General features: G+C 61.3%; 55 protein-coding genes, 3 tRNA genes and 1 pseudogene (1 of these 59 only partly in view). 37 read left to right on the top strand and 22 right to left on the bottom strand.

Annotated elements, in window-relative coordinates:
- Nucleotides 1-628, top strand: the 3' portion of a protein-coding gene (locus tag EGJ09_RS23955) for a peptidoglycan DD-metalloendopeptidase family protein (protein ID WP_046788323.1). The gene continues 230 nt to the left of window position 1, outside the view; the window shows 628 of its 858 coding nt (coding positions 231-858); its start codon lies beyond the left edge, outside the window; its stop codon occupies nt 626-628.
- Between the two features lie 108 nt (nt 629-736).
- A complete protein-coding gene (gene rpoS, locus EGJ09_RS23950; protein ID WP_012315872.1) occupies nt 737-1,744 on the top strand; it encodes an RNA polymerase sigma factor RpoS in 1,008 nt (335 codons plus the stop codon).
- 499 nt (nt 1,745-2,243) lie between these two features.
- Here the strand turns inward: rpoS and fdxA are convergent, their stop codons facing one another.
- Together fdxA and mutS are read right to left on the bottom strand one after the other, a co-directional pair.
- Nucleotides 2,244-2,567 (bottom strand): ferredoxin FdxA, encoded by a 324-nt coding sequence (fdxA, locus tag EGJ09_RS23945; RefSeq protein ID WP_012315871.1) that lies wholly within the window; start codon nt 2,565-2,567, stop codon nt 2,244-2,246.
- A gap of 140 nt (nt 2,568-2,707) precedes the next feature.
- Nucleotides 2,708-5,281 carry a DNA mismatch repair protein MutS gene (gene mutS, locus EGJ09_RS23940; RefSeq protein WP_046788324.1) on the bottom strand — a complete coding sequence of 858 codons (2,574 nt, stop codon included), beginning with the start codon at nt 5,279-5,281 and terminating at the stop codon, nt 2,708-2,710.
- Between the two features lie 139 nt (nt 5,282-5,420).
- Here mutS and EGJ09_RS23935 point away from each other — a divergent pair, with 139 nt between their 5' ends.
- The 5 genes from EGJ09_RS23935 (at nt 5,421) to recX (ending at nt 8,953) form a co-directional block, all read left to right on the top strand.
- Nucleotides 5,421-6,167, top strand: a complete 747-nt coding sequence (locus EGJ09_RS23935; RefSeq protein ID WP_046788325.1) for a S24 family peptidase — start codon at nt 5,421-5,423, stop codon at nt 6,165-6,167.
- Between the two features lie 202 nt (nt 6,168-6,369).
- Nucleotides 6,370-6,705: a phage holin family protein gene (locus EGJ09_RS23930; protein ID WP_115274050.1), complete on the top strand. Its 336-nt coding sequence runs from the start codon at nt 6,370-6,372 to the stop codon at nt 6,703-6,705.
- A gap of 106 nt (nt 6,706-6,811) precedes the next feature.
- Entirely contained in the window at nt 6,812-7,294 is a 483-nt protein-coding gene (locus EGJ09_RS23925) for a CinA family protein (RefSeq protein ID WP_012315851.1), read from the top strand.
- A gap of 103 nt (nt 7,295-7,397) precedes the next feature.
- Complete coding sequence (gene recA / locus EGJ09_RS23920; protein ID WP_046788327.1) at nt 7,398-8,465, top strand: recombinase RecA; 1,068 nt, start codon at nt 7,398-7,400, stop codon at nt 8,463-8,465.
- Nucleotides 8,466-8,482: 17 nt separating this feature from the next.
- On the top strand, nt 8,483-8,953 hold the full coding sequence (recX, locus tag EGJ09_RS23915; protein WP_046788328.1) for a recombination regulator RecX: 471 nt from the start codon (nt 8,483-8,485) through the stop codon (nt 8,951-8,953).
- Nucleotides 8,954-8,978: 25 nt separating this feature from the next.
- On the opposite strand, the gene EGJ09_RS23910 is transcribed toward recX, so the two are convergent.
- Nucleotides 8,979-10,097, bottom strand: a complete 1,119-nt coding sequence (locus EGJ09_RS23910; RefSeq protein ID WP_115274051.1) for an LOG family protein — start codon at nt 10,095-10,097, stop codon at nt 8,979-8,981.
- Between the two features lie 302 nt (nt 10,098-10,399).
- On the opposite strand from EGJ09_RS23910, the gene EGJ09_RS23905 reads away from it, so the two are divergent.
- Nucleotides 10,400-10,603, top strand: coding sequence for a hypothetical protein (locus EGJ09_RS23905; RefSeq protein WP_046787958.1), 204 nt, complete (start codon nt 10,400-10,402; stop codon nt 10,601-10,603).
- Here the strand turns inward: EGJ09_RS23905 and EGJ09_RS23900 are convergent, their stop codons facing one another.
- Entirely contained in the window at nt 10,604-11,023 is a 420-nt protein-coding gene (locus EGJ09_RS23900; protein ID WP_012315846.1) for a quorum-sensing-regulated virulence factor family protein, read from the bottom strand. It abuts the gene before it with no gap.
- On the opposite strand from EGJ09_RS23900, the gene EGJ09_RS26470 reads away from it, so the two are divergent.
- The 4 genes from EGJ09_RS26470 (at nt 11,022) to EGJ09_RS23885 (ending at nt 13,222) form a co-directional block, all read left to right on the top strand.
- A complete protein-coding gene (locus EGJ09_RS26470; RefSeq protein WP_158621143.1) occupies nt 11,022-11,165 on the top strand; it encodes a hypothetical protein in 144 nt (47 codons plus the stop codon). The two genes, EGJ09_RS23900 and EGJ09_RS26470, sit on opposite strands and share 2 nt — an antisense overlap.
- A gap of 81 nt (nt 11,166-11,246) precedes the next feature.
- Nucleotides 11,247-11,957: a tRNA-uridine aminocarboxypropyltransferase gene (locus tag EGJ09_RS23895; RefSeq protein WP_115274052.1), complete on the top strand. Its 711-nt coding sequence runs from the start codon at nt 11,247-11,249 to the stop codon at nt 11,955-11,957.
- A 178-nt stretch (nt 11,958-12,135) separates the two neighbouring features.
- Nucleotides 12,136-12,786, top strand: a complete 651-nt coding sequence (gene erdR / locus EGJ09_RS23890; protein WP_012315844.1) for a response regulator transcription factor ErdR — start codon at nt 12,136-12,138, stop codon at nt 12,784-12,786.
- 73 nt (nt 12,787-12,859) lie between these two features.
- The gene (locus EGJ09_RS23885) at nt 12,860-13,222 is read left to right on the top strand and encodes a diacylglycerol kinase (protein WP_046787960.1); all 363 of its coding nucleotides are present in this window, start codon (nt 12,860-12,862) and stop codon (nt 13,220-13,222) included.
- On the opposite strand, the gene finR is transcribed toward EGJ09_RS23885, so the two are convergent.
- Entirely contained in the window at nt 13,219-14,145 is a 927-nt protein-coding gene (gene finR / locus EGJ09_RS23880) for a LysR family transcriptional regulator FinR (protein ID WP_046787961.1), read from the bottom strand. The genes EGJ09_RS23885 and finR overlap by 4 nt on opposite strands.
- Before the next feature lie 117 nt (nt 14,146-14,262).
- Between finR and fpr the strand changes: the two genes are divergently transcribed.
- Nucleotides 14,263-15,042: a ferredoxin-NADP reductase gene (fpr, locus tag EGJ09_RS23875; protein ID WP_012315841.1), complete on the top strand. Its 780-nt coding sequence runs from the start codon at nt 14,263-14,265 to the stop codon at nt 15,040-15,042.
- 247 nt (nt 15,043-15,289) lie between these two features.
- On the opposite strand, the gene tsaA is transcribed toward fpr, so the two are convergent.
- The 5 genes from tsaA to rimO all read right to left on the bottom strand — a co-directional run bounded on the left by tsaA (nt 15,290) and on the right by rimO (nt 19,204).
- Nucleotides 15,290-15,985 (bottom strand): tRNA (N6-threonylcarbamoyladenosine(37)-N6)-methyltransferase TrmO, encoded by a 696-nt coding sequence (gene tsaA, locus EGJ09_RS23870; RefSeq protein ID WP_046787962.1) that lies wholly within the window; start codon nt 15,983-15,985, stop codon nt 15,290-15,292.
- Between the two features lie 6 nt (nt 15,986-15,991).
- Nucleotides 15,992-16,453, bottom strand: a complete 462-nt coding sequence (locus EGJ09_RS23865; RefSeq protein ID WP_115274053.1) for a DUF1456 family protein — start codon at nt 16,451-16,453, stop codon at nt 15,992-15,994.
- A 47-nt stretch (nt 16,454-16,500) separates the two neighbouring features.
- The gene (locus EGJ09_RS23860; RefSeq protein WP_046787964.1) at nt 16,501-17,211 is read right to left on the bottom strand and encodes an rRNA pseudouridine synthase; all 711 of its coding nucleotides are present in this window, start codon (nt 17,209-17,211) and stop codon (nt 16,501-16,503) included.
- Between the two features lie 121 nt (nt 17,212-17,332).
- A complete protein-coding gene (locus EGJ09_RS23855; protein WP_046787965.1) occupies nt 17,333-17,788 on the bottom strand; it encodes a GNAT family N-acetyltransferase in 456 nt (151 codons plus the stop codon).
- Nucleotides 17,789-17,872: 84 nt separating this feature from the next.
- Nucleotides 17,873-19,204 carry a 30S ribosomal protein S12 methylthiotransferase RimO gene (gene rimO / locus EGJ09_RS23850; protein ID WP_046787966.1) on the bottom strand — a complete coding sequence of 444 codons (1,332 nt, stop codon included), beginning with the start codon at nt 19,202-19,204 and terminating at the stop codon, nt 17,873-17,875.
- 236 nt (nt 19,205-19,440) lie between these two features.
- Between rimO and EGJ09_RS23845 the strand changes: the two genes are divergently transcribed.
- On the top strand, nt 19,441-21,339 hold the full coding sequence (locus tag EGJ09_RS23845) for a potassium transporter Kup (protein WP_115274055.1): 1,899 nt from the start codon (nt 19,441-19,443) through the stop codon (nt 21,337-21,339).
- Between the two features lie 38 nt (nt 21,340-21,377).
- Here the strand turns inward: EGJ09_RS23845 and EGJ09_RS23840 are convergent, their stop codons facing one another.
- From EGJ09_RS23840 to EGJ09_RS23825, 4 genes are all read right to left on the bottom strand, one after another.
- Entirely contained in the window at nt 21,378-22,670 is a 1,293-nt protein-coding gene (locus EGJ09_RS23840) for a virulence factor family protein (protein ID WP_125924939.1), read from the bottom strand.
- Complete coding sequence (gene mprF, locus EGJ09_RS23835) at nt 22,670-25,312, bottom strand: bifunctional lysylphosphatidylglycerol flippase/synthetase MprF (RefSeq protein WP_125924938.1); 2,643 nt, start codon at nt 25,310-25,312, stop codon at nt 22,670-22,672. Before mprF ends, EGJ09_RS23840 begins: the two co-directional genes overlap by 1 nt.
- A 246-nt stretch (nt 25,313-25,558) precedes the next feature.
- A tRNA-Met gene (locus EGJ09_RS23830) sits at nt 25,559-25,635 on the bottom strand.
- Between the two features lie 136 nt (nt 25,636-25,771).
- Nucleotides 25,772-25,848 (bottom strand) — tRNA-Met (locus EGJ09_RS23825).
- Nucleotides 25,849-26,067: 219 nt separating this feature from the next.
- Between EGJ09_RS23825 and dinB the strand changes: the two genes are divergently transcribed.
- The gene (gene dinB / locus EGJ09_RS23820) at nt 26,068-27,126 is read left to right on the top strand and encodes a DNA polymerase IV (protein ID WP_174142345.1); all 1,059 of its coding nucleotides are present in this window, start codon (nt 26,068-26,070) and stop codon (nt 27,124-27,126) included.
- 28 nt (nt 27,127-27,154) lie between these two features.
- On the opposite strand, the gene EGJ09_RS23815 is transcribed toward dinB, so the two are convergent.
- The 3 genes from EGJ09_RS23815 to EGJ09_RS23805 form a co-directional block, all read right to left on the bottom strand.
- Nucleotides 27,155-28,108, bottom strand: coding sequence for a hypothetical protein (locus tag EGJ09_RS23815; protein WP_125924936.1), 954 nt, complete (start codon nt 28,106-28,108; stop codon nt 27,155-27,157).
- Nucleotides 28,109-28,128: 20 nt separating this feature from the next.
- The gene (locus EGJ09_RS23810) at nt 28,129-29,844 is read right to left on the bottom strand and encodes a proline--tRNA ligase (RefSeq protein WP_125924935.1); all 1,716 of its coding nucleotides are present in this window, start codon (nt 29,842-29,844) and stop codon (nt 28,129-28,131) included.
- Nucleotides 29,845-30,004: 160 nt separating this feature from the next.
- Nucleotides 30,005-31,288: an OprD family porin gene (locus EGJ09_RS23805; RefSeq protein WP_125924934.1), complete on the bottom strand. Its 1,284-nt coding sequence runs from the start codon at nt 31,286-31,288 to the stop codon at nt 30,005-30,007.
- A 759-nt stretch (nt 31,289-32,047) separates the two neighbouring features.
- Here EGJ09_RS23805 and EGJ09_RS23800 point away from each other — a divergent pair.
- Complete coding sequence (locus tag EGJ09_RS23800; protein ID WP_046787973.1) at nt 32,048-32,467, top strand: HIT domain-containing protein; 420 nt, start codon at nt 32,048-32,050, stop codon at nt 32,465-32,467.
- 1 nt (nt 32,468) lies between these two features.
- Nucleotides 32,469-32,675, top strand: a complete 207-nt coding sequence (locus tag EGJ09_RS23795) for a SlyX family protein (protein ID WP_039602955.1) — start codon at nt 32,469-32,471, stop codon at nt 32,673-32,675.
- Between the two features lie 39 nt (nt 32,676-32,714).
- On the opposite strand, the gene EGJ09_RS26955 is transcribed toward EGJ09_RS23795, so the two are convergent.
- On the bottom strand, nt 32,715-33,308 hold the full coding sequence (locus EGJ09_RS26955) for a cold-shock protein (RefSeq protein ID WP_012315826.1): 594 nt from the start codon (nt 33,306-33,308) through the stop codon (nt 32,715-32,717).
- A gap of 282 nt (nt 33,309-33,590) precedes the next feature.
- On the opposite strand from EGJ09_RS26955, the gene EGJ09_RS23785 reads away from it, so the two are divergent.
- From EGJ09_RS23785 to EGJ09_RS23700, 18 genes are all read left to right on the top strand, one after another.
- A complete protein-coding gene (locus tag EGJ09_RS23785; protein WP_012315825.1) occupies nt 33,591-34,064 on the top strand; it encodes a Dps family protein in 474 nt (157 codons plus the stop codon).
- Nucleotides 34,065-34,251: 187 nt separating this feature from the next.
- Nucleotides 34,252-34,581 (top strand): ribbon-helix-helix domain-containing protein, encoded by a 330-nt coding sequence (locus EGJ09_RS23780; RefSeq protein ID WP_046787974.1) that lies wholly within the window; start codon nt 34,252-34,254, stop codon nt 34,579-34,581.
- A gap of 93 nt (nt 34,582-34,674) precedes the next feature.
- Complete coding sequence (locus EGJ09_RS23775) at nt 34,675-34,896, top strand: FmdB family zinc ribbon protein (protein ID WP_046787975.1); 222 nt, start codon at nt 34,675-34,677, stop codon at nt 34,894-34,896.
- Between the two features lie 95 nt (nt 34,897-34,991).
- Entirely contained in the window at nt 34,992-36,767 is a 1,776-nt protein-coding gene (gene aspS, locus EGJ09_RS23770) for an aspartate--tRNA ligase (protein WP_012315822.1), read from the top strand.
- Nucleotides 36,768-36,878: 111 nt separating this feature from the next.
- Nucleotides 36,879-37,625 carry a YebC/PmpR family DNA-binding transcriptional regulator gene (locus tag EGJ09_RS23765; RefSeq protein ID WP_012315821.1) on the top strand — a complete coding sequence of 249 codons (747 nt, stop codon included), beginning with the start codon at nt 36,879-36,881 and terminating at the stop codon, nt 37,623-37,625.
- Between the two features lie 196 nt (nt 37,626-37,821).
- A complete protein-coding gene (gene ruvC, locus EGJ09_RS23760) occupies nt 37,822-38,346 on the top strand; it encodes a crossover junction endodeoxyribonuclease RuvC (RefSeq protein WP_012315820.1) in 525 nt (174 codons plus the stop codon).
- 109 nt (nt 38,347-38,455) lie between these two features.
- Nucleotides 38,456-39,073: a Holliday junction branch migration protein RuvA gene (gene ruvA, locus EGJ09_RS23755; RefSeq protein WP_125924933.1), complete on the top strand. Its 618-nt coding sequence runs from the start codon at nt 38,456-38,458 to the stop codon at nt 39,071-39,073.
- Nucleotides 39,070-40,116: a Holliday junction branch migration DNA helicase RuvB gene (ruvB, locus tag EGJ09_RS23750; protein ID WP_012315818.1), complete on the top strand. Its 1,047-nt coding sequence runs from the start codon at nt 39,070-39,072 to the stop codon at nt 40,114-40,116. Before ruvA ends, ruvB begins: the two co-directional genes overlap by 4 nt.
- A gap of 125 nt (nt 40,117-40,241) precedes the next feature.
- Nucleotides 40,242-40,694: a tol-pal system-associated acyl-CoA thioesterase gene (gene ybgC / locus EGJ09_RS23745; protein ID WP_012315817.1), complete on the top strand. Its 453-nt coding sequence runs from the start codon at nt 40,242-40,244 to the stop codon at nt 40,692-40,694.
- 2 nt (nt 40,695-40,696) lie between these two features.
- The gene (gene tolQ, locus EGJ09_RS23740) at nt 40,697-41,392 is read left to right on the top strand and encodes a protein TolQ (protein ID WP_010952367.1); all 696 of its coding nucleotides are present in this window, start codon (nt 40,697-40,699) and stop codon (nt 41,390-41,392) included.
- A gap of 14 nt (nt 41,393-41,406) precedes the next feature.
- Nucleotides 41,407-41,859: a protein TolR gene (gene tolR / locus EGJ09_RS23735; protein WP_039603824.1), complete on the top strand. Its 453-nt coding sequence runs from the start codon at nt 41,407-41,409 to the stop codon at nt 41,857-41,859.
- Nucleotides 41,859-42,935, top strand: a complete 1,077-nt coding sequence (gene tolA / locus EGJ09_RS23730; RefSeq protein ID WP_012315815.1) for a cell envelope integrity protein TolA — start codon at nt 41,859-41,861, stop codon at nt 42,933-42,935. Before tolR ends, tolA begins: the two co-directional genes overlap by 1 nt.
- Before the next feature lie 26 nt (nt 42,936-42,961).
- On the top strand, nt 42,962-44,233 hold the full coding sequence (tolB, locus tag EGJ09_RS23725) for a Tol-Pal system beta propeller repeat protein TolB (protein WP_046787978.1): 1,272 nt from the start codon (nt 42,962-42,964) through the stop codon (nt 44,231-44,233).
- A gap of 54 nt (nt 44,234-44,287) precedes the next feature.
- Nucleotides 44,288-44,785 carry a peptidoglycan-associated lipoprotein Pal gene (gene pal / locus EGJ09_RS23720; RefSeq protein ID WP_115274062.1) on the top strand — a complete coding sequence of 166 codons (498 nt, stop codon included), beginning with the start codon at nt 44,288-44,290 and terminating at the stop codon, nt 44,783-44,785.
- 6 nt (nt 44,786-44,791) lie between these two features.
- Nucleotides 44,792-45,607, top strand: coding sequence for a tol-pal system protein YbgF (gene ybgF, locus EGJ09_RS23715; RefSeq protein WP_046787979.1), 816 nt, complete (start codon nt 44,792-44,794; stop codon nt 45,605-45,607).
- A gap of 159 nt (nt 45,608-45,766) precedes the next feature.
- A complete protein-coding gene (gene queE, locus EGJ09_RS23710; RefSeq protein WP_046788079.1) occupies nt 45,767-46,414 on the top strand; it encodes a 7-carboxy-7-deazaguanine synthase QueE in 648 nt (215 codons plus the stop codon).
- Nucleotides 46,415-46,430: 16 nt separating this feature from the next.
- The gene (gene queC / locus EGJ09_RS23705; RefSeq protein WP_115274063.1) at nt 46,431-47,105 is read left to right on the top strand and encodes a 7-cyano-7-deazaguanine synthase QueC; all 675 of its coding nucleotides are present in this window, start codon (nt 46,431-46,433) and stop codon (nt 47,103-47,105) included.
- Between the two features lie 61 nt (nt 47,106-47,166).
- Nucleotides 47,167-47,242, top strand: a tRNA-Lys gene (locus EGJ09_RS23700).
- A gap of 61 nt (nt 47,243-47,303) precedes the next feature.
- Here EGJ09_RS23700 and EGJ09_RS23695 read toward each other — a convergent pair.
- The 4 genes and pseudogenes from EGJ09_RS23695 to EGJ09_RS23685 form a co-directional block, all read right to left on the bottom strand.
- Nucleotides 47,304-48,263, bottom strand: a complete 960-nt coding sequence (locus EGJ09_RS23695; RefSeq protein ID WP_125924932.1) for a cation diffusion facilitator family transporter — start codon at nt 48,261-48,263, stop codon at nt 47,304-47,306.
- 74 nt (nt 48,264-48,337) lie between these two features.
- Complete coding sequence (locus tag EGJ09_RS27110; RefSeq protein ID WP_371928101.1) at nt 48,338-49,093, bottom strand: methyl-accepting chemotaxis protein; 756 nt, start codon at nt 49,091-49,093, stop codon at nt 48,338-48,340.
- A gap of 102 nt (nt 49,094-49,195) precedes the next feature.
- Nucleotides 49,196-50,185: pseudogene (locus tag EGJ09_RS27105) on the bottom strand (HAMP domain-containing protein); the annotation flags it as partial.
- A gap of 285 nt (nt 50,186-50,470) precedes the next feature.
- The gene (locus EGJ09_RS23685; RefSeq protein WP_125924930.1) at nt 50,471-51,823 is read right to left on the bottom strand and encodes an APC family permease; all 1,353 of its coding nucleotides are present in this window, start codon (nt 51,821-51,823) and stop codon (nt 50,471-50,473) included.
- Nucleotides 51,824-52,371: 548 nt separating this feature from the next.
- Between EGJ09_RS23685 and EGJ09_RS23680 the strand changes: the two genes are divergently transcribed.
- Both EGJ09_RS23680 and nadA read left to right on the top strand, forming a co-directional pair.
- Nucleotides 52,372-53,880 (top strand): YdgA family protein, encoded by a 1,509-nt coding sequence (locus EGJ09_RS23680; protein ID WP_125924929.1) that lies wholly within the window; start codon nt 52,372-52,374, stop codon nt 53,878-53,880.
- A 298-nt stretch (nt 53,881-54,178) separates the two neighbouring features.
- Entirely contained in the window at nt 54,179-55,237 is a 1,059-nt protein-coding gene (gene nadA, locus EGJ09_RS23675; RefSeq protein WP_119687636.1) for a quinolinate synthase NadA, read from the top strand.
- The last annotated feature ends 134 nt before the right edge of the window (nt 55,238-55,371 follow it).

Below are 55,371 nucleotides of genomic sequence, written 5' to 3'. Positions count from 1 at the left end.
CTACAAGGAGCTCGCCGCACGCAATGGCATCGCTGCCCCGTACACCATCCGGCCTGGCCAGGCGATCCGCTTCAGCAGCGGCGCTACCGGCAGTACCACGGTGGTGTCCAGCCCCTCTTCTTCGAGCAGGACGACGGTCATTCGTCGCCCCGTTGGAAAACCTATCACGGCGCCCGCCAGCGGCGGGAAAACGACGCCAACAACGCGAACCACGCCTACGCCGGTCGTTACCACGGTGCCCGCCGCAGAGCGCGCGGTGGGCGGTTGGACCTGGCCTGCAAATGGCGTGCTGATTGGAAAATTCGCTTCAAACGGTAGTTTGAATAAAGGCATTGATATCGCCGGTGATTTGGGACAGCCTGTTTTTGCTGCGTCTGATGGTGCGGTGGTCTACGCCGGGAGTGGCTTGCGGGGCTACGGCGAACTGATCATCATCAAGCACAGCGATACCTACGTCAGTGCCTACGGTCACAACCGCAGGCTGTTGGTTCGGGAGGGGCAGAAGGTCAAGGCAGGGCAGTCGATTGCTGAAATGGGGTCCACGGGCACTGATCGGGTGAAGCTGCATTTCGAGATTCGCCGCCAGGGCAAACCCGTCGATCCTCTCCAGTTCCTGCCACGGCGTTGATTGTTGTCCCCGGCCTGTTCCTCTGAAGTAGAGGGGAGAGGCTCCAGCGATGCCAGGGATGCAGGCGCCGCTCGAGTCTGAGTTCGAACTCAGCAAAGGACTATAACAATGGCTCTCAATAAAGAAGCGCCGGAGTTTGACATCGACGATGACGTTCTCCTGATGGAGACGGGCATCGTTTTGGAAACGGATGTGGTGTCAGACGAACCTGCTGTACCGTCGGTTCGGACCAGGGCCAAGTCAGGCTCTACGCTCAAGCAGCATAAATACATCGATTACAGCCGGGCGCTCGATGCCACCCAGTTGTACCTCAACGAGATCGGTTTCTCGCCTCTGCTTTCACCGGAAGAGGAAGTTCACTTCGCGCGGCTGTCGCAGAAGGGTGACCCAGCCGGGCGCAAGCGCATGATCGAAAGCAACCTGCGCCTGGTTGTGAAAATCGCCCGTCGTTACGTGAACCGCGGCCTGTCCTTGCTCGATCTCATCGAGGAGGGGAACCTGGGTTTGATTCGTGCAGTCGAGAAGTTCGACCCGGAGCGCGGTTTCCGTTTCTCGACCTATGCGACGTGGTGGATCCGCCAGACCATCGAGCGGGCGATCATGAACCAGACCCGCACCATTCGTCTGCCGATCCACGTGGTCAAGGAGCTCAACGTCTACCTGCGTGCCGCGCGGGAGTTGACCCAAAAGCTCGACCACGAACCTTCCCCTGAAGAGATCGCCACCCTGCTGGAAAAACCCGTTGCCGAGGTCAAGCGCATGCTTGGTCTTAACGAACGGGTATCGTCGGTGGATGTTTCGCTCGGGCCAGATTCGGACAAGACCCTGCTCGATACACTCACCGACGATCGTCCTACCGACCCGTGCGAGCTGCTGCAGGATGACGACCTGTCACAGAGCATCGACCAGTGGCTGGGCGAGCTCACCGACAAGCAGCGCGAAGTGGTGGTACGCCGTTTTGGTCTGCGCGGGCATGAAAGCAGCACCTTGGAGGATGTAGGCCTGGAAATCGGCCTTACCCGCGAGCGAGTGCGGCAGATTCAGGTAGAGGGGCTCAAGCGCCTGCGTGAGATCCTGGAGAAGAATGGCCTGTCCAGTGAGTCGCTGTTCCAGTAAGCACTGCATGCCGGTATGCAAAAACGCCCTGATGACCTCGGGGCGTTTTTTTATGCGCAGGCCAGAGCGGCTGGCAATTATCTGGGGGTGATCAATGTGTAACTTGCTACCCCTGATGCACTGCGTGTAAGCCTTTGCTTACTTGTTGTGTAAGCCATACACGTAAAGGCCAGTAAATCATTGTCGTTTCCAGATCTGTTTTTTTCTCAACTAACTGAAATAATTGAACTTTTCAGATTTGTGGAAATGTGTCCCCGGTAATGTCTTGTGAGGGTTCGCGGTTGCCTGCGCTGCAGAACTCGCTAGTATTCGAACTGTGCACACGGACATGCACAGGCGTTCAGGAAGAACGCCAAGGACATCGCAAGACGCGATTCATCAGGACGATGTTTAGGACAAGCAGGGACTACGGAAAAAATGTGGGCGGGTCAAACCGCCCCTTTTTTTGCCCGCAGAAAATGAAAAAGGCCCGTTGCGGGCCTTTTTCGTATCTGGGCGATTAACGTTCCAGATCGGCGATCTTGCCAGGCTTGCCATCCCACTCTTCGGCGTCAGGCAGGGCATCCTTACGCTCGGTGATGTTCGGCCAGATCTCCGCCAGCTCGGCATTGAGCTCAAGGAAGTTCTCCATGCCCGCAGGCACTTCGTCTTCCGAGAAGATGGCCTGGGCCGGGCATTCAGGCTCGCACAGTGCGCAGTCGATGCACTCGTCCGGGTGAATGACCAGGAAGTTCGGGCCTTCGTAGAAGCAGTCCACCGGACAGACTTCCACGCAGTCGGTGTATTTGCATTTGATGCAGTTGTCGGTGACGACGAAGGTCATTTCTAGTTCTCTCCTCAGGCAACGGCGGCGGCCCTTCCTCTCAGGGCCGCGCGGTTTACGGGCATGTGGCTGCAGGCCAGGCTAATAACCTGCAGCACCAGCAAACCGCGGCGGATTCTACCAGCTTGTAGTGCCCGCCGTTATAACAGGTTCTTTAGTTGATATAGCATTTCGATAGCTTGACGCGGGGTCATGTCGTCCAGCTCCAGCTTGCCCAGCTTCTCGATGGCCGGGTGTGGCAGGCTGGCGAACAGGTCGCTCTGGTGCGGTGCTTGTGGCTCGCCCTTGGCTTTGTTCGACACGGGTTGTTCGTGGGGCAGGCTGCTGGTCTCCAGCCGGCCCAGGTGCTCGCGCGCCCGCTGGATGACCGGCGACGGCACGCCTGCCAGTTGCGCCACGGCCAGGCCGTAGCTCTGGCTGGCGGGGCCAGGCAGCACATGGTGCAGGAACACGATGCGCTCGTTGTGTTCGGTAGCGTTCAGGTGGACGTTGGCCACCAGTGGTTCGCTTTCCGGCAGTACGGTCAGCTCGAAGTAGTGTGTGGCGAACAGCGTGTATGCACGCAGCTGCGCCAGGCGCTCTGCAGCCGCCCAGGCCAGCGACAAGCCGTCGAAGGTGCTGGTGCCACGGCCGACTTCGTCCATCAGTACCAGGCTGCGGTCAGTGGCGTTGTGCAGAATGTTGGCGGTTTCGCTCATCTCGACCATGAACGTCGAACGACCGCCAGCCAGATCGTCGCTGGAGCCGATACGGGTGAAGATGCGATCGACCAACGACAGTTCGCAACTGGCCGCCGGAACGAAACTGCCGATGTGCGCCATCAGCACGATCAGTGCGGTCTGGCGCATGTAGGTGGATTTACCACCCATGTTCGGGCCGGTGATGATCAGCATCCGGGTGCTGTTGTCCAGGCCCAGGTCGTTGGCTACGAACGGCGTGGTCAGTACCTGTTCGACCACCGGGTGACGCCCCTGATCGATGCGCAGGCAAGGTTCGTCGACGAAACGGGGGCAGTTAAGGTCCAGGTTGAGCGCCCGCTCGGCAAGGTTGCTCAGCACGTCCAGCTCGGCCAGCGCAGCGGCGCTGTCCTGCAGCGGTGCAAGGTGGCTGATGAGGGTCTCGAGCAACGCGTCGTACAGCATTTTTTCGCGGGCCAGGGCGCGGCTCTTGGCCGACAGCGCCTTGTCCTCGAAAGCCTTGAGCTCCGGGGTGATGAAACGCTCGGCCCCTTTGAGGGTCTGGCGACGAATGTAGTCGCCCGGGGCCTGTTCGGCTTGCTTGGTCGGCAGCTCGATGAAGTAGCCATGCACGCGGTTGTAGCCGACTTTCAGGTTGGCAAGACCGGTGCGGGCCTTCTCGCGGGCTTCCAGGTCGATCAGGAACTGGCCGGCGTTCTCGCTGATCGCCAGCAGATCGTCCAGCTCGTTGTCATAGCCGGCCTTGAGTACGCCGCCGTCGCGGATCACTGCTGGCGGGTTGTCGATGATTGCCCGCTCCAGCAGGCTGGCCAGCTCCGGGTAGGTGCCGGTGATGGCCGCCAGGCGCGCCAGGTGTGGGGCTTCCAGCTCAGCCATGGCGTTCTGCAGTTCGGGCAGGGCGCCGAGGGCATCACGCAGGCGCGCCAGGTCGCGCGGGCGGGCATTGCGCAGGCCGATACGGGCGAGGATCCGCTCGATATCGCCAATTTCCTTGAGTTGCGGCTGCAGTTTTTCGAAGCGGTAGCCATCGAGCAGGCAGCGAATCGAATCCTGGCGCGCCTGCAAGACCTTGAGGTCGCGCAGCGGACGGTTCAGCCACCGGGTCAGCAGGCGGCTGGCCATCGCGGTCTGGCAGCGATCGATCACCGACTGCAAGGTATTGTCGCGACCACCTGCCAGGTTGATGTCCAGCTCCAGGTTGCGGCGGCTGGCCCCGTCGAGGATCACGGTGTCGTCCAGGCGCTCGTGGCGCAAGCTGCGCAGGTGGGGCAGGGCGGTGCGTTGGGTTTCCTTGGCGTAGGTCAGCAGGCAGCCGGCGGCGCCGATGGCCAGGGTCAGCTTGTCGCAACCAAAGCCCTTGAGGTCTTTGGTTGCGAACTGCTGGCACAGAGCCTTGCGTGCCGAGTCGCGGTCGAAGTCCCAAGGGGCTCGTCGGCGTGCGCCTGGGCGTTTCTCGGCCGGCAGGTCGCGTGGCCAGTCGTCGGGGATCAGCAGCTCGACAGGGTTGATGCGTTCAAGCTCGGCCAGCAGGTTTTCCCAGCCCTTGATTTCTTGCACGCTGAAATTGCCGCTGGTGATATCCAGCACCGCCAGGCCAAACAGGCGCTCATCCCCCAGCAGTGCGGCAATCAGGTTGTCGCGGCGCTCGTCGAGCAACGCTTCGTCGCTGACCGTGCCCGGGGTGATGATGCGCACCACCTGACGCTCTACCGGGCCCTTGCTGGTGGCGGGGTCACCGATCTGCTCGCAGATCACCACCGACTCGCCGAGCTTGACCAGCTTGGCCAGGTAGCCTTCCAGCGAGTGGAACGGAATTCCGCACATGGGGATCGACTGGCCGGCTGACTGGCCACGGGCTGTCAGGGTGATATCCAGCAGTTTTGCGGCTTTTTTCGCATCTTCGTAGAAGATTTCGTAAAAGTCGCCCATGCGGTAGAACATCAGCTGGTCCGGGTGCTGGTTTTTCAGCTTCCAGTACTGCTGCATCATTGGGGTGTGTGCGGAAAGATCAGACATTCAGGGCCTTACAGCGGGGATCTGGTTGGCGATTGTAAAACCGGCAATGGTACAGGCTTTTTGGCCGAGATGCAGGCGGCGGGCAAGTGCCCTCGCGCCCCAGCTGCATGGATTGCATTTCCTGCGGCGGCGCTGCATTATGCATGCTATGCAAAAACGCAATGTAGCCACCGTACTCAGAGAGTTGCTCGCCCGCCACGGCCTGTCCCCCACAGAGCTGCACCGGCGCACGGGCGTGCCTCAATCCACCCTGTCGCGGATCCTCAGCGAGAAGATCGTCGATCCCTCGGATAGGCACGTGTCGAAAATTGCCGACTATTTCGGCGTCAACACCGAACAGCTGCGCGGCCGCGCCGAGCTTGGCGCCTCACGCGAAGCCGCATTGCCGGCCCGCGGCCATGCGGACCTCAGCGACATCAGCCTGTGGGACGATGAAACGCCCGTCGAGGACGACGAGGTGTCAGTACCCTTTCTTCGTGAGGTCGAATTGGCAGCAGGATCAGGAAGGTTCGTCATCGAGGAAAGCGAGCGCGCCCGCCTGCGCTTCGGCAAGCGCAGCCTGCGCCATAACGGCGTGCAGTTCGACCAGGCCAAATGCGTGACCGTGCGCGGCAACAGCATGCTGCCGGTACTGCGCGACGGGGCGACGGTCGGGGTAAACACCGGCAAGTGTTCGATCGGTGACATCATCGATGGTGATCTCTACGCCATCAACCACAATGGTCAATTGCGGGTGAAGCAGGTGTATCGGCTGCCCACCGGTATTCGCCTGCGCAGCTTCAATCGCGACGAACACCCTGATGAAGACTACAGCTTTCAGCAGTTGCAGGAAGAGCAGATCAGCTTGCTCGGGCATGTGTTCTGGTGGGGCATGTACGCCCGCTGACCAGGCCTTTTTCAAGAAAACCCGCTTCGGCGGTTTTTTTTCGTCTGGAGAAAAGCCCTACAGCCAGATGAGCAAAAGCACTCATGCGTATCAGCAAAGTCATGCCTACAGTTAAATGAATAAATGCATTGACTGGATATGCGTTAACGCATAGCTTGTATCTCGAGGCGGACTGAGCCTTTGTTACACAGGAGACAGGACAGTGACGAACGAGCAACAAGTGTTACTGGAGATGCCGCTCTGGCTGGTAATCGTCCTGGCATCGCTGGGCGGCCTCAGCGGCGAAATGTGGCGGGCCGACAAGGCGGGCGCCACCGGTTGGTCGCTGCTGCGACGGCTGGCGCTGCGCTCCGGCGCCTGTATCGTCTGCGGAGTTTCGACGGTGATGTTGCTGTATGCCAGCGGCCTGTCGATCTGGGCGGCCAGCGCATTTGGTTGCCTGACTGCGGTAGGTGGGGCCGATGTAGCCATGCGCCTTTATGAGTGCTGGGCGATCAGGCGGCTGGGCTTGCGTGGCACCGCGTCGAGCGATGAATGACCAGGAGGATGTGCGTGCGGAAGTTTGAGCATGGGTAGAACAATGCCTGTCCCGATCAGCCCCCTCAAATGCTAGGGTGTCGCTCAGCCTCTTCCAGGAGTTGCCCATGGACCCGATCACCGTTCTCTCCGCCCGGCTGGGCGAACACCTGCGCCGCTTCAGCGCCCAGGTCACCACCGCCGAATCTTGCACCGGCGGCGGCATCGCCGAAGCCATCACCCGCGTACCTGGCAGCTCCGCCTGGTTCGAGGCAGGCTATGTCACCTACTCCAACGCCCAGAAGACTCGCCAGCTTGGGGTCCCAGAACCGTTGTTCGCCCAAGTCGGTGCAGTCAGCCAGGAGGTGGTCGAAGCCATGGTTCGCGGCGCCCAGGCGGCCAGCGGTGCGCGTTTTGCCGTGGCAGTCAGTGGCGTGGCCGGGCCCGACGGTGGCTCGCCGGCCAAACCGGTCGGTACCGTGTGGCTGGCATGGGCCGATGGCAGTCACGTGAGCAGTGAGCGTCGCCACTTCGACGGCGACCGTGAAGCAGTGCGCCGACAGACGGTGATCGCCGCGTTAGACGGCTTGTTACAGCTTGGTGCCGAGTAAATCGACGACAGGGGTTTGCTCAAACGCTTCCCTGTGGAATAATACTGGCTACTTATACAGGTATTCCGGCCATCAGGGCCAAGTCGAACACGTGAGGATTTCAATGGACGACAACAAGAAGCGCGCCTTGGCTGCGGCCCTGGGTCAGATCGAACGCCAATTCGGCAAAGGCGCGGTCATGCGCATGGGTGATCACGAGCGCACCGGCATTCCAGCCATTTCCACAGGCTCCCTGGGCCTGGACATCGCTCTGGGCATCGGCGGCCTGCCAAAAGGCCGTATCGTCGAGATCTATGGCCCGGAGTCTTCGGGTAAAACCACACTGACCCTGTCGGTCATCGCCGAAGCCCAGAAAAGCGGCGCCACCTGCGCCTTCGTCGACGCCGAGCACGCTCTCGACCCTGAGTACGCCGGCAAACTGGGCGTCAACGTCGACGACCTGCTGGTTTCGCAGCCGGATACCGGCGAGCAGGCGCTGGAAATCACCGACATGCTGGTGCGTTCCAACGCCGTTGACGTAATCATCGTCGACTCCGTGGCTGCCCTGGTGCCCAAGGCAGAAATCGAAGGCGAGATGGGTGACATGCACGTTGGCCTCCAGGCCCGTCTGATGTCCCAGGCGTTGCGCAAGATCACCGGTAACATCAAGAACGCCAACTGCCTGGTCATCTTCATCAACCAGATCCGTATGAAGATCGGTGTGATGTTCGGTAGCCCGGAAACCACCACCGGTGGTAACGCCCTGAAGTTCTACGCCTCGGTGCGCCTGGACATCCGTCGTACTGGTGCAGTCAAGGAAGGCGACGAAGTCGTCGGCAGCGAAACCCGCGTCAAAATCGTCAAGAACAAGGTCTCGCCGCCGTTCCGTCAGGCTGAGTTCCAGATTCTTTACGGTAAGGGTATCTACCGTAACGGCGAAATCATTGACCTGGGCGTTGCTCAAGGGTTGGTCGAGAAGTCGGGTGCCTGGTACGCCTACCAGGGCAACAAGATCGGCCAAGGCAAGGCTAACGCAGCCAAGTACCTGCAAGAAAACCCGGCCATTGGTGCCGAGATCGAGAAGCAGATTCGCGAGAAGCTGCTCAAGGCGGGTGTTGTTGCCGAAGCGGGCAAGGCTGCTGCAGCCGATGCCAAAGCCGACGACGTGGCTGACGCCGACGCCGGTTATTGATAGCTGCTTGGCCGATCATGTCCGTCGTACTCGACACCCCCGTCGCCGTTCGGCGGACAGCCATGGACCTGCTTGCGCGCCGCGAGCATGGTCGCGTCGAGCTGACGCGCAAACTGCGCCAGCGCGGCGCTACGGATGAGCTGATTGAGCCCGCTCTCGATCGGCTCGCCGAAGAAGGGCTGCTCAGTGAGGCCCGCTACCTTGAAAGCTTCATCAGGTACCGTTCCAATGCCGGCTATGGCCCAGCGCGTATTCGCGAGGAGCTGGGCCAGCGTGGCCTGAACCGAGGCGATATTGACCAGGCACTGCGTGACTGTGGTGTGAACTGGGCAGAGCGGCTACAGGATGCCTGGCAGCGCAAATATGCCGGGCTACGTCCGCATGACCCCCGCAGCCGTGCCCAGCAAACCCGGTTTCTCGCTTACCGTGGGTTTCCCTTGGACATGATCGGCCGCCTGCTCAGCGGCCGAGACTTGGACGACTACTGATCTAACAGCCACATCGCAGGCGCACTCAGCTGACCTTCAACGCCTCCCGCGCCCGCTGCGTGGTATGCATCGGCTGTGGCTTTGCCCAGTTCTCCGACAGGTTGATGAAATCCACCAGCTCACGCAGACGCCCTTGATTACGCCCATTGAAGGCAAAGGTCAGGCGGGTCAGATGGTTGTAGTTGCCTACTTCATGCTCTACGCCACTGTCGGCATGTTGATGGTACTTCCCGCTCAGTCGTAAATCGGCAAAGGCTTCCTGAATCTCATGCAGTGCCGCGTCGCTGAGCCGATGGTGCATGCGGATCACAAACTGGTTCTTCAGCCAGCGGCTGGAGTGGTAGTTGCTGTAGAACTGGTTGATTTCCTCCACTGCCTCGTCGGCACTGTGTACCAGGCGCACCAGCTTGAGGTCACTGGGCAGGATGTAGCGGTTTTCTTCCAGTTGCCTGCTGATGAAGTCCAGGCAGTCACGCCAGAAGCTGCCACCTGGTGAGTCCAGCAGGACCACCGGCACCAGTGGGCTCTTGCCAGTCTGAATCAGCGTCAGTACTTCCAGTGCCTCATCGAGCGTGCCGAAACCTCCCGGGCAAAGGACCAGGGCGTCGGCTTCCTTGACGAAGAACAGCTTGCGAATGAAGAAAAAGTGGAAGGGCAGCAGCTTGTCAGTGCCATCCACTGTCGGGTTGGCGTGCTGTTCGAAAGGGAGGGTGATGTTGAAGCCCAGGCTATGATCGCTACCCGCGCCTTCGTGCGCTGCGGCCATGATGCCGCCGCCTGCGCCGGTAATGACCATGAGGTCGGAGCGGGCCAGTGTGGCACCCAGCTCGCGAGCCAAGGCATACATCGGGTGTTCCAGCGGTGTGCGCGCCGAGCCGAAAACAGTGACCTTGCGCCGACCCTTGTAGCGTTGCAGGCTGCGGAAGGAGTGGTCCAGCTCGCGAAGGGCCTGCAAGGTGATCTTGGCACTCCAGCGATCGGTGTCGTCGTGGGCCATGCGCAAGATGGTCAGCATCATGTCACGGTACAGTGGCAGGTTGGGGCTGTCCGGTGCGACCAGTTGCAGTTGTTCATCGAGTTTACTCAGGTCGATACCACTGTCCCTGAAGTGATTGAACAGATACTCATTGGGTTGGTAAGGCATTCAACGTCTCCTTCTGCAGCAAAACCTCTGACCGAGCTGATGGCTGGGCTCGGCCGCGACACTACGTGCGTCGCTGGCTGCTCTGGCTCGAGTGTGCGTCCCGAGCATTGCAGTAGGCCTTCAAGGCCCTGATGCAGGTGCGTAATTCATCTTGTCGTTTTTGTGCGCTTCGCTATCAATCTAGACCCTCGCGCCACTTCATGCAGGCACTATCACCAAGGCCACTCGTCGGCACGCGGCCATTGATGGCAAGGGTTTGGTTAACTGGAGAAGCGAAACGTGTCGATGCAGGAGGTGGCGGTATGCATCGCTTGGTCATCGAGGTAGACCGGCAGCTCTATCAGCAGCTGGAACATGCGGCACAGGTTCATCATGTGAGCCTGGAGGCGGAGTGCCTGCGGCGGTTGGCTGCGTTGGAATGCCAGTCACCTTACCTGCAGGCGCTTCTGGCAGAGATGCGCGCCGAGGAAGAGCCGCGGCGCGCGGAGGATGAGCGGGTCAGTTGATTACTTCTTCTTGTTTCCGGCAGTGCAGCTGGCAGCGTCAAAGGCCTGGTCCATGACCGGTTGATTGGTCTTGTAGACGGTGAAGCGATAGACCATCACGGCGCCTTTTGACATCAGGTTGCGGTAACCGCTGTTCCGGCAGACGCTGTCACCTAGCTGGCTGCGCACCTGCTCTGCGTTTTGCTGCATGCGTGCGGCGTGCTCGGCGCGCACGCTCAGGTGGTTCACCAGTGCCTTGCCTTCAACGGTATAACCCTGGTCGAGGATATCTTCGTTGATGGCTCGCGGGGTGCCGACGCTGCTTTCCTTGGCGACCTTTTCCAGCATCTTGTTCAGCTCGAACTCCTGCTTGGAGGCCGCCTGGGCTGCCAGTGGCAGGGTGAGCAACAGGCTCAGGGTCGGGACGATAAGACGCAGCATGAATCTCTCCTGGTTCGGTGACTGGCGCTTCGACATGCGCAGACGGCTGGTGTTCCATGAAACCCGCAGAATCGCGGGCAGGCTCGCGGCCACCAAAACGCTGATTATAAAGGACCAGCCGGTCCAGCTGCACGGCAAATGACGCCCGCTCTGGTAGACTGGCGCTTTGTTTTCATCGAGTTATCGCAGTGTCCAGTCACAACCTGTCCCGAGGCTTGCCAGCATGAGCCATGCGGTAGCGCGCCTGCGCGCCGAACGGCTGGCCCGCAGCATCAAGCCGTTCATTGCTCGTGGTTCACGTGCCGAACGCTGCCCTGACTGTCGGGTTATCGCCACCCATTGCCTGTGTGCCTGGAAGCCAAAGGTGCACGCCGACTCTGGGGTATGCCTGTTGATGCATGATACCGAGCCATTGAAGCCGACCAACACCGGCTGGCTGATCGCCGACCTCATCGAAGATACCTCTGCCTTCGGCTGGTTGCGAACGTCGGTGGACGAACGCTTGTTGACCTTGCTGGCAGACCCACAGTGGCAGCCGTACATCGTCTTCCCTGGCGAATTCGTCGCCCAGGAGCGGGTGGTCAGCGAGGTCGTGCGTGAGCCGGGCAAACGCCCGCTGTTCATCCTGCTGGATGCCACCTGGACCGAAGCCCGCAAGATGTTCCGCAAGAGCCCTTATCTTGACCGTTTCCCGGTGCTGAGCCTGCAAGCTGAGCAGATGTCGCGCTATCGCCTGCGCCGCTCCAAGCGCGATGATCATTTCTGCACTGCGGAAGTTGCTGCCATGTGCCTGGACCTTGCGGGTGACGACCAAGCCTCCCAAGCCCTGGATGCGTATCTGGATGTGTTCAGCCTGCACTACCTCAGTGGCAAGCGTCGCCTGCCTCTGGACGAGCAGGACGCTACCCACCAGCGTTTGCATACCTTCCTATAGTCCAAGGGGCACAAGCCCCACTTTGGTTCATAATGACGGGGCTGGCGGCCAGGATGAAGCGAGGCGGCAGGGCGAGTGGTTTGACCTGCCCGGCCGTGCTCGGCACCTTGGCGCCGATTCCCCGCCGGGCGCTATTCCTCCGCCGCTGCGCCTGGCACAGAACAGGATCCTTAGATCGATGGCCATGTACGAAATCCTGATTGCCGATGACCACCCGCTGTTTCGTAGCGCTCTGCGCCAGGCCGTCACCCTCGGCCTGGGCGCGGATGTGCGCCTGGTCGAGGTGGCGAGCATCGCCGAGCTGGAAAGCCGGCTGAGCGAAAAAGCCGACTGGGACCTGGTCCTGCTGGACCTGAACATGCCGGGCGCCTATGGTTTCTCCGGGCTGGTCCTGCTGCGTGGCCAGTACCCTCAGATCCCGGTGGTGATGGTCTCGGCCCAGGAAGAGGCTGCCGTTGTAGTCAAGTCCCGCGAGTTTGGGGCCAGTGGTTTCATTCCAAAGTCCAGTGGGCTGGAAGTGATTCAGGATGCAGTGAGGAAGGTGCTCGATGGCGACGTCTGGTGGCCGCCTCAGGCATTTGAAAGGGTCGATGTCTCGGCCGAGGCCAAAGCCGCCAGCGAAGGCCTGGCCAGCCTCACGCCACAGCAGTTTCGCGTGTTGACCATGGTCTGTGAAGGCTTGCTGAACAAACAGATCGCCTATGAGCTGAATGTGTCGGAAGCGACCATCAAGGCCCATGTGACGGCCATTTTCCGCAAGCTGGGTGTGCGCACTCGGACCCAGGCGGCCTTGTTGCTGCAACAACTTGAATCCGTTGCGAGCAGCTAAATGCTTGCCGCTTCACGCTTTTTTGACTCATTTTGAACTAGTCTGCTGGCCTTTCATCGGTGAAGTGACGCACATGTCGCCATTCAAAGGCCAGACCGGCCTCAAACGTATCTTCAACGCCGCCGGCTATTCGCTGGACGGCCTGCGCGCCGCCTTCAAGGGCGAGGCTGCTTTCCGTCAACTGGTACTGCTCAATGTGCTGCTCATCCCGATTGCCTTTTGGCTGCCGGTAAGCCGCGCCGAGCGGGCCATCATGATCGCCGTGTGCCTGCTCGGGCTGATCGTCGAACTGTTCAACTCGGCGGTGGAGGCGGCCATCGACCGCATTTCGCTGGAGCGTCATCCGCTTTCGAAAAACGCCAAAGACATGGGCAGTGCTGCGCAATTCGTAGCACTGACCATGGTGGCGTTGGTCTGGGGCGTTATCCTGCTCTAAGCGATCGGTGGCAAGACGATCTCGTCACTGCGCGTAAACCCTGCGGTGAAGTTGCGGCACAACTCGAGAAACTCGCGCATGGCCGAGGTCTGGTATTTTTGTTTGTGCCAGATGAAGTAGAACTGGCGCATCAGGTCCAGCTCCGGGGTTTCGACCGGCACCAGGCTGCCACGCCGGAAGGCATCGCGCAGGGCCAGGCGCGATATGCAGCCAATACCCAGGCCTGATTCCACGGCACGCTTGATCGCTTCGGTATGCTCCAGCTCCAGGCGTATGTTCAGGTTGGCGCGATGATGCCGCATGGCCTGATCGAATGTCAGGCGGGTGCCGGAGCCTTGCTCGCGAAGAATCCAGGCTTCCTGGGACAGGCTTTCGATATCTGCGCGGCCCACCTTGGCCAGCGGGTGTTGCGGCGCGCAGAACACTACCAGCTCGTCCTCAACCCAAGGCTGTACCTCCAGGTCCGGATGGTTGCAGTCGCCTTCGATCAGACCCAGATCAATTTCGTATTGTGCAACCTGGTGCACGATATGGGCTGTGTTCTGCACGTGCAGCTTGACCTGGCTTTCCGGGTGTACCTGCATGAAGCTACCGATCAGCAAGGTGGCCAGGTAGTTGCCAATGGTCAGTGTGGCGCCGACTGCCAGTGAGCCAAAACCGGACTTGCCGTTGAGCAGGTCTTCGATCTCCTTGGCCTGATCGAGCAGCGCAACCGCTTGCGGCAGCAGCTGATGCCCCAAGGCGTTGAGGGCCAGGCGTTTACCTGCACGGTCGAACAACTGGCAGCTCGATTGCCGCTCCAGTTCAGTGATGGACGTGCTGGCAGCCGACTGCGACAGGGCCAGCACACTGGCAGCTCGAGAGACGCTCTGATGCTGGGCCACGGCGACGAATACCTGTAGCTGACGAAGTGTGAATCGCATATCTATATAACCGATAACACATATCTTGATAATTCAGTTAACAGATATTGTCGCTGCCCCTAAACTATCGCGCAACCGTGCGCTGTGCGCGCTGCGTTTTCTTCAGGAGCCCCATCGATGAGCAACATGAACCACGAACGTGTCCTCAGTGTGCATCACTGGAACGACACCCTGTTCAGCTTCAAGTGCACCCGCGACCCGGGCCTGCGCTTTGAGAACGGTCAGTTCGTGATGATCGGCCTGCAGCAGGACAGCGGCCGTCCGCTCATGCGCGCCTACTCCATCGCTTCGCCCAACTGGGAAGAGCACCTGGAATTCTTCAGCATCAAGGTGCCTGACGGCCCGCTGACCTCCCAGCTGCAGCACCTGAAGGAAGGCGACGAGATCATCATCAGCAAGAAGCCTACCGGTACGCTGGTCCTCGACGACCTGAACCCGGGCAAGCACCTGTACCTGCTGAGCACCGGCACTGGCCTGGCGCCGTTCATGAGCGTCATTCAGGACCCGGAAACCTACGAGCGCTTCGAGAAAGTGATCCTGGTGCACGGTGTGCGCTACGTGAACGAAGTGGCCTATCGCGAGTTCATCACCGAACACCTGCCACAGAACGAGTTCTTTGGTGAGGCGGTGCGTGACAAGCTGATCTACTACCCGACCGTTACCCGCGAGCCGTTCGAAAACCAGGGCCGACTGACCGACCTGATGCGCAGCGGCAAGCTGTTCAGCGACATCGGCCTGCCACCGATCAACCCGCAGGACGACCGCGCCATGATCTGTGGTAGCCCGAGCATGCTCGACGAGACCAGCGAAGTTCTCGACAGCTTCGGCCTGAAGATCTCCCCGCGCATGCGTGAGCCGGGTGACTACCTGATCGAGCGTGCCTTCGTCGAGAAGTAATCGACCGGGCAATGAAAGCGCAGGCTTGGCCTGATGCCAGTCAGTTAAGCGTTTTGGGGCCGCTTTGCGGCCCATCGCCGGCAAGCCGGCTCCCACAGGTACAGCGCAGACCTCAAGAACTGTGCGGTCCCGGTAGGAGCCGGCTTGCCGGCGATGGGCCGCGTAGCAGCCCTGACAACGCTAACTGACTGGCATTAAGGTAAGGCCTGCGTTTTTTATGCCTGTGCGACTGAGGTTGCCAGTGCTTTCAGTTTTCCGGCACGACCTCAAGCACGCGAATTACATCCGGCTGCGGGTAGTGCCACCTGACCTGCACATCCCAGAACTTCACCCCATACACCCGCTCCGGCGGCGGCACCTGATAGGCCGGTCGTGGGTCCTGTGCCAGGCACTGTTCGATAAGCTCCACCAGTGGTTCGCCCAGGCGCAGGGCGTGTTCGCGGGCCTGGGGCAGGGCGCTATCGCCCCAGTGCACGGCAATCGCGGCAGGCGCGTCGCTGGCCATCAGGTTGCTCGCCCCGGCGATACTGTCGGCATAGGGAACATACGGCTTGATATCCAGCACCGGCGTGCCATCGAGCAGATCGATGCCGGACAGCAGCAGCCGACCCGGCTCCACAGCCTCCAGGCGTACCACCGACTGGCCGATGCCATTGGGCCGATGGGTCGCTCGCGTAGCGAACACGCCCATGCTTTTGTTGCCGCCCAAGCGTGGTGGGCGCACTTTAAGGCGTGGCTTGTCTTCCAGGGCCTGATGGAACAGGAACAACAGCCACACATGGCTGACCTGCTCCAGGCCCGCCACGGCCTCGCCTTGGTCGAACGGCGGCAGCAACTCAAGTACTCCGCGTGCAGCCGGCGCCAGCTGTGGCTGCCGCGGGATTGCGAACTTCTCCTTGAAACAGGAGCGCACGATGCCGACAGGCGAAACCGTATGTTGCATGGCGAGTCAGCCGCGCACGCGCAGGGTCAGGCCCTTGAGGAAGTTGCGCAGCAACTGGTCGCCGCAAGGCCGATAGTTCTCATGGCCCACCTTGCGGAACAGCGCGCTGAGTTCGGGCTTGGAAACCGGGAAGTTGACCGACTTGAGGATCACATGCAGGTCGTCTTCCTTGAGCTCAAAGGCTACGCGCAGCTTCTTGAGGATGGTGTTGTTGGTCACCGGCAGCTCTACAGGCTGTGGCGGACGGCTATCGTCCTTGCCGCGGCGGTGGAAGACCAGGCCGTCGAGAAAGTGCGCCATGACCCGCTCGGGGCAGCGCACAAAACCGGGCTCGTCCTCTTTCTTCAGGTAGGTGGCGAGCACCACCGGATTAACCTCCAGGCCCGAGAGCGCGATGATCTCGGCCATCTTGGCGTCGTTCACCTTGAGCATGTAGCGCAGGCTGCGCAGTACATCGTTGTGGTTCATTGCTGCAAAATCCTGTTCAGATGCCACGCCTGGGCGTGGCGCATCGCTTAGAAACGTTCAGTGCCGGCCAGGTAACGCCAGTTGCCCACAGGCAGCTTGCCCATGGATACACCGCCCAGGCGAATACGGCGCATGCTGAGTATTTCCAGGCGCAGGTAGGCGCAGATCTCGGAGATCTGCCCGGGTTGTGGGTTCTTCAGGGCCAGGCGCAGGTGGGTCTCGTTTTGCCAGCTGGCCTTGGCCTTGGGCAGTTCCCGATCATTGCGCGTCGCGCCGCGCGCCAGGCGCTCCAGCGCCTGTGGCGTGGTCTCGCCGCGCACTTCAATGATGTATTCCTGTTCCAGGCGACGCAGGTCGGCCTCGATCTTGCGGGTAACCTTCCAATCCTGGGTGAACACCTGCAGGCCACTGGCACCGCGCTCCAGGGGCGCCGAACAGGTCAGCCGGGTGAAGTGCCCGTGCAGCGGCCGCACGCCTTCGCGATGTGCTTCGCTGAGGCTGGCCATGTTCATGCTGGCGCGGGCCGTATCGATATCGACACCCGCAGGCTGGTTGAGCAGCAGGGTAACCGGGTCAAGCGCTTCGGCATTGGCGCCCGGCAACAGCTCGACAGCCTGGTGTTCGACCTTGAACTGAGGCTGCTCGACTACAACGCCATCGACCGTGACCCAGCCTCCTTCGATATACAGCTCTGCCTCTCGGCGTGAGCAGCCGAGCTGCTCGATGAGGCGTTTGGACAGGCGGACGGGTTCGGACATGGCAGGCAATTCGCAAGGCAGGGAAAGTCTTACATTGTACCTGCCCATTCGCGGTTGATGACGGGAATCTGTGCCGAATGCACCATTTCGGAAGTATTGCACGGCATCCTGCGACAAAGTCCTAGGACGCTGTACGAATCAGCTTCATATGAAGCAATGGATAGGGCTGCCCCAGGCCATCTGTTTCGGAGCGCCCGATCACTTCGAAGCCCTCGTGCAGGTAGAAGCCCAAGGCTTGGGGGTTCTGTTCGTTGACATCCAGGCATTGCGCGTTCAGTTCGCTGATGGCATAGCGCAGCAAGCGCCTGCCCACGCCTCGGCCACGGTATTGGGGTGCGACGAACAGCATGTCCACACGCCCATTGGCGACACCGGCAAAGCCGCAGATGCGCTGACGGTCCTTGCAGCAGACCAGCATGACGGCGTCCAGGTACTTGCGTAGCACATGGTCGCGCAGCAGCAGGATATAAGCGTCAGGCAGAAAGTCGTGGGTCGCGCGCACCGAGTTTTCCCAGACCTGAACCAGTTCCGGGTAATCACACAGGTGGGGTGTTTGCAGCGTCAATGCCAAATGCATGCCGGTGTTCCTCGGTGGTCATTGAGGAAACCATAGATGCAAAAAGCCCCGCCAGTGGGCGGGGCTCCTTCTACGTGCGCAGCCTCAAACAGGCTCGGCCCACATGTCGTACTCGTCGGCATCGACCACCCGGCAACGGACCTTGTCGCCCGGCTTGAAGCCATGGTCGCCATCGATGAACACGCTGCCATCGATCTCAGGTGCATCGAAGAAGCTGCGGCCGACCGAGCCTTGCTCTTCGACTTCGTCGATCAGCACTTCGATTTCCTTGCCGATGCGCAATTGCAGGCGTGCGCTGCTGATGGCCTGCTGGTGGGCCATGAAGCGATCCCAGCGCTCCTGCTTGACGTCATCCGGCACTTCTTCCAGGCCCAGGTCGTTGGCAGGCGCACCTTCGACCGGCGAGTACTGGAAGCAGCCGACGCGGTCGAGCTGGGCTTCGGTCAGCCAGTCCAGCAGGTACTGGAAGTCTTCTTCGGTCTCACCCGGGAAACCGACGATGAAGGTCGAGCGGATCACCAGTTCCGGGCACTGTTCGCGCCAGTTCTTGATGCGCGCCAGGGTGCGGTCTTCGAAGGCGGGGCGCTTCATCGACTTGAGCACTTTCGGGCTGGCGTGCTGGAACGGGATGTCCAGGTACGGCAGGATCTTGCCGGCGGCCATCAGCGGGATCACGTCGTCGACGTTCGGGTACGGGTAGACGTAGTGCAGCCGCACCCAGGCGCCCAGGCTGCTCAGCGCTTCGCACAGCTCGAGCATGCGGGTCTTGACCGGGCGGCCGTTCCAGAAATCGGTCTTGTACTTGACGTCCACGCCGTAGGCGCTGGTGTCCTGGGAAATCACCAGGATCTCCTTGACGCCGGCCTTGACCAGGCGTTCGGCTTCGCTCAGCACTTCGCCGACCGGGCGGCTGACCAGCTTGCCGCGCATCGACGGGATGATGCAGAAGCTGCAGCTATGGTTGCAGCCTTCGGAGATCTTCAGGTAGGCGTAGTGGCGCGGGGTCAGCTTGACGCCCTGCGGCGGTACCAGGTCGATCAGCGGGTTGTGGTCCTGGCGTGGCGGTACCACTTCGTGCACGGCATTGACTACCTGCTCGTACTGCTGCGGGCCAGTGACCGACAGCACGCTGGGGTGCACGTCACGGATGCTGCCTTCCTCGACACCCATGCAGCCGGTGACGATGACCTTGCCGTTTTCCTTGATCGCTTCGCCGATCACTTCCAGCGACTCGGCCTTGGCGCTGTCGATGAAGCCGCAGGTGTTGACCACCACTACGTCGGCATCCTCGTAGGTGGGCACGACTTCATAACCTTCCATACGCAGCTGGGTCAGAATGCGCTCGGAATCTACCAGGGCTTTTGGGCAACCCAGGCTGACGAACCCTACCTTGGGGGTGGCGGGAGTGGTGGACATGACTAACCTCGGTATTGAATACAGGTCGCCCGGCCGGAAACGGCGGCGATCCTGACGGGCGCTTCTGGGCGCCTCTGATCAAAAAGTGCGCAATTCTAGCGAGCGCAAGGTCGCTTGACCAGCACAAATGCGACGAACGCTGCGCTATGCTTCGCGCCGTTGCGTCGGGGCATGTGCAATCCCCTGGCGCGAGGCAGAATTCTACCGGTCTAGATGGCCGTTTGCGGGAGTGGTCGATGGTTCAGGCAAGCAGTCACGCCGAGGGCGGGCAGGGGGCGACGCGGTCGCTGAGCCTGTTGGTGGCAGCTGTTGGGGTGGTCTACGGCGATATCGGTACCAGCCCGTTGTATACCCTCAAGGAAGTCTTCACCGGCGGTTACGGGGTGCCGGTCAATCATGATGGTGTGCTGGGGATCCTGTCGCTGATCCTCTGGTCGCTGCTGTGGGTGGTGTCGTTCAAGTACGTGATGTTCATCCTGCGCGCCGACAACCAGGGTGAGGGCGGTACCATGGCCCTGACCGCGCTGGCGCGGCGGGCCACGGCGGCCTACCCGCGCCTGCGCACGCTGATGGTCATCTGTGGCCTGATCGGCGCCTCGCTGTTCTACGGCGACAGCATGATCACCCCGGCGGTGTCGGTGCTGTCGGCAGTAGAGGGCATGGGCCTGGCATTCGACGGTATCGACCATTGGGTGGTGCCGATTTCGCTGGTGGTGCTGGTGGCGCTGTTCCTGGTGCAAAAGCATGGCACCGAGAAGATCGGCAAGCTGTTCGGCCCGATCATGGTCACCTGGTTCGTGGTGCTGGCGGCGCTGGGGGTGCATGGCATCTCGCAGAGCCCCGAGGTGCTCAAGGCGTTCAACCCGGGCTGGGCGGTGAACTTCTTCATCGTGCACCCGGGCATGGGCGTGGCCATTCTCGGTGCTGTGGTGCTGGCCCTGACCGGTGCCGAGGCGCTGTACGCCGACATGGGCCATTTCGGTCGCAAGCCGATTGCCCGTGCCTGGTTCGCCCTGGTGCTGCCAGCATTGGTGCTCAACTATTTCGGCCAGGGCGCGATGCTGCTGCAAAACCCTGACGCTGCGCGCAACCCGTTCTACCTGCTGGCGCCGGCGTGGGCGTTGCTGCCGCTGGTGGGGCTGGCGACCATGGCCACGGTAATTGCTTCGCAGGCGGTGATCTCGGGTGCTTTCTCTCTGACCCGCCAGGCTATCCAGCTGGGTTATATCCCGCGTATGCATATCCAGCACACCTCCAGCGACGAGCAGGGGCAGATCTACATCGCAGCAGTGAACTGGACGCTGATGGCAGGCGTTGTGCTGCTGGTGATCGGCTTCGAATCATCCGGTGCGCTGGCGGCCGCTTACGGCGTGGCGGTGACCGGCACGATGCTGATGACCACCATCCTGGTGTCGGCGGTGATGCTGTTGTTGTGGAAGTGGCCGCCGGTGCTGGCGGTACCGATTCTGATTGGTTTCCTGCTGGTCGACGGGCTGTTCTTCGCCGCCAACGTGCCGAAGATTGTCCAGGGCGGCGCCTTCCCGTTACTGGCCGGGGGTGTGCTGTTCCTGCTGATGAGCACCTGGAAGCGCGGCAAGCAGATTCTGGTCGAGCGAATTGATGAGGGTGGGCTGCCGTTGCCGGTGTTCATCAGCAGCATTCGCGTACAGCCACCGCACCGCGTCGAAGGTACTGCCGTGTTCCTCACTGCGCGGCCCGATGCCGTCCCGCATGCGCTGTTGCACAACATGTTGCATAACCAGGTGCTGCACAGCCAGGTGGTACTGCTGACGGTTGTGAGTGAAGACCGGCCACGGGTGCCCGAGCAGGAGCGCTTTGAAGTGGAGGCCTATGGTGATGGCTTCTACCGGGTGCTGTTGCACTTCGGTTTCATGGATGAGCCGGATGTGCCGGCGGCACTGAAGCTATGCCACCTGGACGGCCTGGACTTCAGCCCCATGCGTACGACTTATTTCCTAAGCCGCGAAACGGTGATCGCGTCGCGTCTTGAGGGGATGTCGCGCTGGCGGGGCAACCTGTTTGCGTTTCTGCTCAAGAACGCCAACGGTAACCTGCGTTTCTTCAACCTGCCGCTCAACCGGGTGATCGAGTTGGGTACACAGGTCGAGATTTGATCAAAGCGAGGGGCCGCAATGCGGCCCCTCGCTACGCCTCAGTTCTGTTCTGCCACGCTGGACTTGCCCTGGCGTATTTCAATTTCATCGATCAAGCGCTTGGCCAGCGCCGGATAGTTCTCGTCGAAGTGATGCCCACCGGGCAGCTTAATGCGCTCGCCCACTGCAGTCTTGTCGGTGCAACCGCTTTCATCGGCCTCTTCCACACCATATATGCATACCACTTTGGGCGCCGGCAGTTTGGCCATCTCCGGCCCGGTAGGCGCCTCCTGACCTTCCTTGCCCAACCAGCCCTCGACCTCGATCTCAAAGCTGCCACTGCGGGCGAAGGCCAGCAGCATCACCGCATCGATACGTTGCTGGTCCTCGGCAGGCAGGCGGTTGTAGATCGCCGGCAGCACGTCGGCACCGAACGAATAGCCGGTCAGCACAAAACGCTTGGTACCCCATTTCTGACGATAGTGCTGCATCAGTTCCGACAGGTCGGCAGCGCTTTGCTCGGGTGTCTTGTGCTGCCAGTAGTAACGCAGGGTGTCTATGCCGACCACCGGGTAACCAAGCTTGGCCATTTCACCGGCCACATCGCGGTCCAGGTCGCGCCAGCCACCATCGCCTGAGAGGAACAGGGTAACGGTGTCGGTGGTTTGCCCGGCAGGCACTTCCACGACCGGGATTGCCAGCGCGTTGCCATCGTGGCCGACCAAGGCCTGGGTCAGTTGCGCCTTGAGTAGTTGTGGCAGGTGGATGTCGTAGTCGCTGATGCTGGTGTCGGCATTGCGCTGGTCGCGCACGAAAGCGGCGCTGGCGTCATCCGGGTTGTCGTTCCAGGCGACGCTCCAGTGACCATGAGGGGCGGACTTGGGCAAGGCTGCAGCGCAGCTGGGCTGCTCCATGTTGAAATTCACGGAGATGGCGCGGGCCTTGTCGTCATTCTGTGTGGCCAGCCAACGCCAGGCCTGGGTTGCACCAGGGCCGATACCGGCTACCAGGGTCGGTTTTTCGGCCAGTAGGGTCATGGCCTTATCCATCGATTGCTGCTGGTTACTGCAGGCCCCTGGCGGCAGGACGACTTGCACCAGCTGAGCCTCACCGGCCTGGCTCAAGTCAAGCAACTGTTTATCGGTCAGCGCCTGGTCCTGGGGCACGCCGATGGCCACCCAGGCTTTGGCATGCACGCCCGGGATGACGCGGGTGATGCGGGTGTCATTGACGGTCAGTTGCTCAAGGCGTGCTTCTGGGGCCGGTCGGGCCCCCAACCAGAAGGCAGTGGCCCCAGCCAATGCGGCCAAGAGCAGGGGTATCAGTAGGTACAGCCAGTAGCGTCGGATCATCAACGTTTCACCAATCCAGTCAGGCCGCCCGCAATCAGGGCGGCAGTGTCGGCCAGTGCCACCAGCGGGTCGAGCCCGGCCGGCACGGCCATGTAGCGGGGTTCCCAGTCCGGTTGGAACTTGTCCTTGAAGCGGCGTAGCCCCTGGAAGTTGTAAAGCTGTTCGCCGCGACGGAACACCATCGAGCCCAGGCGCTGGGCCAACGGGGCGCCGCGCCGTGGCTGCAAGCCGGAAAGCGGTACCATGCCCAGGCTGAAACGGCCGTAACCATGGCTTTTGTAGCGCAGGATCAGGCCGATCATCATGAATTCCATGGTCAGCTTCGGCGCCTGGGGGTGGGCGCGCATCAGATCGAGGCTGGCCAGTTCGTTGCTGTGAGTTTCAAGCAGGTTGGCAAACGCCACTGGCCGGCCCTGGTAGCGAATCAGGGCGATGCGAAAATGCTGCAGGTACTCAGGGCTGAAGCGCCCGAGCGAGAAGCCTTTTTCGCGCACGTTCTTGCCGCCGAGCCAGGCATCCGAGATCTCTTTGAGTTCAACCATGGGGGCCTGGCCCGGTTCATGGATCTCCAGGCTCAGGCCATCGCGGCCGCCGCGGTTCCAGGTGTAGCGCAGGTCTTTCATTTCCTTGCCTTTGGCTTCGATGTCGAAGCGGCGCAAGTCGACTCGGGCTTCTTCGCCGAGCTTGAGCGCGGTCAGGCCGATGTCCATGTAGAACGGCAGATTCTCCGCACGCACCTGGTAGAACACCGGGCGGGCGTGGTGCAGGTCGCACAGATCGCGGAATTGCCAGATCATCTCGGCACGTTCCTGGGCCGGGCCGATCGGGTCGTACAGGGCCACCAGGCTGCGGCCCCGGCGCGCGTACATCAAGAAAGCGTTGCCATTGGGGTGGAACAGCAGGGCCTTGTCACCGGTCAGCGCCAGGCCGCCGTCAGGTTGGTCGGAAACCTGCAGGATGCGGTTGGCGCGCTGTATCTCCTCGTCGTCTGGCAGGTGGATGACTGGCCGGGCAGTGCGCAGCAGCCAGGTCAGGGCCACGACCAGCAACAGTACCGCGCTGCCCATGGCGGCGCGCAGGCCGCGTGGGGCATCGGCGTCAAGCGTGAACTGCCACCACAGCTGATGGCTGTAGGGCACGTCCTGGTAGGCAAACAGCAGTAGCCACACTGAAGCACCGACCACGCAGGCACTCGCTGCCAGGTACACCGGGGAAAACGGCAGCTCCAGCAGCCTGCTTGGGCGGTAGAACGAACGGCGGAACAACGCGAGCAGGGCAGCGGTGAAGGTCAGCAGGCTGGCCTCTTCCCAGTCGAAGCCCTTGAGCAGCGACAGCAGTGCGCCAACCAGGAGCAGTACGGTAGTCAGTAGCCAGGCTGCAGACAGGCGTCGGCGCAAGCCCTGGGCCAGCAACAGGCACAGCACGCCAATCAGGCTGGCACCGAAATGCGAGGCATCGATGAGGCGGTGCGGTACCAGAAAGCCCATGTGTTCCAGGCGGGTGTCGATTTCCGGTGTTGCGCCGGAGAACAACAGCACCACACCGGAGAGAAACACGAGGATCGCCAGCACCGGTGCGGCCAGCCCGGAGGCGGCCTTGAGCGCCTGCTGCGCAAACAGCAGGCGCCTGGCTTCATTGGCCAGCAGCAGCCCACAGGCCAGCAGCAATGGCAGTACCACATAGATCAAGCGGTACAGCAGCAGTGCGGCGGCCAGTGGCGCGGCGCCGAGCTGATTGGCGAAGGCTGCGAGCAGAATCGCCTCGAACACCCCGACGCCGCCAGGCACATGGCTAAGTACACCGGCTGCAAGTGCCAGCAGGTAGACCAGGACGAACGCGCCAAACGGAGGGGCTTGCGGGAGCAGCAGGTAAAGGACGGTCGCGGCGGCGGCTATATCCAGCGCAGTGATTGCCAGTTGCAGTGCAGCCAGCCGTGCACCGGGCAGGCGCAGCGTCCGGCGCCCCAGTTGCACCAGCAGGCTGTCTGGTAGCGGCTGCTCTGCCAGGCGTCGGCGATACAGGCCAGTCACCAGGAGGGCGGTCAGTGCAAGCACGCCGATAGCGACTGTGGCCAGTACAGGGGTGGGCAGGTGCAGGGCGGTAGCCGCAGCTGGCAAGTTGCTCAACGTGGCCAGTGCCGCCAGAGGGGGCAGGGCGCAGCCCAAAGAAAGGCTGGCAAACACTGTCATGCGCGCGACTTCGGCAGCGCCCAGGCCTTCTCGAGCATACAGGCGATAGCGTACCGAACCGCCCGAGAGCATCGACAAGCCAATGGCGTTACCAATGGCAAATGCGCTGAAACCGCCTAACAGAAGCGTACGCCCAGGCAACTTCACGGCGGCATAACGGCAGGCCGACCATTCATATCCCAGCAGGATCACGAACCCGATAACCGCAGCGAGTAGCGCGCCGGCCAACGAGCGGGTGGGCACGCTGAGCATCGCATCGTGCAGAGCATGGATATCCAGTTCACTGAGCAAGTGGCGGCAGGCTATCAGTGCCATTGCGAACAGCGCCAAGGTAACTGCCAGGGTGATGGGCTGGCGATAGCGGCTCACCCGCTCCAGCCACGGCAAGCGCTGGGCAGCTGTGGGCAGGGTTGAGGCTATGGGTGCCTGGTGTTCTGGGTTACGGTCGGTCATGAGTTACCCCGGGCAAGCAGCGCGAGGTAGGGGGAGGGGGCGGCCAAGTGAAAGTCCCTATGGAAACGTATCCAGATATTACTCCGGGCAACGTGACTTTCAGTCCTTTGGCAGGGTTAAAGATAGTTCATCCAGAAAGCGGCCTTACAAGGCCGGGGCTTGGCTGAATGAATCCAGATTTTCAGGCGGGGAAAAACAACAAACCCCGCGCTGCTGTTACACAGGCGGGGTTTGTTCTGACGAATCTGGTTGCGGGAGCCGGATTTGAACCGACGACCTTCGGGTTATGAGCCCGACGAGCTACCAGACTGCTCCATCCCGCGCCTGTGGAAACGAATTCTACAGTGAAAGCGCGGAGTGTCAAGCGTTACTTATTGATTTTCTTGAGTTTTCAATCGCCGACTATTTTTCAGGCAAAAGAAAAAGGCCACTGCGTTAACAGTGGCCTTTTCTCGAATCTGGTTGCGGGAGCCGGATTTGAACCGACGACCTTCGGGTTATGAGCCCGACGAGCTACCAGGCTGCTCCATCCCGCGCCTGTGAGATCGAATTCTACGGATTTAACCGCCCCTGTCAAGCATTTAGTTAAAAAAACCGTTTTCGTTCAAACCCTTAGCCTTTCAATAAGGCAGGCAGCTCAGGAGCACCGGGGCTTTCAGGCCAATTGTCGCGCGCGCTCCTGCGCTGGCTGTCTCGCTGACAGAGCATGCGGTACTATCTGTATGAATTTACAGTACTGACGGTCATCCATGTCTTTGCGCAAGATCATTCACATCGACTGCGATTGTTTCTACGCCGCGATCGAGATGCGTGATGACCCGCGCCTGGTCGGCCGCCCCATGGCTGTGGGTGGTTCGCCGGATCATCGAGGGGTGATTGCCACCTGCAACTATGAAGCGCGTGCCTATGGGGTGCGCTCGGCCATGTCCTCCCGCCATGCACTGAAGCTTTGCCCTGACTTGCTGATCGTCAAACCGCGTTTCGAGGCCTACCGCGAAGCATCGCGCGAGATCCACGGCATCTTCCGCGACTACACCGAACTGATCGAGCCATTGTCACTGGATGAGGCCTATCTGGATGTGAGCGACAGCCAATGGTTCGCCGGCAGCGCCACGCGCATCGCCGAAGATATTCGCAGGCGTGTTGCGCGCACCCTGCACATTACTGTCTCGGCTGGGGTGGCGCCCAACAAGTTCCTGGCCAAGATCGCCAGTGACTGGCGCAAGCCCAACGGTCTTTTCGTGATTACGCCTGATCAGGTGGAGGCCTTTGTCGCCGCATTGCCTGTCGCCAGGCTGCATGGTGTCGGAAAGGTTACCGCAGACAAGCTTGCCCGGCTGGGTATCGACACCTGCCTGGACATGCGTGACTGGTCGCGGCTGGCGCTGGTGCGTGAATTCGGCAGTTTCGGTGAACGCCTCTGGGGGTTGGCGCGGGGTATCGATGATCGCGCCGTGCACAACGATAGCCGTAGGCAGTCTGTAAGCGTGGAGAATACGTACGATACGGATCTGCCGGATCTGGCCAGTTGTCTGGAGCGCTTGCCTGAACTGCTGAACAGCCTGAATGAGCGGATCGCTCGTATGGACAGTAGCTATCGGCCGGACAAACCTTTCGTCAAGGTCAAATTCCATGACTTCAGCCAGACCACCCTGGAGCAGGCAGGGGCGGGTAGGGATCTGGACAGCTACCGGCAGTTGCTACGGCAAGCATTCGCCCGGGGTGGCAAGCCGGTGAGGTTGTTAGGGGTAGGGGTGAGGTTGCGCGACTTGCGTGGGGCGCACGAGCAATTGGAATTGTTCGCGGACAAATGAAGAGGGGCTGCACTGCAGCCCCTCTTCATTAATGTGCGCCTGGGTCAGCCACCAACCGGCCGGTAGCCTTGGTCAGTGCCTGCAGAAACTCCTGCTGCAGCTCCGGATCGTTGCGGGTCAGCTCGATCAGGCTCTGCTCCATCTCGCTGGCTTCCTCTTCCAGGCCTAGCTCCGATAGGCGCTTGACCCGGTGAACCCACTGGCCGACATCGTCGTCTTCCAGGTCATCGAAAATCAACTCATGGGCTTCACGCAGCTTGTTGCGCAGGGTGGCGCTGACCAGCAGGCTGGCGTCGCCCCGCACTGCGTTGTCTTCATCGACCACTTGCAGGTGCAGGGTGCCGACGTGGTTCAGGTGCTGCTCCGAGAATGGGCTGTCCAGCAGGTTCAGGCGTAGCACGCCGTTTCTGTCGGTGGTCAGCGCGTGGGCCATCTTGCCGGCCTTTACCTCGACCAGGCGTTCGCTCCAGGGCAGGCTGGTGAACTCCTCGCGCTTGTCCTTTTGCAGCTCACTGATCCCTGCCAGGTTCTGCTGGGCGCGACCGTTGGACTGCACGTTCATGAACGGGTTGAGCCCGGCCACGCCATAACTGAGCCAGTCGTGCGTGATGCTCTGCGGCAGGTTGCCCAATGCAAACACGTTGACCACGTTGGCGCCTACGCCGGCCACCACCGCCACCGCGCCCAGCGGGATTTCGTAGACCTCCCGCCAGGGTTGGTAGGGCGTATACCGGTCATAGCGGCGGGTAACTTCGAACTCGGTGACCTCGAAGCGCCTCTGTTCATTGACGCGTACACGTCGCTGCGGAAGCTCCATCACCTTGGGCTCGCCGACATCAATCTGCAGTGTGTGTTCGAGCAGCTTGCGCTCGACGCGCTCTTCGTGCTCGCTGCGCTGGGACATCTGGTTGGCGCAGCCGCTGAGGAGCAGGGCGCCGCACAGTGCGGCGCCCCCCAGGGTAAAGGTACTTCGCTTGGACATGATCACTCGTGCATTGATTATCAGCGGCGAACGCGGGCCTGCAGGAAGGTCAGCACTTCATTGAGTGGCAGCGCTTGAGCATCCTGTTCGGTGCGGTGCTTGTATTCCAGGTTGCCGTCGGCCAGGCCGCGGTCGCTGACGACGATGCGGTGCGGAATACCGATCAGCTCCATATCGGCGAACTTGATGCCTGGGCTGGTCTTCTTGTCACGGTCGTCCAGCAGCACTTCGAAGCCTGCGGCCGTCAGTTCGGCGTACAGCTTGTCGGTGGCCTCGCGAACCACGTCGGTTTCGTAGCGCAGCGGTACCAGGGCGATCTGGAACGGGGCCAGGGCGTCATTCCAGATGATGCCTTTGTCGTCGTAGCTCTGCTCGATGGCGGCGGCGACCACGCGGGATACGCCAATACCGTAGCAACCCATGGACAGCACCACTGGCTTGCCGTTCTCGCCCAGTACCTGGCACTTGAGTGCCTCGCTGTACTTGGTGCCGAGCTGGAAGATGTGGCCGACTTCGATGCCGCGCTTGATCAACAGGGTACCTTGGCCATCCGGGCTCGGGTCGCCCTCGACGACGTTACGCAGGTCGGCAACCTGTGGGACCGGCAGGTCGCGCTCCCAGTTGACGCCGAAGTAGTGCTTGTCATCGATGTTCGCGCCGATGCCGAAGTCGCTCATCAGGGCAACCGAGCGGTCGATGATGCATTCCAGTGGCAGGTTCAGCGGGCCGAGGGAGCCGGCGCCGGCACCAATGGCCTCGCGCAGCTCCGCGTCGGTGGCCATGACCAGCGGGTCGGCGACCTGTTCCAGCTTGGCGGCCTTGATCTCGTTGAGTTCGTGGTCGCCGCGGACGATCAGGGCGACCAGCTTGCCTTCCTCGGCACCGCGCACGATCAGGGTCTTGACGGTCTTTTCGATCGGCAGGCCGAAGTTCTCGACCAGTTGGGCGATGGTCTTGGCGTCCGGGGTATCGACCAGGCGCAGTTCTTCGGTTGGGGCCGGGCGCGCGGTTTCGCGCGGGATGGCTTCGGCCTTCTCGATGTTGGCGGCATAATCGGAGCTGTCGCTGAAGATCACGTCGTCTTCGCCAGACTCGGCCAGTACGTGGAATTCGTGCGAGTAGCTGCCGCCGATGGAGCCGGTATCGGCCTGCACTGGGCGGAAGTCCAGGCCCAGGCGGGTGAAGATGTTGCTGTATGCCTGGTGCATGCGGTCGTAGGTTTCCTGCAGGGAAGCCTGGTCGGCATGGAAGGAATAGGCGTCCTTCATGATGAATTCGCGGCCGCGCATCAGGCCGAAACGTGGGCGGATCTCATCACGGAATTTGGTCTGGATCTGGTACATGTTGAGCGGCAGCTGTTTATAGCTGGACAGCTCATTGCGGGCCAGGTCGGTGATGACCTCTTCGTGGGTCGGGCCGACGCAGAAGTCGCGCTGGTGGCGGTCTTTCAGGCGCAGCAGCTCAGGGCCGTACTGTTCCCAGCGGCCGGACTCCTGCCACAGCTCGGCGGGCTGGATGCTGGGCATCAGCACTTCCAGGGCGCCGGCGGCGTTCATTTCCTCACGCACCACGGCTTCGACCTTGCGCATTACCCGCAAGCCCATCGGCAGCCAGGTGTACAGGCCGGAAGCCAGCTTGCGGATCATGCCGGCACGCAGCATGAGCTGATGGCTGATGACCACTGCGTCGGCAGGGGTTTCTTTCTGGGTGGCGAGCAAATATTGACTGGTGCGCATGGTTAGCCGTGTCGATTGCCTAAGACATTGAAATGACCCCGCATTGTACGGGGGCGAAACGAAGGCGTACAGGATGCCCCAGGGCGTGGCAAATGTCAGCCAAGAAAAAGCCCGGCAAGCGTGCCGGGCTTTTTCAGGTGCGGGGCACTATAAGCGTGGCTTACAGGATGCTCAGCGGGTACTCGACGATCAGGCGCAGTTCGTCCAGCGACGAGGAGCCGTAGTAGACGCCGTCGGAGGAGCGGTAGGTGGCCTGACGGACGCGGAAGCTGAGGTCCTTGGCGGGGCCTTCCTGCATCACGTACTTGATGTCGATGTCGCGTTCCCATTCCTTGCCGTTGGTGGTGCCTTCGACATTGGCGTCGGTACCGCGCACGTAACGGGTCATGAAGGTCAGGCCGGGTACGCCGAACTCAGCGAAGTTCAGGTCGTAGCGGGCTTGCCAGGACTTCTCGTCTTCGGCGTTGAAGTCGGAACGTGCAACGGAGTTACCCAGGAAGACCGTGCCGCCGCCGTCGACGCCATAACCGTAGTCACCATCACCGTGAACGCGCTGATGCACGATGGTGAAGGTATGAGCGCCGATATTCCACGCAGCCGACAGGCTGAAAGCGGTGTTGTCGAGCTTGTCGCCGTCGTACGCTTTGTACAGGGCGCTGCCTTCGCTCTTGGTGTCATAGATGTTGAAGTCGAACACCAGGCCTTGCTTGTCCGAAATCGGCAGTGCCCAGTTGACATTGCCGTAGTACTTGCGCCAGTAGTCTTCGACCTTGGAGTAGTACAGGCTGGTGCTGAGGCTGTCGGTCAGGGCATAGGTACCACCGACGATGTTGGCTTCAGTCAGGCGCAGGCTGTCGCGGTAGGTCTGGGCCTGGGCGTTCATGCCGGTGAAGTGGCCGGCGTGCAGGGTCAGGCCTTCGATCTCGTCGCTGGTGATCAAGGTGCCTTCGGCAACTTCCGGCAGCAGTCGGCTGTCGTCGGTAGCGAATACCGGCAGGGCGGTGAACTGGTTACCGTACTTCAGCACAGTGTTGGAGAAGCGCATTTTCACAGCGCCGCCGGCTTCGGAGTAGTCGTCTTGCGAGCGGCCGTCGGAGCCTTCCGGGAACAGGCCGGTACCGGCACGGCCTTTGCCGCTGTCCAGTTTCAGGCCGAGCATGCCGATGGCATCGACGCCGAAGCCTACAGCGCCTTGGGTGAAGCCCGATTCAAAGGTGCCGAGGAAGCCGAGGCCGGTTTCTTCCGTGCGGCTCTGGCGATCGCCGGTAATAGGATCCCGATCATTGTTGCGAGCGTCACGGCTGAAGTACAGCATGCGAGTCTTGACGTTCAGCTGGCTGTCTTCGATGAAACCCTTGGATTCGTCCTGTGCAGAGGCAAAGGCCAGCTGCGAGGTCCCTGCCGAAACGGCCAGGGCGATCATGCTCCACTTCATCACGCGCATCGTGATTTGCTCCTTTGGTTTTTAGGAAGAGTACCGCTGCGCCCAAGTCTTTTAGTTATATGGGGCAGCTCTTTCTTGTTATGTCGGCGGAAATGTATAGCACGCAGACTGTTGTTGGCGATATGGGCATATACAACGTTTCGAGAAGTTTACGGCCATGTCGCTTTCAGGTAGTTCCATGTCGCAAATCACGCCCCGATTAATCGGTTCGTACAACGCCAGCGCTGTTCCTGTCACCGTAACGATTCTGTAACTATCGATTCCGGTTGGGGAAACTCCCTGGTGGATCCAAAGCGGCTGTTGTTATTTGTTGCGTCCATCGCTTTATGCAGATGTCGTGCCGACTTGGTGTGGGGAGAATGCAACAAGCGTGCTCAAAATTAACAACGGTTCATGAAATTTTCACAAATTCCGCTGGCGCAGCTCGAAAGTGCCCGTAAATGCGGGGCGGCCCCCGTCTGGCGGTGTGCCGGGCCGCAGTCCGGTTGCAAACTAAAAAGCTGCCTTGCAAGTCAAGGTGTTACCGCCCACTGTTCAAGTTGAGTCATTTATGTGTGTCGAAGCGTAGTGGTGTACTCGTTTGCGGCCTCATTTTGGTGCGAAAAGTAGCGATGTGTTACCGCGCCTGTGCAGCCTGGATCAATTACTGAGCTATAAGGGTGCAGACAGAGGGCGTGCAGCATGCTTGCGCAGACGAAGCAGGGTATCCTTGCGGCATTGACCCGCACGCCGGGGCCCTTTCGTTGGTGGAGGTTTTCAGTGTTTGAGATGGATTCGCGTTTGCAGCAGGACTCTTTGATTCTTGGGGATTTTCCGCTGTGCCGTCTGCTGCTTAGCAAGGATGCCAATTACCCTTGGTTCATCTTGGTGCCCAAGCGTGCCGGCGTGAGCGAACTGTTCGACCTGAGCCAGGACGATCAGGCGCAGCTGTGGAAAGAAACAACCTGCCTGGCCGAAGCGCTCAAGGGCGAGTTCGCGGCGGATAAGATGAACGTTGCCACGCTGGGGAATGTGGTCGGCCAGTTGCACATGCACGTGATTGTCCGTCGCCATGGGGATGCCGCCTGGCCGGCGCCGGTCTGGGGCAAGGTGCCCCCTGTCGAATACGGGCCGGGGCAGGTCGATGCCATTCGCCAGCGCCTGCGCGCCCTGCTCAATGATGCATATGAGGAGGCCTGACATGTCGCCGGAATCGCGCATTGTCGAACTGGAAACCCGTCAGGCGTTTCAGGACGATACCATTCAAGAGTTGAACGACGTGGTGGTCGAGCAGGGGCGGGTGATTCAGCGTCTGCAGTTGCAGATGGCCGAGTTGATCAAGCGTTACGAGGAAATGGTCGGCCAGTATGGCAGTGAGGGTGAGGAAGCGCCGCCACCTCATTACTGATTGGTGACAGCCCTGGGCTTGCCCCAGGGCTGCAAAGGGTCAGCGGCGGGTTACCGCGACCACATCTTCGGCCTGCAGGCCCTTGTCGCGGTGCATTACCGAAAACTCCACGCGCTGGCCTTCGACCAGGATGCGATGGCCTTCGCCGCGAATGGCGCGAAAGTGGACGAAGATATCGTCACCCGAATCGCGGGAAATGAATCCAAAGCCTTTAGAGGTGTTGAACCACTTCACAGTGCCGGTATCGCGCATGCCGGTCTCCAGCGGCGCGCCCTGGCTTGGCCGGTTTTTTCTGGGGCTGCGGGCCAAGCCTGCGGCCAGGTGCAGAATGACGGCGAGGCCTGCGCAGACCAATGCCGCCAGGTTGCCCATTTCGGGGCGGGCCAGCAAGGTCAGGGTTTGCAGGACCACGGCCACCACCAGCAAGGCGCAGGCCAGGTGCTGCAATTGCTGGCGGGCGCCGCGGTAGTACAGCGGCACGACAGGTGCCAGCAGCAGGTTGAGCAGGCCGAGCAGGGCCAGGTAGACCGCCTCCGGTTGCTGCAGGAAGGGTGTTGCGTCGTATTTCAGGCTGGGTATGAGCGATAGCAGCAAAGCTGCAGCGCCCGTCAACAGATGGACGATCTTGAACATGGGTTGGCTCGCAATTGATAAGGCCGATCACAGGAAGAGCTGGCGACACGGTGCGCATGAGGTGTAGGGCGCGAACACATGTTGGGCCAGCCTATGCACCCGGCAATGACAGCACGCACGGGTGGCACGGTGCCTATTTAACAGCAAACGCGGGGCCTTCTCAAACCGCAGGTGGCTGTCGGCGATGAGTTGCCCTGCGTCATGGGCGCGTGGCGCCAAGTATTGATACAGTGTGTGGGGCCCGCTTGATCATCATCAAGCCATATGAAAAAGGGGAACTTCATGGCAATCGATATCGGTATCAGTGAAGAAGATCGCAAGTCCATCGTCGAAGGGCTGTCCCGCCTGTTGTCGGATACCTATGTGCTGTATCTGAAAACCCACAACTTTCACTGGAACGTCACCGGTCCTTCGTTCCGTACCCTGCACCTGATGTTCGAAGAGCAATACAACGAACTGGCGCTGGCGGTCGATTCCATCGCCGAGCGGATTCGCGCCCTGGGCTTCCCCGCGCCGGGTTCCTATGCTTTTTATGCGCGGCATTCTTCCATCAAGGAAGAGGAAGGGGTGCCCGCAGCGGACGAGATGATCCATCAGCTTGTCCAGGGGCAGGAGGCGGTCGTGCGTACCGCCCGCAGTATTTTTCCGGTAGTGGACAAGGTCAGTGACGAGCCGACTGCAGACCTGCTGACCCAGCGTATGCAGGTGCACGAGAAGACTGCCTGGATGCTGCGAGTGCTGCTTGACGGTAAATGATCGGTCGCTTGTATAAATAGCGGCCTGCCAAGCCCGGTCGAGTGACGCTCACCGGGCTTTTCCGTTTGTGCGGGAAGGCTTTGCCGCTGCTTTGCGTCCAGTCGTACGCGCTTCATTGAGCCTCTGGTTCCTGCGCCCGCCTGTCTTGCGGTGCAGGGAAAAATACCTGTGGCGAGGATGTGGGCGCATGATGCAAGCGAGCAAGCGTGTAGTAGGCAAAGGGCGCTGCCTGGGCAAGCAGTGCATTGATCCGTTCAAGGCGGATTTCGACATGATGCAGATTCAGCCGGTATCGCGCTCGGTCCGGCTCAACGGTTTTTCCACCTGTTTGCGCCTGGAAGCGGTCTATTGGCGCATCCTCGAGCGCATCGCCGAGGCCAATGAGTGCTCCGTCAGTGCCGTGCTTTCCTATGTGGATCGCGAGGTGCACCTGCGCCAGGGTGGGGTGCGCAACTTCAGCGGCCTGATCCGGGTGATCTGTGTTGCCTGGCTGCAGGAGCCGCCCAGTGTGCGCTGATCGCCAGGCGGGCTGCGCAGTGCCTGTTAACCATATATAATCCCGCTTTTTGCTGCCCCGGGCAGCCTGCGTAATGGTTGACGAGAGACACCCATGCCCCTTTATGACTATCAATGTGCATCCTGCGATCACCGGATGGAAGCGTTGCAGAAGATCAGCGCAGCGCCGCTGACCGACTGTCCGGCCTGCCAGGCGCCGGCATTGAAGAAGCTGTTGTCGGTCCCTGGCTTTCGCCTGAGCGGTAGCGGCTGGTACGAAACCGACTTCAAGACCGGGGCGAAAAAGAATCTGGCAGGCGGCGACAAGGCCGACTGAGTTGAATTGCAGTAGCCGGGTCTTGCAGTATTAGCCCCCTGGGGCGGCCAAGGCCTCCATCGAATACACGAATCACGAGAAGCGAAACCACCATCATGATGCGCAGCCATTATTGCGGCCAACTGAACGAGAGCCTGGACGGCCAGGAAGTCACCCTTTGCGGCTGGGTCCATCGTCGCCGCGACCACGGCGGGGTGATCTTCCTCGACATCCGTGACCGCGAGGGCATGGCCCAGGTCGTCTTCGATCCCGATCGCGCCGAAACCTTCGCAGCGGCCGACCGCGTGCGCAGCGAGTACGTGGTGCAGATCACCGGCAAGGTGCGCAAGCGCCCTGACGGTGCGGTGAACGCCAACATGGCTTCCGGTGCCATCGAAATTCTCGGTTACCAGCTGAACGTGCTCAACGAAGCGGAAACCCCGCCGTTCCCGCTGAACGAGTACTCTGACGTCGGCGAGGAAACCCGCCTGCGCTACCGCTTCATCGACCTGCGTCGCCCGGAAATGGCCGACAAGCTGCGCCTGCGTTCGCGCATCACCAGCAGCATCCGTCGCTTCCTGGACGAGAACGGCTTCCTCGACGTCGAAACGCCGATCCTCACCCGTGCCACGCCAGAAGGCGCGCGCGACTACCTGGTGCCCAGCCGTACCCACGCCGGTAGCTTCTTCGCCCTGCCGCAGTCGCCTCAGCTGTTCAAGCAGCTGCTGATGGTCGCCGGCTTCGACCGCTACTACCAGATCGCCAAATGCTTCCGTGACGAAGACCTGCGTGCTGACCGTCAGCCGGAGTTCACCCAGATCGACATCGAGACCAGTTTCCTCGATGAGTCCGAGATCATGGGCCTGACCGAAAGCATGATCCGCAAGCTGTTCAAGGAAGTCCTGGACCTGGAATTCGGCGAATTCCCGCACATGACCTTCGAAGAAGCCATGCGCCGCTACGGTTCCGACAAGCCAGACCTGCGTAACCCGCTGGAACTGGTAGACGTTGCCGACCAGCTCAAAGATGTCGACTTCAAGGTCTTCGCAGGCCCGGCCAACGATCCGAAGTGCCGCGTTACCGCGCTGCGCCTGCCAGGTGGCGCCAGCATGCCGCGCAGCAAGATCGACGAGTACACCAAGTTCGTCGGCATCTATGGCGCCCGCGGCCTGGCGTACATCAAGGTCAACGAGCGCGCCAAGGGCGTTGAAGGCCTGCAGTCGCCGATCGTCAAGAACATCCCTGAAGCCAACCTCAACGTGATTCTCGATCGCGTAGGTGCGGTAGACGGCGACATCGTGTTCTTCGGCGCTGACAAGTTCAAAGTCGTCAGCGAGGCCCTGGGCGCGCTGCGTATCCGTCTGGGCCACGACTTCGAGCTGCTGACCTGCGAGTGGGCGCCGATGTGGGTCGTCGACTTCCCGATGTTCGAAGAGAACGAAGACGGCAGCTTCACTGCCCTGCACCACCCGTTCACCGCGCCCAAGTGCACCCCCGAAGAGCTCGAGGCCAACCCGGCCACCGCGCTGTCGCGTGCCTACGACATGGTTCTGAACGGCACCGAGCTGGGTGGCGGTTCGATCCGTATCCACCGCAAAGAGATGCAACAGGCGGTGTTCCGCCTGCTGGGTATCGAAGCGGCAGAACAGGAAGAGAAGTTCGGCTTCCTGCTCGACGCCCTGAAGTTCGGCGCACCGCCTCACGGTGGCCTGGCCTTCGGCCTGGACCGCCTGGTCATGCTGATGACCGGCGCCCAGTCGATCCGTGAAGTGATTGCCTTCCCGAAAACCCAGAGCGCCGCGTGCGTCATGACTCAGGCTCCGGGCTTGGTCGATGCCAAGGCCCTGCGCGAGCTGCATATCCGCCTGCGCGAACAGACCAAGGTCGAGTAAGCGGGCCCCGGGCGCATCCAGATGGATGCGCCTTTGCGTTTCGGCGCAGGAATTTGTCGTTGCGCCCCTCTCGGGGCGCAATTGTTTGTGTTTCAAGAGTTTGGAGTCGTTATGGCTGGTCATTCCAAGTGGGCGAACATCAAGCACCGCAAAGAGCGCCAGGATGCCAAGAGAGGCAAGATCTTCACCAAGTGGATCCGTGAGCTGACCGTCGCTGCCAAGCAGGGTGGTGGCGATCCGGCCTCCAATCCGCGCTTGCGCCTGGCGCTGGACAAGGCCCTGGGTGCCAACATGAGCCGCGATATCATCGATCGCGCCGTGGCCCGTGGTGCCGGCACCAACGAAAGCGATAACGTTGAAGAGCTGAGTTACGAGGGCTACGGCCCGGGCGGCGTGGCGATCATGGTCGAGGCCATGACCGACAACCGCAACCGTACCGCAGCCGCCGTGCGGCATGCCTTCACCAAGTGTGGCGGCAACCTCGGTACCGATGGCTCGGTGGCCTACCTGTTCGAGCGCAAGGGGCAGATCAGCTTCGCCCCGGGTGTGGACGAAGATGCCCTGATGGAAGCCGCCATGGAAGCCGACGCCGACGATGTCGTGGCCAACGAAGACGGTTCGTTCGAGGTGTTCACCTCGTTCAACAGCTTCTATGCCGTGCGTAATGCCCTGGAGGAGGCCGGCTTCAAGGCTGCGGATGCGGAAATCGTCATGCAGCCGACCACCAGTGCCGAGCTGGATCAGGAGGGGGCGGAGAAAGTGCTCAAGCTGATCGACATGCTCGAAGACCTGGATGACGTGCAGAACGTCTATTCCAATGCGCAGATTTCCGACGAGATCATGGAAAAACTCGGCTAAGGTGTCGCCAGCAAGGTTGTAATTGGGGCCGCTGCGCGGCCCATCGCCGGCAAGCCGGCTCCCGCAGGCACAGCGCAACTCTCGGCGGGTGCGCTTACCTGTGGGAGCCGGCTTGCCGGCGATGGGTTGCGCAGCGGCCCCAATAGCCTTGAATTGAGCTCAGGCTTTCAAGCATCCCCCCTACACGACAGGCGTTATGACTCTGATTCTTGGTATCGACCCCGGCTCGCGCATCACCGGTTATGGCGTTGTGCGCCAGACTGCCCGTGGTTGCGAGTACGTGGCGTCGGGTTGTATCCGTACCGGCAGCGGCGAGCTGCACGAGCGCTTGCAGATCGTTTTTCGCGGTGTCAGTGAAATCATTGCCCAGCATGGCCCTGTGACCATGGGCATCGAGCGCGTGTTCATGGCGCGCAACCCCGACTCGGCGCTCAAGCTCGGCCAGGCTCGCGGCGCGGCCATCGTCGCCGCCGCCGAGGCCGGCCTGGAAATCGCCGAATACAGTGCGACTCAGGTCAAGCAGGCCGTGGCCGGCACCGGTGGGGCTAACAAGGAGCAGGTGATGCTGATGGTCATGCACCTGCTCAAGCTGACCCAGAAGCCACAGATCGATGCCTCTGATGCCCTGGCGATCGCCTTGTGCCATGCCCATACCCGTTCCAGCCTGGTGCCGCACGGCCTGGCCACGGCGCGGCGGCGCGGTGGGCGCTTGCGTCTGTAGCTGCTTCATGAGCTGATACACATTTTGTCCGGGTGGCACGTTCACCCGACGTATTTGCTGATAGGGTTGAGCGGTCTTTGATCGGCTCCCCGAGAGGAAGGATCGAAACGTGATTGGACGTTTGCGCGGCACCCTGGCGGAAAAGCAACCGCCGCACCTGATTATCGACGTCAACGGCGTGGGCTATGAGCTTGAAGTGCCCATGACCACCCTGTACCGCCTGCCGAAAGTTGGCGAAACGGTAACCGTGCATACCCATCTGGTGGTTCGCGAAGATGCCCACCTGCTGTATGGCTTCCATGAGAAGCGCGAGCGCGAGCTGTTCCGCGAGCTTATCCGCCTCAATGGCGTGGGCCCGAAGCTGGCGCTGGCCTTGATGTCGAGTCTTGAGGCCGACGAATTGGTGCGTTGCGTACAGGCGCAGGACACATCGGCGCTGGTGCGTGTGCCTGGCGTCGGCAAGAAGACTGCCGAGCGCCTGCTGGTCGAGCTCAAGGACCGCTTCAAGGCCTGGGAAACCTCGCCCGCCATGTTCACGCTTGTATCGGATGGTCCGGTACCGGTCAGCAGCGCCTCCACCGCCGAGGCCGATGCCGTCAGTGCCCTGGTTTCCCTGGGCTACAAGCCGCAGGAAGCCAGCAAGGCAGTGTCCGCGGTCAAGGACAAGGCGGGCCTTGGCAGTGAGGAGCTGATCCGTCGCAGCCTCAAAGGGATGATTACCAAGTGATCGAAGCCGACCGCCTGATTGCCGCCAGTGGCCGCGACCGCGAAGAAGTCCAGGACCGTGCCATCCGCCCGCTGCGCCTGGACGAATACATCGGCCAGCCGGTGGTGCGCGAGCAGATGGCGCTGTTCATCCAGGCTGCGCGGGGGCGTAATGAGTCGCTCGACCACACCCTGATCTTCGGCCCGCCAGGGTTGGGCAAAACCACCCTGGCCAATATCATCGCCCAGGAAATGGGCGTATCGGTCAAGAGTACCTCGGGGCCGATTCTCGAGCGCCCGGGCGACCTGGCAGCCATGTTGACCAACCTCGAACCGCATGACGTGCTGTTCATCGACGAGATTCACCGGTTGTCACCGGTTGTCGAGGAGGTGCTGTACCCGGCCATGGAGGACTTCCAGCTCGACATCATGATCGGCGAAGGCCCGGCTGCCCGCTCGATCAAGCTCGACCTGCCGCCCTTCACCCTGGTGGGGGCCACAACCCGCGCCGGTATGCTCACCAACCCGCTGCGCGACCGCTTCGGTATCGTCCAGCGCCTTGAGTTCTACAGCGACAAGGACCTGGCGACCATCGTCAGCCGGTCGGCCAACATTCTGGGGCTGGTCATCGAGGACCAGGGGGCTTACGAAATCGCCCGCCGTGCCCGCGGCACGCCGCGTATCGCCAACCGCTTGCTGCGCCGCGTGCGTGACTACGCCGAGGTGCGCGGCAAAGGGCAGATCACCAAGGCAGTGGCTGATTTGGCGCTCAACCTGCTGGACGTCGATGAGCGTGGTTTCGACCATTCCGACCGCCGCCTGCTGCTGACCATGATCGAGAAGTTCGATGGTGGCCCGGTGGGGGTGGATAACCTGGCGGCAGCGATCAGCGAGGAGCGTCATACCATCGAGGATGTGCTCGAACCCTACCTGATTCAGCAGGGCTATATCATGCGTACGCCCCGTGGTCGTGTGGTCACTCGGCACGCCTACCTGCACTTTGGCCTGAATGTTCCCGGGCGCCTGGGTGAGGGGGCAGATTTTTCCGAAGCAGGCGATGAATGACAGATCGAAACCCGCTTTTCGTGGTCCTACCGCTGGCATGCCTCAGGTGCGCTGGCAATACGACATTAATGAAGAAAAAACAGTTGCCGCAGCGGATTGGCAAGCTGAGGAGTAAGCACTAGAGTATGCGCGCGCAAAATGGCCTGGAACCTTTCGCACACCGTTGTCGCGTCTATTACGAAGATACCGATGCCGGTGGCGTGGTGTATTACGTCAACTACCTGAAATTCATGGAGCGCGCGCGGACCGAGCGCCTGCGGCACCTGGGGTTTTCCCAGCAGCAACTGGCCGGGGAGAACCTGTTGTTCGTGGTCCACTCGAGCGAAGCGCGTTATCACGCGCCGGCGCGCCTGGACGACGAACTTCGGGTGACCGCGCAAGTACTTGAACTCAATCGCGCCAGCCTGCGCTTCGTGCAGCAGGTCTGGCGGGAAAAGGATGAAACGCTGCTCTGCGAAGGGCAGTTCCTGGTGGCCGCCGTACGCGCCGACACTTTCAAACCCCGAGCCATACCCCCCAAGCTGCGCGACGCCTTTGTGGCGGACGGCTCGGGTACTCAATCGAATGCAGGAGAATAAGCGTGGAAGCTAACGTCGTCGACCATACCTCCATGTGGAGTCTGGTCAGCAATGCCAGCGTGGTGGTACAGCTGGTAATGCTGACCCTGGTGGCCGCCTCGGTCACCTCATGGATCATGATCTTCCAGCGCAGCACCATGCTGCGCGCCGGTCGTCGTGCGCTGGATGCCTTCGAGGAACGCTTCTGGTCGGGTATCGACCTGTCCAAGCTGTACCGTCAGGCAGGCAGCAACCCGGACCCGGATTCGGGCGTGGAGCAGGTCTTCCGGGCCGGTTTCAAGGAGTTCTCGCGTCTGCGCCAGCAGCCGGGTGTGGACCCCGACGCGGTCATGGAAGGCGTTGGCCGGGCCATGCGCGTAGCCATCTCGCGTGAGGAAGAAAAACTCGAGCAGAGCCTGCCGTTCCTCGCCACCGTCGGTTCGACCAGCCCGTACATCGGCCTGTTCGGTACCGTGTGGGGCATCATGAACTCCTTCCGCGGCCTGGCCAGCGCCCAGCAGGCGACCCTGGCCACCGTGGCCCCGGGTATCGCCGAAGCGCTGATCGCCACCGCCATCGGCCTGTTCGCGGCAATCCCGGCGGTTATCGCCTACAACCGTTTCGCCGCGCGCAGCGAAGTGCTGATCGGTCGTTACTACACCTTCGCCGACGAGTTCCAGGCGATCCTGCACCGCAAAGTGCACACCAGCGAAGAGTAATCAGGTACAAACCCATGGCCCGAGTTCGCCACAAACGCAAGCCGGTCGCCGAGATGAACGTGGTGCCCTACATCGACGTGATGCTGGTGCTGCTGGTCATCTTCATGGTGACCGCTCCCATGCTCAATCAGGGCGTGAAGGTCGACCTGCCCAAGGTTTCCAGCGAAGCCTTGCCGCAGGACAACAATGTCCAGATCCTCACCATCTCCATCAAGGCCGACAAGACCTATTACTGGAACCTGGGCAGCGAAGTCGACACCGACAAGCAGATGGACAAGGCCATGACCTTGCCCGAAATGACCGGTGCAGTGACCAAGATCATTGCCGCCGGTCGCGACCAGGGCAAGCAGACCCAGGTCTTCATTCGTGGCGACAAGGCTGTCGACTACGGCGCGGTCATGGGTGCCATGGGCGGGTTGCAGAAGGCCGGTGTCGGTAACGTTGGCCTGATTACCGAGGCGCCCTGATGCAACAGCGAGAGCCATCCGCCTCGGAAAGCTACTTCTGGCCCAGTGTCTGGGCCATCGGCCTGCATGTGCTTGTGTTCGCATTGCTGTTCGTCAGTTTTGCCATGACGCCAGAATTGCCGCCTTCCAAGCCGATCGTTCAGGCTACGCTGTATCAGCTCAAGTCCAAGAGTCAGGCGACCACCCAGACCAATCAGAAGATTGCCGGGGAAGCGAAAAAAACCGCGTCGCGTCAGACCGAAGTCGAGCAGCTGGAACAGAAGAAGGTCGAGCAGGAGGCCGTAAAGGCTGCGGAACAAAAGAAAGCCGATGCCGCTCAAAAGGCCGAGGAGGCTCGCGAAGCCGCCGAGGCGAAGAAGGCAGAAGACGCTGCCAAGGCCGCCGAGGCCAAGAAAGCCGCTGAAGCCAAGAAGGCCGACGAGGCGAAGAAAGCCGCTGAAAAGCAGCAGGCCGACATTGCCAAGAAAAAGGCTGAGGAAGAGGCCAAGAAGCAGGCGGCCGAAGAGGCCAAGAAACAAGCCGCCGAGGATGCCAAGAAGAAGGCAGCCGAGGAGGCCAAGAAGAAAGCGGCCGAGGACGCCAAGAAGAAAGCGGCGGCCGAGGACGCGAAGAAGAAGGCAGCTGAAGAGGCCAAGAAAAAGGCCGCTGCAGATGCCCAGAAGAAAAAGGCACAGGAGGCGGCCCGCAAGGCGGCAGAAGACAAGAAAGCCCAGGCCCTGGCCGAGCTGTTGTCCGATACCACCGAGCGGCAGCAGGCGCTGGCCGACGAGCAGGGTGACCAGGTGGCCGGCGACTTCGACGACCTGATCCGCATGCGCGCGGCCGAAGGCTGGGCGCGTCCACCTTCTGCGCGCAAGGGCATGACGGTAGTCCTGCAGATCAACATGCTGCCCGATGGCACCATCACCAGTGTCAGCGTGTCGCGCTCCAGTGGCGACGGTCCGTTCGACAGTTCTGCGGTGGCAGCAGTGAAGAACATCGGTCGTCTGACCGAAATGCAGGGCTTGAAGCCGAACGAGTTCAATCCGTACCGTTCGTTCAAGATGACATTTACACCTGAGGATCTAGCGTTGTGATTAAACTCCTTCGAGGACTGCTGGTCATGCTGTGCTGCGTGGCAGGCATGGCCATGGCAGAGGAAAAGAACATCCTGGTCACCAGCGGCAGCGATCGGGCAACGCCCATCGCGGTAGTGCCGTTCGGTCTGCAGGGTGGCAGTGTGCTGCCGGAAGACATGGCCGATATCATCGGCAATGACCTGCGCAACTCTGGCTACTACGCGCCCATCCCACGGCAGAACATGATCAGCCAGCCTACCCAGGCCAGCGAAGTGATCTTCCGTGACTGGAAAGCCCTGGGCGCCCAGTACGTGATGGTCGGCAGCATCGTGCCGTCGGGCGCTCGCCTGCAGGTGCAGTACGCACTGTTCAACGTCGCCACCGAGCAGCAAGTGCTGACCGGCAGCGTTGCCGGCAGCGTCGACCAGCTGCGCGACATGTCGCACTACATCGCCGACCAGTCGTTCGAGAAGCTCACCGGCATCAAGGGTGCGTTTTCCACCCGCATGCTGTACGTGACCGCCGAGCGCTTCTCGACCAACAATACCCGCTACACCCTGCAGCGTTCGGACTACGACGGTGCGCGTGCAGTGACCTTGCTGCAGTCGCGTGAGCCTATCCTGTCGCCGCGTTTCGCGCCGGACGGCAAGCGTATCGCCTATGTCTCGTTCGAGCAGAAGCGGCCGCGCATTTTCATCCAGCACATCGACACCGGCCGCCGCGAACAGGTCACCAACTTCGAAGGCCTCAATGGTGCTCCGGCCTGGTCGCCGGATGGTTCGCGCCTGGCATTCGTGCTGTCCAAGGACGGTAACCCGGACATCTACGTGATGAATGTGGCTTCGCGCCAGATCAGCCGTGTCACTGCCGGCCCGGGTATCAATACCGAGCCGTTCTGGGGCAAGGATGGCAACACCCTGTACTTCACCTCCGACCGTGGCGGCAAGCCGCAGATCTACAAACAGTCGGTCAGTGGTGGTAGCGCCGAGCGTGTGACGTTCGTAGGTAACTACAACGCCAACCCGAAACTTTCGGCCGACGAAAAGACGCTGGTAATGATCCATCGTCAGCAGGGTTTCACCAACTTCAAAGTGGCGGCACAGGACTTGCAAAGAGGAAGTGTAAAGATTCTCTCGGAAACAAGTCTTGATGAGTCTCCCACTGTTGCGCCAAACGGCACCATGCTAATCTACGCCACCCGCCAGCAGGGCCGGGGAGTCTTGATGCTCGTGTCGCTTAATGGCCGCGTGAGGCTCCCACTTCCTACCGCTCAAGGCGAAGTCAGAGAACCGTCCTGGTCCCCTTACCTGAACTGATTGCGGCGTAATACGTTTTGCTTAACACACTGGGGTTTCATTAGGAGTTTCACGATGGAAATGCTGAAGTTTGGTAAATTTGCTGCGCTGGCTCTGGCCATGGCTGTAGCTGTAGGTTGCTCCTCGAAGGGCGGTGACAACGCTGGCGAAGGCGCTGTTGACCCTAACGCTGGCTACGGTGCCAACACTGGCGCTGTTGACGGTTCCCTGAGCGAAGAAGCCGCCCTGCGCGCAATCACCACCTTCTACTTCGAATACGACAGCTCGGACCTGAAGCCAGAAGCCATGCGCGCTCTGGACGTTCACGCCAAGGACCTGAAGTCCAACGGCAGCCGTGTTGTTCTGGAAGGCAACACCGACGAGCGCGGTACTCGCGAGTACAACATGGCTCTGGGCGAGCGTCGTGCCAAAGCCGTTCAGCGCTACCTGGTTCTGCAGGGTGTTTCCCCTGCTCAGCTGGAACTGGTCTCCTACGGCGAAGAGCGTCCAGTTGCCACCGGCAACGACGAGCAGTCCTGGGCTCAGAACCGCCGCGTAGAACTGCGTAAGTAAGTTCTTATGCGTATGTGCCGTCGTGCTGTAACCGTCCTCGCACTCAGCCTTCCGCTTTCGGCGTGGGCTGCGGTTCCTGTAGTAGATGACAACGCAGGTGCTTACCCACCTTCGGGTTATGGCACGAGCGGCGCCTATGCCGGGGCAGGGGCTTCGACCCCTGCCTCAGCACAGGGCCAGCTGTTCATGCAGCTGCAACAGATGCAGGACCAGATATCCCGCCAGCAAGGCATCATCGAAGAGCTGCAAAACGATGTCGCCCGCATGAAGCAGGAAAGCCTGGAGCGTTACCAGGATCTGGATCGCCGCATCAACAGTGGTGGCGCGCCTGCCGCGACCCCCGATAATTCCTCCACCGGTGGTGCACCCGATGCCGCCGCCGGTGCAGCAGCAGGCGCCGCTGGCGCTGCTGCACAGCAACCGGCCGCCAACAGCGAGCCGGCTGATCCTGCGAAAGAGAAGCTCTATTACGATGCGGCTTTCGACCTGATCAAGCAGAAGGACTTCGACAAGGCCAGCCAGGCGTTCGGCGCCTTCCTGCGCAAGTACCCGAACAGCCAGTACGCAGGCAACGCCCAGTACTGGCTGGGTGAGGTGAACCTGGCCAAGGGTGACCTGCAAAGTGCCAGCCAGGCTTTTGCCCAGGTCAGCCAGAAGTACCCCAAGCACAGCAAGGTACCGGACTCCCTGTACAAGCTGGCCGACGTCGAGCGCCGCATGGGCCATACCGACAAGGTCAAGGGCATCCTGCAGCAAGTCATCACCCAGTACCCCGGCACATCCGCCGCTCAGCTGGCGCAGCGTGACCTGCAGAAGCTCTAAGTAGCACCGTTCAAAAGAAACCCGCGCCAGGCGCGGGTTTTTTCGTTAGAATCATTGCCCTTTTTCTTAAACACGCTGCTGCGGATAACGCCATGTCGAGTCCGCGACAGTGCCTGACGGAGGCGGACAGCCTGTTTAGCTGTCACGCCCGTGGCGATCATGCAAGACACATTACGTATCACCGAAGTCTTTTACTCTTTGCAGGGTGAAACACGCACGGCTGGGCTGCCCACGGTATTCGTGCGCCTCACCGGTTGCCCCCTGCGCTGCCAATACTGCGACAGTGCCTACGCCTTCAGTGGCGGTACTGTGCGTAGCCTGGATTCGATCATGGAACAGGTGGCCGGCTTCAAGCCACGCTATGTGTGCGTGACTGGCGGCGAGCCACTGGCTCAGCCGAATGCCTTGCCACTGTTGCAGCGCCTGTGCGATGCCGGCTATGAGGTTTCGCTCGAGACCAGTGGTGCCCTGGATATCTCGGCTACCGATATTCGCGTCAGCCGCGTGGTCGACCTCAAGACCCCGGGCTCTGAAGAGTCCCACCGCAACCTCTACGAGAACATTGAGCACTTGACCGGCAATGATCAGGTCAAGTTCGTCATCTGTTCACGCGAGGACTATGACTGGGCGGTTTCCAAGCTGATTCAGTACAACCTTGCCGAGCGCGCCGGTGAAGTGCTGTTTTCGCCAAGCCATCACCAGGTGAAGGCCAGTGACCTGGCCGACTGGATCGTTGCCGACAACTTGCCTGTGCGTTTCCAGCTGCAGCTGCACAAGCTGCTGTGGAACGACGAGCCCGGACGTTGATTAGGAGCAAAAGTACATGACTGAGAAACGCGCAGTAATCCTGCTGTCCGGCGGCCTCGACTCGGCCACTGTCGTCGCCATGGCCAAGGCCGAAGGCTACAGTTGCTACACCATGAGCTTCGACTATGGCCAGCGCCATCGTGCTGAATTGAACGCTGCTGCGCGGGTCGCTCGTGACCTGGGCGTCGTGGAGCACAAGGTCATCGGCTTGAACCTTGATGGCATCGGTGGTTCGGCACTGACCGACAGCAGCATCGATGTGCCGGAAACCCCGGGCGAGGGTATTCCGGTGACCTATGTGCCGGCACGCAATACCGTATTCCTGTCGTTGGCTCTGGGCTGGGCAGAAGTGCTGCAGGCGCGCGACATCTTCATCGGCGTCAATGCCGTGGACTACTCGGGCTACCCCGATTGCCGCCCTGAGTTCGTCGAAGCGTTCGAACGCATGGCCAACCTCGCGACCAAGGCCGGTGTCGAGGGGCAGGGCTTCCGGATCCAGGCGCCACTGCAGAACATGAGCAAGGCGCAGATCGTACAGGCCGGTATGGCCCGTGGCGTGGACTACAGCCTGACGGTCTCCTGCTACCAGGCCGACGATGAGGGCCGCGCCTGTGGCAAGTGCGACAGCTGCCGCCTGCGCGCCGACGGCTTCAAGGCTGCCGGAGTAGACGACCCAACCCGTTATTCTTGAAAAAAGTTTTAATGGGGTGTTGATTTCCTGTTAGAAATCAGTATTATACGCGCCATCCAACGGGTCGTTAGCTCAGTTGGTAGAGCAGTTGGCTTTTAACCAATTGGTCGTAGGTTCGAATCCTACACGACCCACCATACGCTGTAAGTCAAAGCCCACTACCGGAAACGGTGGCGGGCTTTGTCGTTTTTGCCCCTCCTATTCAGCCCACTCAGGGTCTGCGGTAAACACTACCGTCAACCAGCGATCTGGTCCCTCACCGCCAATCGCATCACCGACTTCACAGCGCAGCGCATCCCACTCTTCAATGCTTTTGGCTGGAAGGTGCTTGGGCACGATGAAATACAGCTCGATTTCCCGAGAGCGGCCGACCTTGGCCACGTAAGCCCGATAGGATTCCAGTCCGTGGCGTGCCACGAACGCACCGGCCACCTCATCCACGTGCAGCATCAGGTCGCCAGGTGTCACCAAAAAGATATCCGCCATGGCCTGGCGCACCACCGACAGCGGCAAGGGGATGATGACCAGGCACACCAGCGCCAGCACCGCCGGGTCGATGTACGGCGATACCCACTCCCACTGCGTGCCCTGCACGGCAAAGCCAAAGCAGAAGGCGATGAGCAACGCTGCGGTGATGCTGGCCGACATCACCCAACCCTTGACGTCCATGCGCACGAAATCCGAGTTCAGCTCGCGGTTGGCCCGCGCTTCGACTGCAGCGATGGTCGCGCAGGCGATCACGGTCAGCGCCGCATAAACCATGGCGATGCCGAACTCCAGGTGGCGTCCGCCTTCGAGCAGGCTGCTGACGGCGTTGATCAGGGCGTAGAGCGCCACACCGCTGAGCAGGATGCCATTGAGCGCCAGCACCATCGGCTCCAGGTGCCAGAAGCCCATGGTGAAGCGCTCGCGCAGCTTGCGTGACACGTGCCGGCTGGTGGTGTGCGTAGTGATCAGCTTGACCACCACCAGCGACAGGCCGCTCATGCCGGCGTCGGCCAGCGAGTAGACACCGTCGAAAATGATCGAGAACGAGCCGGACGCCAGGCCGAAGGCAATGCCGATGGTGGCGATGAACAGGGTGACGGCGATCGAAGTGCGTAGCAGGCCCTGTTCGCTGGCAAGGTCGAAGAAGGGGGATTTGTTGGGTGTTTCCATGGGTAAAACTCTTTCAAAAGGTGGGTGCCTGTACGGGCCCAATCGCCGGTAGCCGGTAATTGGGCCCGTACAGGCTAAACGCGAAACTGCTCCATCAAAGCCTGCTGCTGATTGGCCAGGCGGTTCAGCGCTTGGCTGATGCGCGCCGACTCATCAGCCTGGCCCGATAGCGATTCAGTCACATCGCGGATACCGGCCACGTTACGGTTCACTTCCTCGGCCACCGCGCTCTGTTCTTCAGCCGCCGAAGCGATCTGCAGGTTCATGTCGCTGATCACCGCCACCGCTTCACCGATCCGCTGCAGCGTAGGCAGTGCCTGTTCCATCTGCAAGGCGCTGGCCTGCGCCTGTTTCTGGCCATCATGCATGGCGCCGACCACATCCTGGGTGCCTTGCTGCAGCCCTTCGATGACCTGGCGGATTTCTTCCACCGACACCTGGGTGCGCTGCGCCAGGCTGCGTACCTCGTCGGCCACCACGGCAAAACCCCGCCCGGCCTCGCCAGCGCGGGCCGCTTCGATGGCGGCGTTGAGGGCCAAGAGGTTGGTCTGCTCGGCAATGGCGCGGATCACCTCCAGTACCGAGCCGATCTGCTCGCTGCGCTGCTCGAGTGCGCGGGCCTCGTCCATGGCGGCATCCATCCCGACTGCCAGGTTGTCAATCGCCTGGCGGGTGCTGGCGATCAGTTGCAGGCCTTCGCGGCTCGCCTGGTCGGCGCCACGTGCTGCCTGGGCGGCTTGCGCCGCGTTGTGGGCGACATCCTGGGCAGTTGCGCTCATCTCGTTGGCGGCGGTGGCCACCTGCTCGATCTCGCGCTGTTGCTGCTGCATGCCGCTGCTGGTCTGGCTGGCGATGGCAGCGGATTGGTCGGCGGTACCGCGGGCTTCGAGCAGCGAGCCTTTGACCTGGGCAATCACCGGTTGCAGCTTGTCGAGGAAGCGGTTGAACCAGCCGCTCAACTGGCCCAGCTCGTCCTGGCGCGCGTAGTCCAGGCGCCGGGTCAGGTCGCCCTCACCGCTGGCGATATCCTCGAGGCGTGCGGCTACGGCCAGAATCGGCCGGGTCACGCCACGTGCGGTCAGCCAAACCAGCAGCAGGCCGACGATCGCGGCACCCAGGCCGATCAGCAGGCTGGTCAGATTGGCACTTTGGTTGTGTTCGCTCAGCCTCTGATTGAGAGCGACGGCGGGTGCTTGAAGCACAGCTTCGGGCAGCTCCAGCAGTACCTGCCAGGGAGCGGCGCCGGGGATCGGGGCGAACGGGCGGCCGACGCGCAACAGGCCCTGCGCCACGTCGTTGTCCAGGAGAGTGCCCAGCTTGCTGGCGTCGCGGCTGTGCCCGGCCAGCAAGCCGGTAGTGCTGACGATGCTCACCTGGCCCTGGCCATCGAACAGCTCCTGGCGGCCGTCCAGGCTCAACTGCTGCAGGTTGTCCAGGCCGATATCCAGGCCCACTACGCCTACTACCTTGCCGCCCTCCAGCAGGGGCAGGGCGATGCTCGTCATCAGTACCTGGCGGCCATTGACCTCGTCGAGGTAGGGCTCGACCACACAGGCCTTGGCCGTTTCCTGAGGGCAGGTCAACCAGCGGTTCTGTGCCGCCCCGTTGGCGCCAACCGTGCTGTCGGCCAGCATCGCTTCAGGCATGGCCTCCCGCTCAAGGTTGCCCGGGCTGGGCTGCGACCAGTACAGCGAAAAGCGCCCGCTGTCGTTGCTGCCGACCGCCTCCTGGGCGACGAACTGGCTGTCCTGGTGGTCCAGGGCGTTGGGCTCGAACACCACATAAAGCCCGATCAGGTCCGGGTTGCCCGCCAGGCTGGCGCGTGCCTGGCGGGTCAGTTCGGCGCGCAGGTCGCTGCCACCGTGGGCTTTGAGTACCTGAACCAGGCGTGTAAAACCGTTCGCGTACTGGTAGGCGTCCATGAAGTAGCGCTGAATACGCAGGGTCTGGGTTTCGGCGAGGGCCTGCAGGCGCAGGCGCGCGCTGTGGTCGAGCATTTCACTGTTGGCCTGGCTGACCAAGGCTGCACTGCGCTGTGCCTGGGTCAGCGAGGTGGCCACCAGTAGCGCGACGATGGCCAGCAGGCACAGGCCGGCGAGCAAGGTGATCTTCCACTGGATAGAAAGGCGACGCAGCGGCATGAGAGCTTTCCTTTTCGTGCAAGGACAACGCCCGCGTTCAGGCGCGGGCGGTGTAGAGGGCAAGTGTCATTCGGCAACGTAGTTCGGGGGTGCGGCAGTGAAGGCCTTGGTCAGCCAGGCCAGGTATACCAGGCCAAGTAGCGCCCATACCCCGCCGAACATCAGCGAGTGTTCGTTAAGGTCTAGCCACAGCGACACGATGATGCAGAAACCGATGGTCGGCAGTACCAGGTACATGAGCTTGTTCGCCAGCCCTTGGCGATTGCCTTCACGCACATAGCAGTGGTTGATCACCGACAGGTTGACGAAGCTGAACGCCACCAGCGCTCCGAAGTTGATGATCGAGGTGGCGGTAACCAGATCGAAGAAGATCGCCGACAGCGAAATCAGCCCGACCACTGCGATGTTCAGCACCGGTGTTTTATAGCGCGGGTGCAGGCGAGCAAAGATGCCGGCCGGGATCACCTTGTCACGCCCCATCACGTACAACAGGCGCGAGACGCTGGTCTGCGAGGCCAGGCCCGAAGCGATGGTGTTGATCACCGTGCAGGCGATGAAGATCGACTGGAACAGCTTGCCACCCACGTACAGGGCAATTTCCGGCAGGGCCGCTTCCTGGTCATGGAAGCGTGCCATGGTCGGGAAGTAGGCCTGGATGAAGTACGACACGGTAATGAACACCAGGCCGCCGATCAGTGCGGTCAGGAAGATCGCCCGTGGGATGGTCTTGGCCGGGTCGCGGGTTTCCTCGGACAGGCACGTCACGGCGTCGAAGCCCAGGAACGAGAAGCACAAGATGGTCGCACCGGCCGCCAGGGCGCTGAACTGGGTCTGGCTGTCGGCGAACGGCAGCAGGCTCCACGCGGTACCCAGGCCTTCACCCTGGTCCAGGCCACGCACGCACAGGTAGATGAACACAGCGATGATCGCCACCTGCACGGCCACGAACAGCAGATTGAAGTGTGCCACCAGGTTGACGCTGCGCATGTTGATCAGGCTGATCAGGCTGACGAAGCCTGCTACCCAGATCCACTCCGGCACCTCGGGGAACATGGCCGACAGGTAGAGCTTGGCCAACAAGGCATTGACCATCGGCAGCAGCAGGTAATCGAGCAGCGACGACCAGCCGACCAAAAAGCCCACATGCGGGTTGATGGCGCGTTGTGTGTAGGTGTAGGCCGAACCCGATTGAGGGAAGCGGCGCACCAGGGTGCCGTAGCTCACGGCAGTGAACAGGATGCCGGTCAGCGCCAGGATGTAGGCGCTGGGCACATGCCCTGCGGTAATCCCCGAGACGATGCCGAAAGTGTCGAACACGGTCATCGGCGTCAGGTAGGCCAGGCCGATGATGATCACGTGCCAGAGGCGCAGGGTTTTGCGGAGTTGGCCGTTGCCGGTGGCGCTGTGGTCAGGCTGCATGCTGGCGTGGCTCCTGCGGCTGGGCGTGAACGGCTGGCGGGTTGTATTGCGCATGCGGCAATGGCGAGCGGGTGGGCTCCATGTTGTTCACCTTTATTGTTGGAGCAGAGGTAGGCGCAGGCGATGCGCCGGGGGCGAGCTGGCAGAGCCTGGGCTAGGAAGGTGGGGCGTGCGGGCAGGGGCGGTGAGGCATCATGACGGCGCGTCTGTTCTTCTTCGTGGGTGGCGCTGGGCAAGGCGGTGAAAATAAAAAACGATGGGTAGGTGGCTGTCAAGTTAAACATGACAAGATGTTACTAAATTGAAATATTTATCGATTTATTAGCCGAAATGTTCGGTTTTTGCGCGCTTTTTTGCGGTTTTGATCGATGCGGATGTTCGTAAAATTTAACGAGTGGGAAGTTTCCCACGCTAGCGTCAGGTAGGTCTCGATTGCCCATTTCGTCCGCGTGTCGACCGTCGTCCAAGGGGTGGGAGTGATACTATTCTGCTCCCCCCGCAGCTCATGGCTGCGAACACGCCAATATGGACATCAATCGGTTCTATTCATGAAGAAATCAGTAGGCATCCTTTCCGGCCTGGCCATCGCCATTGCCGTCGTAACCACCGCTGGCGCCTGGTACACCGGCAAGCAGTTGCCTGCGCAGCTGGAGCAAGCCGTCAATCAGGGCAATGCCCAGTTGAAGAAGGCCCTTGTCGGGGTTGGCGGCAGCATGACCATCGAAGTGGCCTCGCTGGAGCAGCACTTCTTCACCAGTACCGCACGCTATCGCCTCAAGGTCCGTGACATTCGCCTGTCTGACGGTGAGCCGATCAGTTTCGATGTGGGTGTAACCGATCAGGTCGAGCACGGCCCGTTCCCTTGGTCGCGGGTCAAGGCCTTCAAGCTGATGCCGGTGCTGGCAGCCAGCAACAGTGCGCTAGACAAGGACGACTTCACCGCGCCCTGGTTCGCCGCCGCCGGCGACAAGGTCCCGGTCAGCTCGCAAACCAGCCTGGGCTTTGACGGCAGTGTCGATGGCAGCATCTTCCTGGCGCCGGTTAAGCTGGCCGAAGACAACGGCACTACCCTCGATTTTTCGGGTATGCAGCTGCAGATCAGTGGCGACAGTGAAGGCAAGGCGTCGAAATTCCATGGTGCTGCCGATCGCTTCGAAATGAAGCTGGTCGGGGATGATCACCCGCCGGCCACGTTCGAGCTCAAGGGCCTGAAAATCGGCGGTAACCTGGCCGCTACCCAGCATGACGCGATCTATGTCGGTAACGTCGATGTGCTGCTGGCCGAAGCCAAGGCGACACTGGGGCCCAAGCAACAGGTACTGTTGCTCAAAGGCCTGGAGCAGCACGTCCTGCAAACACTCGATGGCCCCGATACCGTCGGTGGCCGCGTGGATTACAAGGTCGCGGACATCAGCTGGGATGGCCGCGCAGTCGGCAGCGGGCAGATGGCGGTCAGCATCAAGTCGCTCAACGCCCCGGCCTTGCAGTCGCTGTCGCAGTGGTACCAGGCCCATCTGCCGGAGTTCGAGCAGGCCGCCGCTGCAGGCCAGCCGATGCCGCAAATCCAGATGGGTGAACAGGAGAAGGCCAAGTTTCAGGGCGACCTGAAGCAACTGTTGGCATCCAAGCCGCAGGTGGCGGTGGAGAACCTTTCGTTCAAGACGGCCAATGGCGAGAGCCGGTTCAACCTGTCGATGGACTTCGCCAGCCCCACCTCCTTCGACCTGCCGCCTGACCAGTTGAGCAAGCAGTTGATCACTCAGGTGAAGAGCAAGCTGTCGCTGTCCAAACCGATGATGGGTGACCTGGCGACCTTGCAGGCGTTGCTGGAAGGGCAGACCGATGCCCAGGCGATTGCCATGCAATCCAGTCAGGCGGGTGAGATGGTCGGGATGATGGCGCTGCAGAGTGGCATGGCCACCGTGCAGGGCAATGACGTGGTGGCTAGCCTGCACTACGTCGATGGCATGGTCGACTTCAATGGCAAGAAGATGACCGTTGAAGAGTTCGCCATGATCCTCGCGGCGCACTTTGCGGCGATGCAGCCGCAGGGCTGATTGATTGAGCCTGTACCGGCCTCATCGCCGGCAAGCCGGCTCCTGCAGGATGGCTACAGCCTCATGGCCTGTGCGCACCTGTGGGGGCAACTGTCTTGCCGGCGATGAGGCCAGTACTGGCCACACAAAAACCGCTTTAGAAATCCCTTGATTGTCTGTAGCCTTCGGCGTCCGATAATAATCCGCGCCCGCAGAGGGCCGTGGCGGCTTGCCTGCCGTCCGGCGCCCTTAGCCGATCTGTCAGGGCCGGGTGATACACTCGATTTGACGCGCATGCGCGCCTGCAGGTCCAGCGATCATGACCCAGATATCCGAACGCCTGTTGGTTCAGGCCCACCTCGACGCCAAGCAGCCCAACCCGCTGACAGCCGAGCAGGAGGCCGAATACCGTGCGGCCATTGCTGCCGAGCTCCAGGCGCAGAATGCCGTGCTGGTTGCCCATTACTACTGTGACCCGGTTATCCAGGCGCTTGCCGAAGAGACCGGCGGTTGCGTGTCCGACTCGCTGGAAATGGCCCGTTTCGGCAAGAACCACCCTGCCCAGACGGTGATCGTCGCCGGTGTGCGCTTCATGGGCGAGACCGCGAAGATCCTCACCCCGGAAAAGCGCGTGCTGATGCCGACCCTGGAGGCTACCTGCTCGCTCGACCTCGGTTGCCCGGTCGAAGAGTTCTCGGCCTTCTGCGACCAGCACCCCGAGCGTACCGTGGTGGTGTATGCCAATACCTCTGCCGCCGTTAAAGCGCGTGCCGACTGGGTCGTGACCTCGAGCTGCGCGCTGGAGATCGTCGAAAGCCTGATGGACAACGGCGAGACCATCATCTGGGGCCCGGACCAGCACCTGGGCCGTTACATCCAGAAGCAGACCGGTGCCGACATGCTGCTGTGGGACGGTGCCTGCATCGTCCACGAAGAGTTCAAATCGCGCCAGCTGGCGGACATGAAGGCGCTGTATCCGGATGCGGCGATCCTGGTGCACCCGGAGTCGCCAGAGGCAGTGATCGACCTGGCCGATGCGGTGGGTTCCACCAGCCAACTGATCAAGGCCGCGCAGACACTGCCCAACAAAACCTTCATCGTCGCCACAGACCGCGGCATCTTCTACAAGATGCAGCAGCTGTGCCCGGACAAGGAATTCGTCGAAGCCCCCACCGCCGGTAACGGCGCGGCCTGCCGCAGCTGCGCGCACTGCCCGTGGATGGCCATGAACACCTTGGAGCGGGTGCTGGATTGCTTGCGCAAAGGCAGCAACGAGATTTTCGTTGACCCGGCGCTGGTGCCGAAGGCGATCAAGCCTTTGAACCGCATGCTGGACTTCACCCAGGCTGCTCGGCTCAAGCTGTCGGGTAACGCCTGAGGGCCAATCGCCGGCGAGCCGGCTCCCACAATATCTGCAGCGCTGCAGAACCTGTGAGAGATTCTATGGTTGTAAACAACGGTCTTTAGGCCGTTCTGCTTACGTATTCCTCCTTCTTCTTCATCAGGGCAAAT

The sequence above is a fragment of the Pseudomonas sp. p106 genome (genome assembly GCF_003936645.1).
GTDB classification, from domain to species: domain Bacteria; phylum Pseudomonadota; class Gammaproteobacteria; order Pseudomonadales; family Pseudomonadaceae; genus Aquipseudomonas; species Aquipseudomonas putida_E.
Note: the sequence above shows the minus strand (reverse complement) of the source record. Positions and strands in the feature narration are given on the sequence as shown.

What these genes read in the sequence shown, in the direction of transcription:
- rpoS (WP_012315872.1), top strand. Translation starts at nt 737, where the DNA reads ATGGCTCTCAATAAAGAAGCGCCGGAGTTTGACATCGACGATGACGTT.
- fdxA (WP_012315871.1), bottom strand. Translation starts at nt 2,567, where the DNA reads ATGACCTTCGTCGTCACCGACAACTGCATCAAATGCAAATACACCGAC.
- mutS (WP_046788324.1), bottom strand. Translation starts at nt 5,281, where the DNA reads ATGTCTGATCTTTCCGCACACACCCCAATGATGCAGCAGTACTGGAAG.
- EGJ09_RS23935 (WP_046788325.1), top strand. Translation starts at nt 5,421, where the DNA reads ATGCATGCTATGCAAAAACGCAATGTAGCCACCGTACTCAGAGAGTTG.
- EGJ09_RS23925 (WP_012315851.1), top strand. Translation starts at nt 6,812, where the DNA reads ATGGACCCGATCACCGTTCTCTCCGCCCGGCTGGGCGAACACCTGCGC.
- recA (WP_046788327.1), top strand. Translation starts at nt 7,398, where the DNA reads ATGGACGACAACAAGAAGCGCGCCTTGGCTGCGGCCCTGGGTCAGATC.
- recX (WP_046788328.1), top strand. Translation starts at nt 8,483, where the DNA reads ATGTCCGTCGTACTCGACACCCCCGTCGCCGTTCGGCGGACAGCCATG.
- EGJ09_RS23910 (WP_115274051.1), bottom strand. Translation starts at nt 10,097, where the DNA reads ATGCCTTACCAACCCAATGAGTATCTGTTCAATCACTTCAGGGACAGT.
- EGJ09_RS23905 (WP_046787958.1), top strand. Translation starts at nt 10,400, where the DNA reads ATGCATCGCTTGGTCATCGAGGTAGACCGGCAGCTCTATCAGCAGCTG.
- EGJ09_RS26470 (WP_158621143.1), top strand. Translation starts at nt 11,022, where the DNA reads ATGAATCTCTCCTGGTTCGGTGACTGGCGCTTCGACATGCGCAGACGG.
- EGJ09_RS23900 (WP_012315846.1), bottom strand. Translation starts at nt 11,023, where the DNA reads ATGCTGCGTCTTATCGTCCCGACCCTGAGCCTGTTGCTCACCCTGCCA.
- EGJ09_RS23895 (WP_115274052.1), top strand. Translation starts at nt 11,247, where the DNA reads ATGAGCCATGCGGTAGCGCGCCTGCGCGCCGAACGGCTGGCCCGCAGC.
- erdR (WP_012315844.1), top strand. Translation starts at nt 12,136, where the DNA reads ATGGCCATGTACGAAATCCTGATTGCCGATGACCACCCGCTGTTTCGT.
- EGJ09_RS23885 (WP_046787960.1), top strand. Translation starts at nt 12,860, where the DNA reads ATGTCGCCATTCAAAGGCCAGACCGGCCTCAAACGTATCTTCAACGCC.
- finR (WP_046787961.1), bottom strand. Translation starts at nt 14,145, where the DNA reads ATGCGATTCACACTTCGTCAGCTACAGGTATTCGTCGCCGTGGCCCAG.
- fpr (WP_012315841.1), top strand. Translation starts at nt 14,263, where the DNA reads ATGAGCAACATGAACCACGAACGTGTCCTCAGTGTGCATCACTGGAAC.
- tsaA (WP_046787962.1), bottom strand. Translation starts at nt 15,985, where the DNA reads ATGCAACATACGGTTTCGCCTGTCGGCATCGTGCGCTCCTGTTTCAAG.
- EGJ09_RS23865 (WP_115274053.1), bottom strand. Translation starts at nt 16,453, where the DNA reads ATGAACCACAACGATGTACTGCGCAGCCTGCGCTACATGCTCAAGGTG.
- EGJ09_RS23860 (WP_046787964.1), bottom strand. Translation starts at nt 17,211, where the DNA reads ATGTCCGAACCCGTCCGCCTGTCCAAACGCCTCATCGAGCAGCTCGGC.
- EGJ09_RS23855 (WP_046787965.1), bottom strand. Translation starts at nt 17,788, where the DNA reads ATGCATTTGGCATTGACGCTGCAAACACCCCACCTGTGTGATTACCCG.
- rimO (WP_046787966.1), bottom strand. Translation starts at nt 19,204, where the DNA reads ATGTCCACCACTCCCGCCACCCCCAAGGTAGGGTTCGTCAGCCTGGGT.
- EGJ09_RS23845 (WP_115274055.1), top strand. Translation starts at nt 19,441, where the DNA reads ATGGTTCAGGCAAGCAGTCACGCCGAGGGCGGGCAGGGGGCGACGCGG.
- EGJ09_RS23840 (WP_125924939.1), bottom strand. Translation starts at nt 22,670, where the DNA reads ATGATCCGACGCTACTGGCTGTACCTACTGATACCCCTGCTCTTGGCC.
- mprF (WP_125924938.1), bottom strand. Translation starts at nt 25,312, where the DNA reads ATGACCGACCGTAACCCAGAACACCAGGCACCCATAGCCTCAACCCTG.
- EGJ09_RS23815 (WP_125924936.1), bottom strand. Translation starts at nt 28,108, where the DNA reads ATGTCCAAGCGAAGTACCTTTACCCTGGGGGGCGCCGCACTGTGCGGC.
- EGJ09_RS23810 (WP_125924935.1), bottom strand. Translation starts at nt 29,844, where the DNA reads ATGCGCACCAGTCAATATTTGCTCGCCACCCAGAAAGAAACCCCTGCC.
- EGJ09_RS23805 (WP_125924934.1), bottom strand. Translation starts at nt 31,288, where the DNA reads ATGCGCGTGATGAAGTGGAGCATGATCGCCCTGGCCGTTTCGGCAGGG.
- EGJ09_RS23795 (WP_039602955.1), top strand. Translation starts at nt 32,469, where the DNA reads ATGTCGCCGGAATCGCGCATTGTCGAACTGGAAACCCGTCAGGCGTTT.
- EGJ09_RS26955 (WP_012315826.1), bottom strand. Translation starts at nt 33,308, where the DNA reads ATGTTCAAGATCGTCCATCTGTTGACGGGCGCTGCAGCTTTGCTGCTA.
- EGJ09_RS23785 (WP_012315825.1), top strand. Translation starts at nt 33,591, where the DNA reads ATGGCAATCGATATCGGTATCAGTGAAGAAGATCGCAAGTCCATCGTC.
- EGJ09_RS23780 (WP_046787974.1), top strand. Translation starts at nt 34,252, where the DNA reads ATGATGCAAGCGAGCAAGCGTGTAGTAGGCAAAGGGCGCTGCCTGGGC.
- EGJ09_RS23775 (WP_046787975.1), top strand. Translation starts at nt 34,675, where the DNA reads ATGCCCCTTTATGACTATCAATGTGCATCCTGCGATCACCGGATGGAA.
- aspS (WP_012315822.1), top strand. Translation starts at nt 34,992, where the DNA reads ATGATGCGCAGCCATTATTGCGGCCAACTGAACGAGAGCCTGGACGGC.
- EGJ09_RS23765 (WP_012315821.1), top strand. Translation starts at nt 36,879, where the DNA reads ATGGCTGGTCATTCCAAGTGGGCGAACATCAAGCACCGCAAAGAGCGC.
- ruvC (WP_012315820.1), top strand. Translation starts at nt 37,822, where the DNA reads ATGACTCTGATTCTTGGTATCGACCCCGGCTCGCGCATCACCGGTTAT.
- ybgC (WP_012315817.1), top strand. Translation starts at nt 40,242, where the DNA reads ATGCGCGCGCAAAATGGCCTGGAACCTTTCGCACACCGTTGTCGCGTC.
- tolR (WP_039603824.1), top strand. Translation starts at nt 41,407, where the DNA reads ATGGCCCGAGTTCGCCACAAACGCAAGCCGGTCGCCGAGATGAACGTG.
- tolA (WP_012315815.1), top strand. Translation starts at nt 41,859, where the DNA reads ATGCAACAGCGAGAGCCATCCGCCTCGGAAAGCTACTTCTGGCCCAGT.
- tolB (WP_046787978.1), top strand. Translation starts at nt 42,962, where the DNA reads ATGCTGTGCTGCGTGGCAGGCATGGCCATGGCAGAGGAAAAGAACATC.
- pal (WP_115274062.1), top strand. Translation starts at nt 44,288, where the DNA reads ATGGAAATGCTGAAGTTTGGTAAATTTGCTGCGCTGGCTCTGGCCATG.
- ybgF (WP_046787979.1), top strand. Translation starts at nt 44,792, where the DNA reads ATGCGTATGTGCCGTCGTGCTGTAACCGTCCTCGCACTCAGCCTTCCG.
- queE (WP_046788079.1), top strand. Translation starts at nt 45,767, where the DNA reads ATGCAAGACACATTACGTATCACCGAAGTCTTTTACTCTTTGCAGGGT.
- queC (WP_115274063.1), top strand. Translation starts at nt 46,431, where the DNA reads ATGACTGAGAAACGCGCAGTAATCCTGCTGTCCGGCGGCCTCGACTCG.
- EGJ09_RS23695 (WP_125924932.1), bottom strand. Translation starts at nt 48,263, where the DNA reads ATGGAAACACCCAACAAATCCCCCTTCTTCGACCTTGCCAGCGAACAG.
- EGJ09_RS27110 (WP_371928101.1), bottom strand. Translation starts at nt 49,093, where the DNA reads ATGCAGCAGCAACAGCGCGAGATCGAGCAGGTGGCCACCGCCGCCAAC.
- EGJ09_RS23685 (WP_125924930.1), bottom strand. Translation starts at nt 51,823, where the DNA reads ATGCAGCCTGACCACAGCGCCACCGGCAACGGCCAACTCCGCAAAACC.
- EGJ09_RS23680 (WP_125924929.1), top strand. Translation starts at nt 52,372, where the DNA reads ATGAAGAAATCAGTAGGCATCCTTTCCGGCCTGGCCATCGCCATTGCC.
- nadA (WP_119687636.1), top strand. Translation starts at nt 54,179, where the DNA reads ATGACCCAGATATCCGAACGCCTGTTGGTTCAGGCCCACCTCGACGCC.